Origin of the sequence: Actinoallomurus liliacearum (assembly GCF_039542035.1) — a bacterium.
GTDB lineage: Bacteria > Actinomycetota > Actinomycetes > Streptosporangiales > Streptosporangiaceae > Actinoallomurus > Actinoallomurus liliacearum.
In genome coordinates, this window is the sequence record NZ_BAABHJ010000019.1 from 56465 (window position 1) to 111652 (window position 55188).

Below are 55188 nucleotides of genomic sequence, written 5' to 3' on the forward strand. Positions count from 1 at the left end.
CGTTGACCAGCGTCGTCACCGAGTTCGGGGCCAATCGCAACCGCCGCGCGAGCTCTCCGGGCCGTACGCCCGGCTCGTCCGCCACCGCCGACAGCAGTTCCAGCTGTGCCACCGCGAGCGGATTGGCCGGATCGACGGTACGAGCCGCGCGGCGCATCGCCCGCCGCAGCCGAGCGACCGTGTCGGCGAGTTCGGGCCCGGCGGGTACCGGCCTCTTGATGCCCTTCGCAGCGGAGATCGCAGTTCCATCGCGCTCGTCCATGACCGTCATTGTCGCCTTGATCCCCCGGTTCGGTAGAGCTGCGACGGGCCGGCCGGTCGACCGGACCTGGCCCCCGCGACACTCACCGTGGCGGCCAGCGCGGCGGCCGCCATCATCGCGACCGCGATGCGCGCGCCGTCGATCGTCACTCCCGCCAGGTGCAGTGCGAGGGTGACCAGCGCGATGCCCAGCGCGGTGCCGACCCCTCGGGTCATGTTGACCATCCCACCCGCGATGCCCGAGAGCCGCGCCGGGACGGCCGCCATGATGACGGTGTTGTTCGCGGGGATGAACACTCCCAGGCCGAACCCCAGCACCGCGAGAAGCGGGATCACCAGGACACTGGTCGCCGGTGCCGGAAGAAGCAACGCCAAGGCCGCCAGGCAGACCGCCGCGCCGCCGATGCCGCGTCCCCGGTTCCCCCACCGTCGTGGCAGAACGCGGTCGGCGGCCAGGGCCGCGGCCGCGAACCCGACCGGCAACGCGGTCAGGACCAGGCCGACGTGCGCGGCGTCGCCACGCAGGATCTGAGGGATCAGCGCAAGCGGCCCGAACAGCATCAGGTATCCGCACAGCGCCCCGAACAGACCGGCGGCGATCCCCGGCGTACGGAGCAGCACCGGATCGACGAGCGGGTGCCGCGCGCGGCGCTCCCGCCTCCACAACCCACCCCAGGCAAGGCACGACAGACCCGACAGGGCGAGGACCGCGCTTCCGGACAGCCCGAGCCCCGAAACGCCCGACAGCGCCAGCAGCAGCGTCGTCGTCGCCGCCGCGAGCAGCGACAGCCCCGGCCAGTCGAGGCGCCGCGCGGCGCTGCGTTCGCGCGTACGAGGCAGCAGGTAGTGGCCGGCCACGATGGCGGCGCATCCGACGGGAACGTTCATCCAGAACACCCATCGCCAGCCCACCGAGGCCACCAGCAGCCCGCCGACCGTCGGCCCGAGAGCCAGGCCCAGCGCCTGCCCGGCGGCCTGCAGCCCCAGTCCCTGGCGCAGCCGTTCGCGCGGCACGCTGACGCTGACCAGAGCGACGCTGTTCGCCTGCAGCATCGCGGCACCGGCCGCCTGCACCAGCCGGAAGACCACCAGTGACCCCAGAGACGGCGCCAGCCCGCATGCGGCCGACGCCACGGTGAACACGACGAACCCCTGTAGGTAAACGAGCTTGCGCCCGACCGTGTCGGCGAAGCGGCCGACCGCCGCCAGCAGGCCGACCAGGACGAGCAGATAGCCCAGCGACACCCACTGCACCGAGGCCAGCGGGGCCACGAACTCGCGCTCGATGGCCGGGTACGCGACGGTCACGATGCTCGCGTCCAACTGGCCCATGAACGCACCGACGCACACAGAGCAGACCGCCAACCAGGGCGCCCACCGATGCTCCCGGACGACCTTCGGGCGAGCACGCTCGCGCAGCAACGTCACCCCGGCCCCTCACCTGAGGCATCGCCGGTACAGGGGAACATCCGACCCTCCTACGGCCAGCGCAGCATGCCGGCGATGGCGGCGGCCAGGACCAGCGCGATCCCTGCCACGCCGACCCAGCCGCCGAGCACCGCGAACCCCGCGCACACCGCGAGGCCGACGGCGCACAGACCCGCCAGCGCCGGTCCCGGCAACGGACCAGAGCGGCCGAGCGGCCTCTCCACGATCTTCACGCCACGCTCCCATCTAGTTCTGCTCCAGAATAACCACACGTTAGTTCTGCCTGAGAACAACCCGTGGGCTTGCGCCGTTCGGGCTGGGAAGCCGCCGACGGGACCGAGGATCCGCGGCCGCCCGGGTCATCTCGTCGCCGGAAGGTCCAGCGTGACGGTGAGCCCTCCGCCGGGCGTTTCGGACAGCGTGACGTCTCCGCCGTCGGCGGTGATCAGCCGGTGGACGATGGGCAGACCCAGGCCGGTGCCGCCCGCCCGGCCGGTGCGGAACCTGCGGAACGCCTCGGTCATCGCGCCCGGTGACATGCCGGGGCCGTCGTCGGCGACGGTGACGCGAACCAGGTGGTCCGTGCGGCCTGCGCCGATCCGCACGTGGCCGCCCTCGGGCGTCGCGGTGAGCGCGTTGTCGACCAGGTTGTCGATCGCCTGTTCGAGGCGGCCGGGCCCCAACATCGCGGTCAGGGACTCGCCGGGCCCCAGGAGAAGTTCGACTCCTCGCTCGGCCGCGACCGGCCGCCAGGCGTCCACGCGCTCCCGTAGCAGATCGGTGACCGCGATCACCTGTGGGGGCGTCGTGGTGTTCTCCGCCCGAGCGACGGCGAGGAGCCCGTCGACCATGCGGGCCAGCCGGCCCAGCTCATCCAGCGCGGCCTCGAACTCGGCCGCATCCGCCTCGCGCCCACCGGACCTGGCCTCCTCGGCGAACAGTTCGATGCGCAGCCGCAGCGCCGCCAGCGGCGTGCGGAGCTGATGGGAGACGTCCGCCAGCACGGCGCGGCTGTCATAGATCAGGTTCTCCAGGCGGGCGGCCATCACGTTGAACCGCTCGGCGAGGCCGCGCACCTCCGGCGGGCGACGCGGTGGATCGGCGCGTGCCGCCAGTTCGCCGGTCCCGAGGGCCTCGGCGGCCACGCCCAGCCGACGTAGGGGACGACCGACCCACCTGGCCAGGTAGACGGTGAGGACGACGGCGGTGACGACCGCCGCGAACGCGACGAGGCCGAGCCGCATCCACAGCCGGTCGACCCGCTCCCGCAGGGGGGTGAGCGGCCGGGCCAGCAGCACCGCGCCCTTCACCCGCTCGTCCTGGGCCCCGACCGGCACGATCGCCAGCAGGCGGCCGCCGAGATCGGAGACGCGGGTCTGTCCGCGCAGGCCGATGGCGACGCGGTCGGGTGTGTACAGGCCGCTGTCGCGTCCGACGAGGACGCGGCTCTTCCGGTCGACCACGGTGACCACGGCCTGGTCGCCGCCCTCGGCCTCGCGGCGCACCGTCGCCAGCCGGGCGGGCAGGGTCGTCGTGCTGTCCCGGTCTTCGATGCCCTCCTCGGCCGTGGTGGCGAGCGCACGGGCGAGCTCGAGCGTGCTGGACTGGTAGTCGCGTCGGTGCTGGTCGGCCATCGCGAATCCCAACGGCAGCAGCGCGCCGATGATCAGGCCGCCGGTCAGGACGAGGAACGCCGCGAGAATCCGGCTGGTCACTCGAGGTCCCCGAGCCGGAAACCCCGGGCGTAGACGGTCTGGATGGCCGACGGGTCGCCCAGCTTCCGGCGAAGCGCCGCGATGTGGACGTCCAGGACGCGGGTGGGGCCGTACCAGTGGGTGTTCCACACGCGTTCGAGGATCTCCTGACGGCTCACCACCCGTCCCGGGTCGGTGGCGAGGCACTCGAGGATGTCGAACTCGGTCGGTGTGAGGGGGACCTCGGTGTCCCCCGAGGTCACCCGCCGGGTCCGCGTGTCGATGGTCAGCGAGCCGTGCCGTAGCAGATGCGTCTCGGTCAGCCTGCTGCGGCGCAGCACCGCCCGGATCCGCGCCATCAGCTCGGCGAACCCGAACGGCTTGACGATGTAGTCGTCGGCGCCGGCGTCCAGGGCGGCGACCCGGTCCGGCTCCTCCCCGCGCGCGGTGATGACCAGGATGGCGCTGTCGGACCGTTGCCGGAGCGTGCCGCACAGCTCGGTGCCGTCGGCGTCGGGCAGGCCCAGGTCGAGGAGGACCACGTCGAAGGGCTCGGCGGCCAGGGCGTCCGCGGCCGTGCTCACGGCGTACGCGTCGTATCCGGCGCGGGTCAGACCGCGCTGGAGGGAAGCGGAGATCCCCGGATCGTCCTCGACTATCAAGATCCGTACCGGCACGTCGGTCACGCTCTCACGGTACGGCCGTCGGCCCGATCTGAACGACTTCTGAACATTTCCCTTGAGCAGGGTTCAGCCATGAGCCGCGACAGTGGAGCAGACCAACCCCACCGGCTGAACCTCCCAGAAAGACCATCATGTTCTCCACCATCATGGGACTCCCCGCACACCCCCTCGTCATCCACGCGGTGGTGGTCCTCATCCCGCTGGCCGCCCTGGGTGCGATCGTGGTCGCCGTCTGGCCCGCCGCCCGCCGGCGGTACGCCCCGCTGGCGCTCGGGGTGGCGACGGTGGCCCTGCTCTCGGTCCCCCTCGCCACGCACACCGGCGAACTGCTGGAATCCCATGTCAAGCGGACACCGCTCGTCGAACGGCACACCGAGATGGCCGACGGCCTGCTGCCCTTCGCCGCCCTGCTCTGGCTGGGCCTGGCCGTACTGGTCTTCGTGCGCTGGTACGGGGCCAAGCGGAACGTGCAGTGGGGCCGGTACCTGACCGCCGCCGCCGCGATCGTCGCGGTCGTCGGTGCGGTGGCCAGCGGCGTCCAGGTGGTCCGCATCGGCCACAGCGGCGCCACGGCCGCCTGGCACGGCGTCGGCACCTCATCCTCCGGGCGAGCCGCCGGCCCGCACCACTAGAGATGAACGACTTCTTCACACTTCGGGCACGGCTTTCGAACATCCCGCCGATGACACTCGAACCTGAGCGCACGTCAAGGGGGAACGAAGGATGCAACATCCCGAACGTTCACGCCGGCGCCGTCGCGACGCCGGCCTGAACCAGGTGACGTCCTGGACCCGCCGAACGGTCGGCGTCGGTGTCGTCCTGTCCGGCCTGCTGACCGCCGGCCTGGCGCACCTGCTTCCAGGTCAGGCCGCTGACCGACCGCACGCCGGGCCGGCCGCTCCGACGCCCTCGGAGCGGCCGGCCACGCCGTCGACCACGACCTCGTCGCCGTCCGCCTCGACCGGATCCTCCGCCTCCGCGCGGCCGCACCGGACCCACCGCCACCACCTCACTCCGCCCGCGACCGCGCCGGCCGCTCCGCCGAGCGCCCCGGCCCGGCGGCCGACGCACGCGACCTCGGGCGGCTCGTGATGACGGGCGTACTCAGCTTCCCGGTCTGGGGCACGACGGCGCGGCTCCTCGTCACCGACCCGAAGCGGCTCGACGCGGCGCGGGCGGCCCTCGACGTCGAGCTCACGGCGATGGGTGCGGCGTGCGACCGGTTCCGCGCCGACTCGGAGCTGTCGCGGCTCAACGCCGCAGGCGGCCGGCCGGTCGAGGTGTCCGCCCTGTTCGCCCAGACGCTGAGGCGTGCCCTGGATGTGGCGGAGGCGACCGATGGCGCGGTCGACCCCACCGTCGGGGCCGCGCTGGTGGCTGCCGGATACGACCGGGACATCGCGGAGGTGCGCCGTGGCGGTCCGGCGCCGCGCCTGGTCCGGCGGCGGGTCGCGGGCTGGCGCACGGTAGGGCTCGACGCGCAGGTCGTACGGCTGCCTCGCAGTGTGCGACTGGATCTGGGCGCGACGGCGAAGGCGCTGGCCGCCGACCGGGCCGCCGCGCGGGCGTCCGCGGACACCGGCTGCGGGGTGCTCGTCGGGCTGGGCGGCGACATCGCGGTCAGCGGGCCGCCGCCTGAGGGCGGCTGGCGGATCCGCGTGAGCGACGACCACCGCGACGACGGCTCGGACGGCTCCGGTCAGGACGTCGTGATCACCACGGGAGGCCTGGCCACCTCGTCGGTGACCGTACGGCGCTGGCGGCGCGGCGACCAGTGGCTGCACCACATCATCGACCCGGCGACCGGCATTCCCGCCGCCTCCTGCTGGCGTACGGCCAGTGTGGCGGCGGCCACCTGCGTCGATGCCAACGCCGCCGCCACCGCGGCCCTGGTCAAGGGCTGGGGCGCGAGCACGTGGCTGGTCGGTCTGGGACTGCCGGCCCGCCTGGTCCGTCTCGACGGGCGGGCGTTCGCGCTGGCCGGCTGGCCCGAGGAGGCGGCCGTGACGGTCCTGGACAGCCCGGGAAACGCGGCCGTGGCCGCTGCGGAAAGCCCGGGGAAGGCGGCGGCGGCTGCGGAAAGCCGGGGGAAGGCGGTCGCCCCGCCCGCGGACGCGCGGTCGGTGGGCGGGCAGGCGCGATGAACCTCCTGTGGTACGCCACACGCGCGACCGGAGAGGTCACGCTGGTGTTCCTCACGGTCGTGCTGACGCTCGGCGTGCTGTCGGCTCTTCGCGTCGGCGGGCGGCGGGTGCCGCGGTTCGTGCTCGCCGGGCTGCACCGCAACCTCACCCTCGCCGCCCTGGGCTTCCTCGCCGTGCACATCGCGACCACGGTCGCCGACTCCTACGCGCCGATCGCCCTGACCGACGTCGTCGTGCCGTTCGGCTCGGCGTACCGGCCGATCTGGCTGGGCCTGGGCACCGTCGCCTTCGACCTGATCGTCGTCCTCGCGGCGACCAGCCTGCTGCGGACGAGAATCGGCTACCGCCGTTGGAAGACGCTGCACTGGGCGGCGTACGCCTGCTGGCTCGCCGCCTTCGTGCACGCGCTCGGCACCGGTTCCGACGTCCGGTCCTCGCTCTTCCTGCCGCTCGCCGGGGTCTGCGCCGCCGTCACACTGGCCGCGGTGGCCTGGCGGCTGGCGGCCGCGGGGCCCGGCAACGTCGGTCTGCGGGCCGGGACCGGACTGCTGACGCTCGTGACGGTCCTGGTCGTCGGTGCCTGGGCCGTATCCGGTCCGCTGGCGAGCGGCTGGGCCCGGCGCTCCGGCACGCCCGCCTCGCTGCTCGGGACCGCGAGCACCCCGCGGACGGGGACGACCGACCGACCGCCGGTCCCACCGTCGACGTGGGCCACGCCATCGGCCGATGAGGGCGAGGAGAGAGGGGACGGAGAGTGACCAGGGGAACGGCGACACCGCACGCCGTACGCCTGCTCGCCGGATATCACGCGCTGGGCCGGCGGGCGGGGCTGGACGACCACCTGGCACAGTACGGCGCGCCGCCCCTGGCCGCAGCGGACGCCTCGTTGATCCGGGCGGTCGAGGAGTCCGGGCTGACCGGCCGGGGCGGCGGCGGGTTCCCGGCCGGCCGCAAGCTTCGCTCGGTGGCCGCCGGACGGCGGTCCGCCGTGGTCGTCGTCAACGCCGCCGAAGGCGAACCGGCCAGCGGCAAGGACCGCGCGCTGCTGACGGTGGCGCCACATCTTGTGCTGGACGGGGCCGCGCTCGCCGCCGGCGCCGTCGGCGCACGCGAGATCGTGGTGTGCGTGCACGCCGAGCGGAACGCCGGTGAGCACCCGGCTGCCGGCCCGCGGCGAGGCGGCATCACCACCCTGGCGGACACGGTCCGGCGCGCGATCGCCGAGCGCGAGCAGGCCCGGCTGGCGCCGGTGCCGATACGGGTGACCGCCGTACCGCCCCGCTACGTCGCCAGCGAGGAGACCTCCCTGGTCCGCTGGATCGACGCGGGCGATGCCCGGCCGTCCTTCACACCGCCCCGCCCCTTCGAACGCGGCGTCGGCGGCCGGCCGACGCTCGTCAGCAACGCCGAGACTTTCGCGCACATCGCGCTGATCGCGCGTTACGGTCCCGGCTGGTTCCGATCGTGCGGCGGCCAGGAGGCACCGGGCACGGCCCTGTTCACGGTCTCGGGCGCGGTCACTCGCCCCGGCGTGGTCGAGGCACCGCTCGGCACGCCGGTCGGCGAGGTCCTGCGCCTGGCCGGCGGCCCGTCCGAGCCGCTGCAGGCCGTGCTGGCCGGCGGGTACGGCGGTACCTGGCTGGCACCGGAACTGCTGGACGTCCCGACGACGCCGTCGGCGTTCAAGGCCGCCGGCCTCGCGCTGGGACCGGGCATCCTGGTCGCGCTGCCCGAGCGGGCGTGCGGCGTGGCGGAGTCGGCACGGATCCTGGCATGGCTCGCCGCCGAGACGGCCGGTCAGTGCGGGCCCTGCGTCCACGGGTTGCCGGCGATCGCCGCGGACTTCGCCGAGATCGCGGCCTGCCGGGCCGGCACGGAGCTGTACCGCCGGCTCGACCGGCGGCTGTCGGTCGTCCCGGGTCGCGGTGCCTGCCGCCACCCGGACGGTGCCGTACGGTTCGCGGCCAGCGCCCTGCGCGTCTTCGGACGGCACCTGCGGGTCCACGCGCGCGCGAAGGGCTGTCTGTTCGCCCAGTGGCCGTCGATCCTGCCGATCCCCGAGGAGTGGTGATCATGCCATGGCGGCTCAGGGTCGACCCGATCGCCTGCACAGGGCACGGCCTGTGCGCCGAGCTCCTTCCGGAGACGATCGACCTGGACGAGTGGGGATACCCGATCGTCGGGACCTTGCCCGACCGGCTGCTGCCGCTGGCGCGCCGCGCGGTGGCGGACTGTCCCACCCTGGCACTGCTGCTCGAACGCGACCGCACGCACTGACCGGCCGGACCAGAGGCCCCCCACTGTCGCCACAGGGTCGGCCGGCGGCGGTCGCGGCGTCAGCCCCGCAGAGTGTTCAGTGTGGCCCGCAGGTCGAACGCGGCGTTGACGCGCTGGTTGTACGGAAGCCTGGCGAGCAGCGCCGCCATGCCGCAGGTGTTGGTCAAGGCGGAGAACACCAGGCCGCCGCCGACGGCTGCCGAGATCCAGCGGATGCCGGGCACGAACAGGTCGACGATCAGACCCAGGACGACCAGTGAGCCGGCCGCAAGCCGGACCTGGCGGTCCATCGCCCACACCGTCTTACCGCCCGGCTGCCGGTCGAGGGGGCGTCCGTCCTGCGCCCAGGCACTGGTGCCACCCGCCAGGGTGACGGCGGGGATGCCCGCCGCCGCCAACCGGTCGCAGGCGGTCTGTGATCGGGCGCCGGAGGCGCACACGAGGGCCAGCCCGCCGCGTTCGGCGGCGGCGTGCAGCGCGGGCAGGGCCTGCTGGAGCTGGTCGAGAGGAATGTTGTGGGCGCCGGCTATGTGGCCGCCCGCGTACTCCCCTGGGGAGCGCACATCGATGATCGTGAGGTCGTCGAGACGGGCGTGCAACTGCTGCGGGGTCATCGTCGAGTTCATCGGGAGTCCTTGGATCCATGAGGGCCGAGTGGCCGCGTGGTGGGCCGGCCGTGCGGGAAATGCCCGGTGAGCACCGGGTGTGGTGTCGTGGCTCAGCGCAGGGCGTCGATGAGCATGAGCGCGGCCACGGCCAGCAGGGCGATCGCGACGATCTTCTGCACCGTGCGGTCGGAGAGCTTCTCCGCCCACCGTTTGCCCTCCCAGGCGCCGAGGATGGCCGTGCCGGTGAAGGGTCCGACGACCGACCAGTCGATGGCGCCGGTGCCGCCGAGCCGGGGTATGAGGGCGGCTAGGGAATTGGCACTGATCACCAGCAGGCTGGTTCCGATCGCCTCGGCCATGGGAAGGGCGAGGGCGGATACCAGTGCGGGGACGGTCAGGAAGCCGCCGCCGACCCCGAGCAGGCCGGTCAACGCGCCGAGGCCGGAGCCCGCGGCGGCGGTCTTGCCCGGCCCGACCGCGGTGCCCGGCACCGTGTCGGGTCCTGGAACGAGCATGCGCCAGGCGGCCAGGCCCGCCGACAGGGCGAAGGCCGTGGTCAGCAGCGCGCCGGGGAGATGGGCGGAGATCGCTCCGGTGGCGGCCGCCGCCGGCAGACCCGCGGCGGCGAACACGGTACCGATACGCCAGCGGACCCGGCCGGCCCTGGCGTGGGCGAGCAGTCCGGTCAAGGAGGTCGCGGCGACGATCAGGTGACTGGCGGTGGTGGCCTGGGAGGGGCTGAACCGCAACAGGTAGATCAGCGCGGGGACGGCGAGCATGCTGCCTCCGCCGCCCAGCCCGCCCAGTGCCAGGCCGACCACGCCTCCGGCGATGAGGGCCAGGGGAAGCGCGGTCACACGATCTGCCCGCGCTGTCCCCGTACGACCAGGTCGGCGTCGTGGGCCGCCGGGAAGTCGTCGTCGACGGCGACGACCTGACGGCCGGCGGCATCCAGCAGGGAGGCGGCGATCGCGGCGCGCATGCCGCTGCCGCAGTGCACCCACACCTTCCCGTCCGGGACCTCGTGCAGGCGCTGCCGCAGTTGGTGCAGCGGGATGTGCACCGACCCCTCGATGTGTCCCGTGGCCCGCTCGGAGGCGCGCCGCACGTCCAGCACGACCAGGTCCTCGCCCCAGGCACGGGCCTCGGTCAGCTCGGCGAAGTCGGCACGGGGGTACGAGCGCAGCGCCGCCGGGTCGGTCACCCACTGCTCGGGGGCACCGGTGGCGGCCGCGGCGGGGCGGTCGATGCCCACGCGGACCAGCTCCCGCTGGGCGGCGGCGATCTGCTCGGGGCTCTCGGCGAGCAGGGTGACCGGCCTGCCCCAGGGGATGAGCCAGGCCAGATAGGTGGCGAGCTTGCCGTCGAGCTCGAAGTTGAGCGCGGCGGCGACGTGGCCGTCGGCGAAGGCGATGCGATTGCGCAGATCGACCACCCACTCGCCGGCGGCCAGCCGCTCGGCGATCTGCGCGGCGTCCGCGTGCCGCGGCTCGGTCAGGTCGACCGGGGCCGGGCCCGCGGCGTTGGCCGGGCTCATGTGGGTGTAGTAGGCGGGGACGTCGTCGAGGTGGGCCAGCAGTTCGGCGACGAACGCGTCGACGTCCTTGGTCAGCGCGGCGTTCCGCGCCTTCTCGGCTCCGATCGTGGTGGAGTCCCCCTGGGCCTGGGTGGAGGAGCAGAAGCTGCCGAAGCCGTGCGTGGGCAGCACCCGCACCTGGTCCGGGAGCTCGGCCAGCCGGCGCGCGGAGGCGTGCTGGGCGCGGGCGAGCCGTTCGGTGAGCCGGGGATCGACCAGGTCAGGACGGCCGACGGCGCCGATCAGCAGCGACCCGCCGGTGAAGGCGGCCACCGGCGTCCCGCCGTCCTCCAGGACGTAGGAGGTGTGGTGCGGGGTGTGCCCGGGGGTGGCCACCGCCCGCAGCACCAGACCGCCCTCCACCTCGGTGGTGTCGCCGTCGGTCACCGGCACCCGGTCGAACGCGACGCGGGCGCCGGCCGGGACGTGATACCTGGCCCCGGTCAGGCGGGCCAGCTCCAGACCGCCGGTGACGTAGTCGTTGTGCAGGTGGGTCTCCACCACGTGTGTGATCCGCACCCCGCGCCGGGCCGCCATGGCCAGGATCTGGTCGACGTCCCGGGGCGGGTCGACCGCCACCGCGGCGGTGCGGCCGCCGGCCAGGTAACTGCGATTGCCCAGCCCTTCGAGGGCCAGGGTCTCTATGAAGTACATGCCACCTCCCGTCGTTGAATACCCCTATGGGTATCTGACATGCATGAACATATACCCCCTCCCGTATTTGTCCAACGCGATACCCCCTGGGGTACGATGGAGCGGCTGGATCTGGAGGAGGTGCGCCGTGGGCGGAGAAGACGAGGCGATGAAGGCGGTGCTCAACCGTCTACGCCGCGCCCAGGGCCAGTTGGCCGGGGTCATCGCGATGATCGAGGCCGGGCGTGACTGCAAGGACGTGGTGACCCAGCTCGCCGCGGTCTCCCGCGCCCTGGACCGCGCCGGCTTCAAGATCGTGGCCACCGGCATGCGCCAGTGCCTGACCGCCGCCGACGGCGAAGCGCCTCCCCTCACCGAGGCGGAACTGGAGAAGCTCTTCCTCGCCCTGGCCTAGGGTCCATGGCCGGGCCGGGCACGCAGCAGGCGCGCCCGGTCGAAGCGCTCGTCCTCTTCGAGAGCCAGGTCGATCCGGGTGATCGCCGCGGTCAGCGGCGGTATCCAGCGCCTTTCCCAGGGCCCGGATCCGCTGGCGGGTGGCGGCGATCTCGCAGGCCAGAACCCGCTCGGCCGCTTGCGCGACCGCGTGACGGACGGCGGCCCGCAGGGCGGTGCGGCAGGCGTTCCGGGCTTCGACCAGCGCGGCCGAGCACCACGGCGAGAGGGCGAGCGCGGCGCGCAGATCGGAGGCGTCTCGGAGCGCGGGCCAGGCCGTCGCCAGCGCGCCCATCTCGAACCTCGGCCCCCCGAACAGGAGGGCCTCGACGTTGGCGATCTCGAACCAGCCCGCCAGCGCCCGCAACGTCGCCGCGCCTCGGGCGGGCAGCCATCCCGTCAGGACCCGCAGGTGCCACAGCAGCGTGGCCGCCGACGACCACGATCGCCCGGCCGAACAGGGTTCGAATGTCGCGTCCTTCGCCCGGCTCGCGGCCTTCGGTCTCGCGCACGCGGCAATCGGCCTGGTCGTCTGGAACGCGACGCGCGCCGTGTGGCAGCTGCCGAGTGCCGGAGCGGTGGCCGCTGTCGTGGTGTTCACCGTGGGGAACCTGCTCGCGTTCGTGCTCGAAGGCGTCGTGGTGGCCGTACAGGCCCTGCGGCTGGAGTACTACGAGCCGGTGCTGCGCGGCGTCTTCACGACGGCGGAACGGCTGGTGATGTCGTTGATCGCCACTACCTCATGGCCCCGTTGCAGCGCGCATCGCAGGTAGTTCCGCCCGATGCGCCCGAAGCCGTTGATACCGATACGGACGTGCATTCCGGCCTCCCGACCTTGAATCCCTTTTGGTCACCCGGCGTCCGGTCCGGGCTGAGACGGCGGCGAGGTCAGCGGACGGGCGGCACGACGACCAGCGGGCAGTGCGCGCGGTGCAGCAAGGCGTGGCTGACCGATCCCAGCAGCAGACCGCTGAAACCTCCCCTTCCGCGGGTGCTGACGACGAGAAGGTCGGCGCGCGCGGAGGCACCGGCCAGGACCCGCGCCGGACGGCCGTGCTCGACGTCGAAGACGACCTCGACCTCGGGGAACTTGCCCTGCCAGGCGGCCAGCGACGTCTCCACCAGACGCAGCTCCTCTTCGGCCACGAGCCGGGGGTCGTAGACCAGCGGCTGCATGTCACCGGGCCCTCTCGAGGCGGGATGCGACCAGACGTGGAGAGCGCGCAGCCGCGCCTTACGGAGCGCGGCCTCCTCGAACGCGAACCCCACGGCCGGCTCGCTGACCGCCGATCCGTCCACTCCGACCACGACCTCCCGCCGTATCGCGGGTTCCAGGTCCCGCACGACCACGGTGGGGACTCTCGCGTGCGTGACGACCTGAAGCGTCGTCGAGCCCAGCAGCAGACCGGTCGCCGTGCCCAGGCCATGGCCGCCCAGCACGATCATCGCCGCGTCGCCCGCCTTGCTCAGGAGCACGCGGGCCACTTGACCGGGCGCGGTCTCCGTCTGGACCATGACGCCGGGGGCGCGTTCGCGAGCGGTGGAGACCGCTCGCGCGAGCAGGTCCCCGTCGCCGGCCAGCAGCCATTCCCGTACGGCTCCGAGCCGCGGGTCGATCGGGGTGTCGTACATCCACTCGGCCTCGGCGAGCACGATCCGCAGGGGCAGAGCTCGGCGGACCGCCTCATCGGCCGCCCATTCGACCGCTCGGAGGCTCTGGTCCGAGCCGTCGGTCCCGACGATGATCTCGCTCATGATCAGCCCCTTCGTCCCCCTGTCGCCCTGCCGGCGCGATCGAGCTCACGGCGAGCGGGTCGGCTCGGGATGAGCCCGGTCTCGCCTCCCATCGCATCCGCCGACGGTGCGGGCCGCCAGAGGTCGAAGGTCCCGCGGACGACGTCCGTGTGGCCTTGAGATCTCCCGCACGACGGGAGAGCGCGGAATTCACGATCTTCTTGCGCGGGAGGCCCGTGAGCCTGCGACGCCATGGTCGGCGTCCGTCCTCGCCGGCTCCGGCAGGGCCGGAAGTCCTGGATCGCCCACCTCCTGCAGACCCTCTCGCCGCACACCGTGGGCCTGGACACCGGCGTACCCGCCCGCGGTCTGCACGGTGAGGCCTACCGCGGGCACGTCTTCTGGGACGAGTTGTTCGTGCTGCCCTTCCTCGGCCTCCGGTTCCCGGACGTCGTCCGGGCGCTGCTGCTCTACCGCTGGAACCGGCTACCGGCGGCGCGCCGGGCGGCCCGCGACGTGGGGCACACCGGCGCGATGTATCCCTGGCAGAGCGGCAGCGACGGCCGCGAGGAGACGCCGCGGATGCACTTCAACCCGCGATCGGGCCGGTGGCTGCCGGACAACTCCCTGCTCCAGCGCCATGTCGGCCTGGCCGTCGCCTACAACACCTGGCAGTACTACGAGGCGACGGGCGACCTGGACTTCCTGTCCTCCCACGGCGCGCAGATGCTCCTGGAGATCGCCCGCTTCTGGGCCGATCTGGCGACTCTGGACGCGTCCACCGGCCGGTACGACATCCACGGGGTCATGGGCCCGGACGAGTACCACGACGCCTGTCCAGGCGCGGCCGCCCCCGGGTTGACGAACAACGCGTACACCAACGTCATGGCGGCCTGGACGCTGTGCCGCGCGCTCGACGCGCTGGCCCTTGTGCCCTCTGAGCGCCGGGTCGAACTCCTCGAGCGTCTGGACCTGCGTGCGGGGGAGATCGCGCGGTGGGAGGACGTGAGCAGGCGGCTGCGTGTGCCCTTCCACGCCGACGGCGTGATCAGCCAGTTCGAAGCCCTGCTGGCCCGGCTCGGTTACGCCTTCGATCGCGCGACCATCCCGAAAATCACCGAGTACTACCTCGCGCGCACCTCCCACGGCTCGACGCCGAGCGCCGTCGTGCACGCCTGCGTCCTAGCCCGCTCCGACCGGCCCGCGTCCTGGCGGTTCTTCCTCCAGGCACTGGACAGCGATCTGCACGACGTCCAGGGCGGCACCACCGGTGAGGGCGTCCACCTGGGCGCCATGGCCGGCACGCTCGACCTCGCGCAACGCTGCTACACCGGCCTCGAACCGCGCGGCGACGTCCTCCGCCTCAACCCCCACCTGCCCCCGGGCCTGCCCGGGCTGGCCATGGAACTCCGCTACCGCGGTCACTGGGGCATCCGGCTGCGCGCCGACCACGCCGGCGTCCGCGTCGGACTCCGCCGATCGTCGCAGCCACCGATCCGGATCGCCGGAGACCAGGAACAGCGCGGTTCCGGCCGGTGGTCGTCCGGCCGGAACCGCTCATCGAAGGTCCGCTGTGGGTAGGAGGCGGATCCTGACGCCGACGGCGAGTAGCCGGCTGGGCTGCAAGCCGAACATGGCGTGGAAGCTGTCGCTGAAGTGTGACGGGCTGGCGAACCCGGCCTCGACCGCGGCTGTGGTGAGATCCTGCCGCCCGGACAGGAGGGCACCCACGCGTAGCATGCGGGCCCACAATCTGTATCTGCGGAAACTGGTGCCGGCGTGCTCGCGGAACAGATGCAGGAATCTGGATGTCGACAGACCGGCTCGAGCCGCGAGTTCATCGGCCGACAGAACGGGGTTCGTCTGCTCACGCAGGTAGCGCGCTGCCATGCCGATGCGGGAGTCCATCGCACCGGGCTCCACCGCTCCCGCCAGATCCAGCCAGCGCAATGCCATGCCCGGTGAGTCGGAATCGGCCAGCTGCGCGCCCGCTCGGACGAGAAGTGGTTCCTGACGGTGGCCGTAGCGGAGCGCATGGTCACCGTCGGTCATCCGAAGACGGCACACCCGCTCCCGGGCCGAGGTGGCGTCCAGGTAACAGAACACCATGCGCCGACCGTGTGCGATCAGCTGATGCACGAACCGCGGTGCGATGAGCGCCGTACGCGCCGTGCGGCCGCCGTGCGTCGCCGTCCGTACCGTGAACGAGTCGTCCACTCCGACCGCCAGGCAGGCCACCGAGCCGGAGTGAGGTCCGAGCTCCAGTGACGGTCCGGCGTAGATGGCCTGTCCCGGCCCGAGCCACAACGTCGCGCAGCAGCTTTCTGGAAGCGCCGCAGCGGCTTGGAACGTCACCCTGGGCCTCTGGTTCGTGAGCGACTATGAGGAGCATGTGTTGACGACCGTGACCATCGTCATTGTGGGCATATTCTTCCTCGGCATGGGGGCATTGGCGCTCATCGCCCCCGCCGAGTTGGCCAGACCCTTTCGTATCACGATCGACTCGCCGGAGAGTCGCTCGGAGATCCGCGCGGTTTACGGCGGCTTCGGGGTCGCGATCGCGATCGTGCTGGGCCTGGCCGCGTTCGACGTCGTCGGCATCCGATCCGGCGCTGTGATCACCGTCGCCGCCGCACTCACCGGCATGGCGGCGGGCAGGCTCATATCCCGGCTGATCGACAGCGCGACAGCGTTTTATCCGATCTGGCTCTACTTCTGCGTCGAAACAGTCGCCGCCGGTCTATTGTTCAACGCCACGTGATCGGCAGACGGCTTGTCCTGGGCGTTTTCGCGGCCGCCGTCACACCGATCTGGTCCATGGCCGCCTTGGCCCGCCTCCCGGCTGCCGTTGAACCGCGCCAGGTGGTCGTACAGATCACCGCCGGGCCGCTCGCCGTGCGGTCGCGGGTCGAGTTCGCACGCTCGTCCGGGACGGGCTGTTGACCCGCGACGTCCAGCCCACCGCTCCGCCCAGCGTCAGTTCACGAGCGCACTATGTTCAGGTCGAGAAAGTGGGCGGCGCAGGAGATGCACGGGTCGTAGCTGCGAATCGCCCGCTCGCATTCGGCGGTGAGCGCGGTGTCGTCGAGGTCGAGGCGATCCTGCACCAGGCGGCGCAGGTCCTCCTCGATGGCCGCCTGGTTCTGCGAGGTGGGCGGGACGATCCGGGCCGAGGTCAGGGCACCGTCCGCGTCGATGTCGTAGCGGTGGAACAGCACCCCGCGGGGAGCCTCGGTCGCGCCGTGACCGCGGCCCGCCCGCGGCCACAGCGGGACGTACGGCTGTGGCGGGGGCCGGTAGGCGGCGATGATCCGCAGCGCCTCCTCGACGGCATGGACGATCTCGACGGCGCGGACGACGATGCTCTGGGCCGGGTTGCGGCACTGCCCGGCGAGCCCGGCGGCGTGCGCGGCCTCTCGTGCCAGCGGCGAGAGCAGGTCGCGGTTCAGCGCGAATCGCGCCAGCGGCCCGGTGAGGTACCGGCCGCCGTGCGCGAGCCGGGCTTGCAGCGCGGTGGAGTGCGGAACCTGTTCCTCGATCACCTGGTCCTCGAAGTCGGCGACCTCGAAGGCGGCCCCCGTGGTCGTCCGGGGCGTGCCGCGTTCCAGCGGATAGTCCTCGCCGGTGAGTGCGAGGAACTCATGGTCGATCGACAGGTCGGGGAACGCGAAGCCGGCCACCCAGCGGACGGTGTCGAGCGCGTCCTGGAGCGCCCGCCGGAGCTGCGGCACGAGCCGGGACAGCTCGGCGGGGACCGGAACCCGGTGGAACCCGCCGATCCGTACGTTGATCGGGTGGATGGCCCGGCCGCCGAGCAGCTCAATGATCGCGTTGCCGGCCTTCTTCAGCGCGAGGCCGCGTTCGACCAGCGGCCGATGGTCGCGGGCCATCTCGAGGGCGCTGGAGCAGCCGAGGAAGTCCGGGGCGTGCAGCAGGTAGATGTGCAGGGCGTGGCTCTCGATCCACTCTCCGCAGTAGAGCAGGCGGCGCAGGTCGTTCAGGGGCCCCTCGACCGCGACGCCGCACGCGTCCTCCACGGCCCGGCACGCGCTGAGCTGGTAGGCGACGGGGCAGATCCCGCAGATCCGGGAGGTGATGTCCGGCGGTTCGGTGTACGCGCGGCCACGCAGGAGGGCCTCGAAGAAACGCGGTGGCTCGTAGATGTTCAACCGGATCTCCTCGACCCGGTCGCCGGCGATCCGGACGTACATCGCGCCCTCGCCCTCCACCCGCGCCAGGGCGCCGACGCTCAGGAGCCGCTCACGCCGGTGGGTCATCCGGGATCTCCTTGAACGCGGTGACGTTGAAGGTCGAGAAGACGCGATCCATCTCGGGGCGCGTCATGCCGAGGTCGCCGAGCCAGGTCTTGAGCGAGCCGGTGTTGGGCCGTGCGGAGGGGCCGAAGCAGCCGTAGCAGCCGCGTCCGTAGGCGGGGCAGATCGCTCCGCAGCCGGCGTGCGTGACCGGTCCGAGGCAGGGGGTGCCGTGGGCGACCATGACGCACACGGTGCCGCGCATCTTGCACTCGAAGCAGACCGGATGGTTGGGGATGCCGGGCTTGCGGCCGGCCAGGAAGGCGGAGAGCACTTCGAGGAGCTGCCGCCGGTCGATCGGGCAGCCCCGCAGCTCGAAGTCGACCGGCACATGGGCCGAGATCGGTGTGGAGTCGGCGAGCGTGGCGACGTACTCGGGTGTGGCGTAGACCGCGGAGAGGAACTCCTCGGCGTCGGCGAAGTTGCGGAGGGCCTGGATGCCGCCGGCGGTGGCGCAGGCGCCGATCGTGACCAGCCTCCGGGAGATCCTCCTCACGTGCTGGATCCTCTCGGCGTCGGCCGGGGTCGAGATCGAGCCTTCGACCAGCGACACGTCGTACGGGCCGTCCGTCACGGCGCTGGATGCCTCGAGGAAGTGCGCGATCTCGACCTCGCTCGCCAGCGTCAGCAGCTCGTCCTCGCAGTCGAGAAGGGTGAGCTGGCAGCCGTCACAGGAGGCGAACTTCCAAACGGCGAGCTTCGGGGCCATCTACCGCTCCTTCACCGCGAGCTCCGGCGCGGCGTCCCGGTAGGCCACGACCGGGCCGTCGCGGCAGATCAGCCAGGGGCCGAGCTGGCAGTGGCCGCACCATCCGACGCCGCAGCGCATGTTGCGTTCCAGGGAGATCCGCACGTCGGTCATCCCGCTCTCACAGAGCGCCTGCCCGGTCAGGCGCATCATGATCTCCGGGCCGCAGATGAAGGCCGTGGCGTTCGCCGGGTCGGCGTCGACCAGGTCCAACAGCGTGGTGATCAGCCCGACGTTCCCGTGCCAGCCGTCGTCAGCGTGGTCGACCGTCACCTCCACGCGTGCGCCTCGGTCGCGCCACCGGTCGAGTTCCGCCTGGTACAGCAGGTCGGCCGGCGTACGGGCGCCGATGAGGAGCGTGATGGCGCCGTAGAATTCGCGGCGTTCCAGCGCGTACAGCAGAGCGGGGCGCAGTGGCGCGAGCCCGATCCCGCCGCCGGCGAAGACGAGGTCCCGGCCGATCACGTCCTCGACGCCCCACCCGACGCCGTACGGCCCGCGGACGCCGACCATCCGGCCCGGTTCGCTGGTGGCCAGGGCGCGGCTGACCGCGCCGACGTCGCGGACCGTCTGCTCGATGACCGTGCCGGTACGGCTGACGGAGATGGGCGCCTCCCCGATGCCGAACGCGTACATCATCGTGAACTGGCCGGGCCGTACGGGCGGGATCGGCTCGCCGCACGGCCGCAGGACGAGCGTCGCCGTGTCGTGGGTCTCCTCGCGGCGTTCCGTCACCCGGTACCGGACCGGGGTCATGGCCGTCATTCGTGCCGTCCCCACGGCGCGCCGTACAGGTCGAGCAGCCGCATGCGGGTGTTCTGCAGCCGGTCGAGCATGACGGCGGCGAACCGGCGGGTCAGCTCGTATCCCAGTGCCGGATCCTCGGCGCACATCGTGCGTACCGCCCGGGCGTCCAGGGCGATCGCCCGGACCGGCTCGGCGGCGAGCGCTCCGAACCGCCAGGCGTACGGAGGGAAGAGCCATGACCAGCCGAGCACGGTGCCCCGCCCGAGCGTCTCGACGATCACGGTGCCGAGGCCCGGGATGTGCAGGTCGAGGGAGACCCGGCCGGCCTGGATCAGCCAGAACCGGTCCGCGCGCTGCCCTTCCTCGAACAGGCGGTGTCCGGCGGGGACCTCCACGTACCGCGCCACCGCCGCCAGCCTGTCGATCTGGCGTTCCGGCATTCCCCGGACGAAGGAGTGGCCGGTCAGCGCCGAGCTCGGCAGTGCGGTCGTCCGTTCACCCATGGTTCTCCTCCCGGAGTGCGGCCACCTCTTCGGTCAGGTCGATGCCGACCGGGCACCAGACGATGCACCGCCCGCAGCCGACGCATCCCGAAGAGCCGAACTGGTCGTGCCAGGTACCGAGCTTGTGGGTGAGCCACTGCCGGTAGCGGCTCTTGGTCGACGTGCGCACGCTGCCGCCCTGCAGGTGGGAGAAGTCGAGGTCGAAGCAGGAGTCCCACCGCTGCCACCGCTCGGCGTGGTCCCCGGTCAGGTCGGTGACGTCCTCGACGGTCGTGCAGAAACAGGTCGGACAGACCATGGTGCAGTTGCCGCAGGTCAGGCAGCGGGAGGCGACGTCGTCCCAGCGGGCGGCGTCCAGAGTGCCGGCCATCAGGTCCCGCAGGCCCTCGGCGGGCATCTCCCGGCCCATCCGGCCGGCCGCCGCGTCCACCTCCGCCCGCGCCCGCGTCTCGGTCACGAAGTCCGCCTCGCGGTGCTCGATCCGCGCCAGCAGGTTGGCCCCCGCGTCGGTGCCGACGTCGACGAGGAACCGCCCCTCCTCCGCGAACTCGGTCAACGCCAGGTCGTAACCGGAGTCGGCGCCCGGCCCGGTGCCCATCGAGACGCAGAAGCACGTCTCCCCCGGCTCGGTGCAGTTGACGACGATGATGAACACCCCGTCCCGGCGCGCCGCGTAGGCGTCATCGGCGTGCCGGCCGCCGGCGAGGACCCGGTCGAGAATCCCGATGGCCCGCAGATCGCATGGCCTTACCCCCAGGAAGGCATAGCGCGGCGGCTCTTCCCGGGCCTCGTCGATCTCGAAGCCGTCGTCGGTACGCCGCGCCTCCCACAGCTTGCGACGCGGCGGGTGCAGGAACGGCTTCCACGACTGCGGCCCCGCCGAGTGTGCGAACGCGGCCGAGTCCGCCCGGCGCCGGATCCGGTAACCGCCCGGTTCCAGCGCGACCCCCCAGCCGTAGGGGAGATCGTCGGCCGAGGTCAGCTCGGCCAGGACGATCGCCCGGTCGCGGACCGTCGGACCGATCACCGTGTAACCCGAGTCGACCAGCGCGGCGTGCAGTCCCGCCACGCCGTCAAGGATCCACGCCATGGACACGCCTCCTCGCCGAACGCTCCCCTCTCTTCAGCCTCGCCACGTCGTCCTCCGGCGGGGAGGGCCCAAAGTCCCCTCTCCCCGGGGTCACTCGGTCCTCCCACGTCCCTCGGCCGGGCCGGGGGCGCCGGGTCCGGCCGTGCGTATGATCCGCCGCCGGTTCCGGGCGGACAGCCTGGGCTCAGGCTCAGCGCAGCCGGCGAAGGTAGGGGTCCCACCGTCGGCACGGCACGACGCGGACCCGCGCGTCGACGGCCACGACGCCCTCGGGCCGGGCGATCACCGGGTTCAGGTCGATCTCGGCGACGTCCGGATGATCGTCGGCGAGCCGGGCGAGGCGCAGCAGGACGTCCTCCAGCGCCGGAGTGTCCACCGCCGGCGCCCCACGGTGGCCGAACAGCAGGGGCGCGCCGCGCACCGAGCGGACCAGCTCGGCGGCGTCCACGTCGGTGAGCGGGGTGAGCCGGGCGGAGCGGTCGCCCAGCACCTCCGTGGCCACTCCGCCCAGGCCGAAGACGACCAACGGCCCGAAGACCGGCTCCTGCGTGATCCCGCAGAGAGTCTCGACCCCGCCGGGTGCCATCCGCTGCACCAGCACCGCCCTGAGCCGATCGCCGAACCGGGCGGCCAGGTCCTCGTAGGCGCGCCGGACGTCGGCCGCGCCTCGCAGGTCCAGCCGGACGGCGCCGGCGTCGCTCTTGTGGACGATCCCCGGTACGTCGGCCTTCAGCGCGACGTGATCGCCGAGTTCGGCCGCGGCGCGTACGGCGTCGTCGGCGCAGGTCGCCGGCCGCCATTCCGCCAGGGGCAGCCCGTAGGCCTCCAGGAGCTCCATCGTGTCGGCGAGCGGGAGCCAGCCGCCCTCGGGAACCTCCTCGATGAGGCGACGGGTGATCCGGGTGACCGTGTTCTCCCGTACATCGGGGAGGCGCGGTTCGTTCCCGGCCGGACGTTCGAGCCATCGGCCGTGGGAGCGGGCGCGGGCGAGGGCGCGGGCTGCGTCCTCGGGGAAGGCGTAGGAGGGGACACGGCGTCCATCGGGCCCGTACCGGACGCGCACGGATTCGGGCTGGCCGAGGACGATCGCCGCGAGCGGCTTGGCGGCTCCCCCGGCCACCACGGCGGAGGCCAGGTCGGAGACGGCCGTCGGGACGACCAGGGCGACGACGGCGTCCACACCGTCGTCGGCGGCGACCAGGTCCAGGCAGCGGGTGAACCGTTCGGGGTCGATCGCCGCGGTGGTGTCGACCGGGCCGGCGCAGGCGGCTCCGCGCGGCAGCAGCCGCGTCAGCTCCCGGACGGTCTCCTCGCCCAGTGCCGCGGCCGTCAGGCCGGTGTCCGCGCAGGCGTCCGCGGCCAGCACGCCCGCACCGCCGGCGTTCGAGACGATGGCGACGCGGTCCCCGGCCGGTATCGGCTGGTGGGCGAGCAGCGCGGCGGTGTCGAGGAGTTCGCCGAGGCCGTGCGTCGCGATGATCCCGGCCTGCCGGAACAGCGCCTCCTTCGACGGCGGCGAGATACCGCGCGTCCGCCGCCAACGGCATCCGCACGTCGACCACGCCACCGGCGAGATCGTGCCGTACGGCCAGTCCCGCGGTGGCGAACACGCGCAGCATCTCGACGTTCTGCGCCAGAGTGTCGGCCCGGAACTCACGGATCCCCCGGGAGCGGGCCAGCGAGACCAGGTGCTCCAGCAGCAGGGTGCCGACCCCGCGGCGGTGCATCCTGTCCGCCACGGCCAGCGCGATCTCCGCGACGCCGGGCTCATCCGTCGGCTCGTAGTTCGCGACGCCGACGAGTTCGGCGCCGAGCCAGGCGCCCAGAACGGCATGGGCCGGTCCGGGTATCCGGCACAGCCGTACGGACTCCTCTTCGGTGATCCGCGGGCCGAGACCGAAGAAGCGGAGATAGAGGTTGTCCGGCGACATGCCACGGTGCAGGTCGCGGACGGCGTCGAGGTCATCCAGGCGGATCTCGCGGACTTGGATCGCCGTGCCGTCGGTGAGCAACACGAACGTCGGCTCCGTCGACGCGCGCTCCGGTACGGCCGCCTCTCCGCTCACGGAGCCACCGCCCACCACGCCTGTCCACACTCGTTCGGCCATGTTCCAAGCCTCGACCGGCCGAACCGTCCCGTCAGCGGGCCGAGGTCACCGAGGCGTAGGACCTTCGGCCCGGTCCGGAGCCTTGTCAGCCTCGGGGGCGTGACGGTACGACGACGACCGGGCAATCGGCGTGGTGAACGCATTGGCTGCTCACCGAACCGAGGAGCAGCCGAGCGAACCCACCGTGCCCCCGCGATCCGACGACCAGCAGGTCGGTGCCCGCGGAGGCGTTCAGGAGCTCCTCGGCGGGAACGCCGGTGATCGCCCGTACCTTGATCGACACCTCATGCCCCGCCGCGGCCTTGTCCGCCGCCGCACGCGTGGCGAGGCAGCCCATCGGGGTGCCCCCACGCCACCGCTTCGAAACGAGTCCAGACGACCGAACCGCCGGTGCCCAGGGGCCTTCGGGCAGGGTTACCGGGACCGACGCCCCTGGTGAGGTCCCTGTCCGTCACGACAGCCGGAGGCGACCACGGTCGACACTTCCGGGCCTATCGAAGACTCCACCGAGCAGGCGCTGAGGGCCGTCCGGCCGCACGGTCCGGACCACGCCTGGCAAGGCCGCCCGCGCATGTCCCCCGTTTGACCGCGGTCGGCCTCAGGTGCCGGACATGCGTCCCGACAGGATGGTGAACCGGGCCGGGCCGCGGAACGTCTCAGGTACTGACCGGCAAGGGTGAGGCTTCCCCGGCGGGCCGGGGCGAGCCGGGGCGGGACGAAGGGACCCTCATGGGGGCGTGGTCACCGCTGCCGGACACCCTCGAACCTGAGGTACGGCACCTGACGGTGCGGCTGCGTGCTCTCAAGGACGAGACCGGGCTGAGCCTGGCCGCCTTGGCGCGCAAGACCTCCTGCAGCAAGTCCGCGTGGAGCCGTTACCTGAGCGGCCAGGTCCTGCCGCCCCGGGACGTCGTCGCCGCACTCGGCGCACTCGCCGGGGCCGACGAGGCACCGTTGATGGCGCTCTGGGAACTGGCCGAGGCCGCCCGCAGCCGCCGTGACGCCACCACGCCGCCGGCCGTCCCGGCCCGCGAGGGGCAGCGGACCGGGCCGGACCAGGATGACCGCCCCGCCCTGGCCGAGGCGAACCCGGACGACCGCCCCGCCTTGGCCGGGCCATCGCCGAGCGGGCCCGAGCGGCCACGGTGGGACAAGCGAGCCCTCGCCGTGGCCGCGGGCGCGACCGTGCTCGCGGTCGGCGGGCTGACCGCGGCGTTACCACTCACCTCGTCGACCTCACCACGCGCCGGACGCATCGCCCCGCCCGGACCTCCGACGCCCACTGCGACCTCCCGCTGCCACCGCCACGACTGCACCGCCGCCGCACTGGGCTGTGACCGGGACGCGGTGACGACCGCGGCCCTCCGGATCGGCTACGCCGACCTTGAGATCCGCTACAGCGCGGCGTGTAAGGCGGCCTGGGCGCAGCTGACCGGCAGCCACCGCTACGACCGCCTGGAGTTCACCGGCGAACCCCACACGCGCACGGTCAAAACGAGGGTCCGCGTCGGCATCGGCGCCGTCACCCCTGTCGTGGCCGTAACCGGCCCGAGTACCGGCATCGCCTGCGTCCGGCTCTCCATCGGCACGCGGCGATGCACCCATCCTCCCGCCGGCAGCGGATCCGGCTGACCGCTGCGCGGCGCGGTTCCTGGACGGCGTCGTGACCGTCTCCGGAAACGAGCGGTGGTCGTGCCGGCCAACCGGGCGTAAGGGTTGTAGCTTTGCTATACCTATTACGAGGAGGTGCCGTGCAGATCCCCGTCGATGACTACGCGTGGGGCGTGGCGGTCGCGAACGACCTGGTCGCCACCTCACCCACCGTGCGGGCCGGCGGTGACGCGCTGCCCGACCCGATCGCGTTGGCGGACTTCCTCGCCGAACACCGACTGCGGAGAGACGACCCGCCCACCGACGAGGACGTCCGGCAGGTGCACCTCCTGCGGCGCGAGGTACGGGGGATCATCGAGGCCGAGACCGCCGGACAGGCCGTCGCCGGCGCGACCGTGCTGATCCGGCGCGCCGGACTGCCCCCGACCCTGGAATGGGCGGACGAGGAGCGGTGGGAGTGGCGGGTCCCCACCGCGCGGGGAGCCTGCCTCGCGGACGAACTGGCGGCGCTCGTCGCCGTCGGCGTTCTGGGGGTCGTGCGAACGCTGGGGCACGAACGTTTTCGGCCCTGCGCGGCCCCCGGCTGCCGAGGGGTCTTCGCCGACATCAGCCGCGCCGGACGCCGCCGCTACTGCAGGCCCGGCCTGTGCGGTAACCGCGTCAACGTCGCCAACCACCGCGCACGCCAACGCGAATGGAGCCCGATCCGATGAACACGTCGCCGCTGCCCGGGAGCGTCCGCCTGCCCGACGGCACCTACATCCGCGGCCGTGGCCTGCGCCATCCACCACCCGAAGGCCCCACGCCCGGCCTCGGCCTCTACCTCGGGTCCGGTCGGCTTCGCCGCCGCCACCAGGCCGCGTTGCCCTGGCCCCACACCTGGATCGACTGGCCCGACTTCCTCCTGCCCCGCGACCCCCACGAGGCCATCCGGCAGATCCACCACCTGCACGAACGGGCAAGGGCCGGCGCGGCGGCCGAGGTCGCGTGCGGCGGCGGCGTCGGCCGCACCGGAACGGTCATCGCCTGCCTGGCCATCCTGTCCGGAGTGGCCCCCACCGACGCGATCACCTGGACCCGCGAACACCACCACCCCAAAGCCGTGGAAACGCCCTGGCAACGCCGCTGGGTGTTTCGTTTCCCACGGGTCGTCCCTAACGACTGAGGACGCTCTTCCCGCCAGATCGCCGCTGCCGAGCGGGCGAACGCCTGGACACCGGAATACTCTTGCGTATCCTCTGGGCCTCCGCCCCTCGACAAGGAATCCCATGACCATCGCGCGTGATCTGTTCATCGGCGGTAAGGACGTGCCCGCCCGGTCCGGCCGCACCACCCGGGACGTCGCCCCCTATACCGGCGAGGTGTACGCCATCGTGGCCGCGGCGGGGGTCGAGGATGTCACCCTGGCCGTGGACGCGGCCGACTCCGCGTTCGAGGACTGGGCCGCCGTGCGTCCGTTCGCCCGGCGGGCGATCTTCCTCAAGGCCGCCGACCTGCTCGAAGAGCGCGGCGACCAGGCCGCCGAGCTGATGGCCGGCGAGGTCGGCGGCACCCGGCCGTGGGCGTACTTCAACGTGGCACTCGCCGCCGACATGCTGCGCGAGGCCGCCGCCGCGATCACGGCGCCGCGCGGCGAGGTGCTCTCGGCCCAGGAGGACGGCGCCCTCGGACTCGCGGTCCGTGAGCCGGTCGGGGTGGTCGCCGCGTTCTCGCCCTGGAACGCCCCCCTGATCCTCGGCGCCCGCGCGGTCGCCGCCGCGCTCGCCGCCGGTAACACCGTGGTCTTGAAGCCCAGCGAGAACGCCCCGCTGGCCTGCGGTCTGTTCATCGCGGACGTGCTGCGTGACGCCGGGCTGCCCGACGGCGCCCTCAACGTGATCACCAACGACCCCGCCGACGGGGCCGGCATCGCCGAGGCGCTGATCGCCGACCCGCGCGTCCGCGCGGTGAACTTCACCGGCTCCACCGGTGTCGGCCGGATCATCGGCACCCATGCCGCGCGGCATCTGAAGCCGGCGGTGCTCGAACTCGGCGGCAAGAACGCCGTCATCGTCCTGGACGACGCCGATGTTGACTACGCGGTCGACGCCGCCGCCTTCGCCGTCTTCATGAACGCCGGACAGATCTGCATGTCCGGTGACCGGGTCCTGGTGCATGAGTCGCTGGCCGAGGAGTTCACGCGAAAGTTCGTCGCCAAGGTCGCCGCGTTGCCGTCCGGCAGCCCGATGGAGCCGGCCACGGTGATCGGCCCGCTGATCGGTCCGGAGGCCGCGCAGCGCGTCGCCGCGCTGGTCCGGGACGCGGTGGACAAGGGCGCCACCGTGCTGGCCGGAGGCGGTGAGCCGGATGGCGCCGTCCATCCGGCGACGGTGCTGACCGATGTCCCCGAGAACGCCGATCTCCACTACACCGAGGTGTTCGGGCCGGTCTGCGTCCTGCGACGATTCTCGACCGATGACGAGGCCGTCACGCTGGCCAACGACACCGACAACGGCCTGTCCGCCGGGATCATCACCGAGAACGGCAGCCACGGGTTGCGCGTGGCCCGCCGCGTCAAGACCGGCATCGTCCACGTCAACGACCAGTCCGTCGCCGACGAACCGCAGGCGCCGTTCGGCGGTTTCAAGGCCTCCGGCTACGGTCGCTTCGGTGGCCTCTGGGGCATCGAGGCCTTCTCCAACACCCGCTGGGTCACCCTCGCCACCCAGCACGCGCACTACCCGTTCTGAGGTCGGCCGTCCGAGGTCGGGGCGTGGTCCTGGTGGTGGGCCGGCTCGGTCCGGCCGGAGGTGGCGGCCCAACTGGCGAGGAGGCTGAACGCGTCGTGGGCGGGGGTTCCCGGTTCGGCGCTGAAGGCGGTGAGGGTCAGGCCGGGGTCGGCGGGCAGGGGCATGGCCTCGAAGGGGAGGGTGAGGTCCCCGACGACGGGGTTGACCGGCCGGACCGGGTCGTCGAAGACCGGTGCGTACAGGGCGCGGCCGAGCCGGTTGGACGCGACGATGTCCAGGCGTCCATTGCGCACGTACGCGGCCGCGTCGGTCATCGAGTCCAGGAGCCGCTGGACGCCGGGCCGGACCTGCTGCCGGGTGGGGCGGCGGCGGGTGCGGGGGGTGGCGTTGGCCGTACGGGCCAGGTCGAACAGGTGGGCGTGCTCGGCCTCGTCCAGCTGGAGGGTGCGGGCGAGGGCCTCCAGGACGCTCTCGGAGACCCCGCCGAGGTTGCCCCGCTCCAGGCGGGCGTAGTACTCGGCGCTGACCCCGGCGAGCATGGCGACCTCCTCGCGGCGCAGACCGGGGACGCGCCGGTTGTCGCCGTAGACGGGCAGGCCGGCCTGCTCGGGTGTGATCTTGGCTCGCCGCGAGGCCAGGAACTCGCGGACCTCACTGCGGTTGTCCATGTCTTCCGAGGTTAGGCCGGTTCCGTAAGTCCTGGGGTGTTCTGTCAGTACACGGAACCGCAGGAACTCCCCCACTGTCGCCGCGAGCGGTTCCTGGCTGGTGGGCCCGCGTGGCCCGCGTGGCGGTACACCGACCGAGGAGACTCGATGGAGATCTTGAAGCAGCCCCCGACCGTGAAGCTGCCCGAGCAGTGGTTCACCGGCGACGCCTGGGCGGACGTGCTCTACCGGGGCGAAGAGCCCTCTCGCACGCGGGCGAACATGGTCCGCTTCGCACCCGGCGCCCGTACCGCCTGGCACTCCCACGGACTGGGCCAGACCCTCTACATCGTGGAGGGCGTCGCCCTGATCCAGTCCCGCGGCGGCGAGATCATTCAGGCTCACCCCGGGGACGTGGTCTGGACGCCGCCGGGCGAGGAGCACTGGCACGGCGCCGCGCCCGACCAGTTCATGATCCACCTGGCGCTGTGGGAGACCGACGACGTCGACTGGCTGGAGCACGTCACCGACGCCGAGTACGCCGGACCCCGCGTCAGCACCCGTTCCCGTCCCTGACCGGCCCACGGCCGCCCGGCGGAAGCCGGCGACGAAGTCCCGCAGCCCGAGCGGCCGTCCGTCCGTTCATCACCCCCTCGAAGAGACCACCGCTGATGTCAACCCCGCACACCGCCTCCACCACCACTGTCGCAGGTGCCGCCCGGTCCGGTGCCCTCGCCGGCGCCGCCGTGCTCGGCTTCTTCGTCATCACCCTCGACGCCGTCATCGTCAACGTCGCCCTGCCGTCGATCCGGCACGACGTCGGCGGCGGCATCACCGGGCTGCAGTGGGTCGTCGACGGGTACACCCTGATGTTCGCCGCGCTGCTGCTGTCCGCCGGCTCCCTGACCGACCGTGTCGGCGCGCGCCGGGCCTTCGGACCAGCCTGCTCATCGCCGCCGCGGCCGCCCTGGCCGCCACGGCCGCGAGCCGGCTGCTCAGACCCGCGGGGAATCCCGGGACGCGGCGCGGGTGAGCGCGGTCGCGGTGCGCCCGGAACGAACATCCGGAATGGCCACGCGCGCGGGGACGCGCACCGGCGCGGTTCCCATGGTGACCCGCAGCCCGGCGGCGGCGCCCCAGAGCAGAGCGAGCAGAGCGGCCAGGTAGGTCGCGGTGATGGCACCCGGCCCACTCGTACGCCGAGGGCCGGCGAAGGCCAGGAGGACGCCGAGCGCGGATCCGGCCTGAGCCAGCCGCACACCACGCTCGCTGACCGGCCGGGCCGCCGCGACCGCCCGCAGGACGTACCAGACGTCCCCCGTTCGGGCGCGGCAGATCAGGTCCCCCGACCAGCACGTCGAGCTGCCGGGAGCCGGTACGGCGACCCCGACGTCGGCGGCGGCGAGCGCGGCGCAGTCGGCCTCGGAGACGACCAGCACCGTGTGCCCCTCCTCCTGCAGCCGCCGTACGTGCGCCGTCAGGCCGGTGCCCACGCCGAGCATCTCGTCGGCGAGGGGGTGGAGGTCGGCGGCCTCCGACCGGTCGGTGAGGAACACCTTGGCGCCGGTGGCACGCGCCGCGTCCAGCACGGCGCCGGCGATCGGGGCCGGCAGGTGGCCGCTGCGGAGGACGGCCGAGTCGATGACGATCGCCGAAACCCGGTCGAGCCGCCGGTACGCTCCCGCGTCGAGCGGCAGGATCCCCCGTCCGGCGAGTCTCCAGGCGGTCACGGCGGCGAAGCCCTCCCGCCCGTACGTCGCCGCCTTCGGCACCATGACGAGGATCGTGTCGCCAGCGCGGCCGGGCTGCCTGGTCAACGCCAGAGTCGCCGCGGTCGCGCCGAGAGCCGCGGACTCGACCACACGGCACCACTTCTCGACGGGCCCGCCCGGCCGTGGTCGCGGCCGCGGCGGGCGGTCCGGAGCCTCGGAGGGCACGCACGCACTGCCGGAGCAGAGCTCGGGCTCGCGTCGTCGCCAGACCTGGCGGCGGGACCAGGTCTCGCCGAGCAGCAGGGAACGGTAGAGCGCGTCGACCGCGGGCGGGAGGATGCCGGCCGACATCCCGTGGACGACGGCGTTCGCCAGCGCCAGCACCAGCTCCGTCTCGATGGGCCCGATCCGGTGGTCGATCCTCCGGCGGACGCCGGGCGACAGATCGGGAAGAGCCAGCGGCAGCCGGATCCAGCGCGGAACGGGCGGCAGAGCGAACACCTTCTCCGCGACGGCGGCGAGCACCGCGACACAGTCGACCGCGAGTTCGGTGGTCGCGACGGCGATCGGCGCGCCATCGCCGGGGTGCGCGGGCCGCGTCCAGGAGAAGCCCTCCTCGCTGGTCCCCCGGTCGTCTTCCACCTTCCGGATCGTGGCCAGCAGCCGGTCGACGCCGACCCGGCGTTCGTCATAGGCCACCAGCATCTGACCGGTGACCGCGTTGATCTCCGCCCAGCGCACGCCCCGCAAGTGACGTACCGCCGCCGTGGCGTGACCGGCCAGGTCGCGTGCCGCGCGGCCGTCACCGTCGATTCCGCGTACGTCGATGTACGCGTGACCGTGTTCGGCCCATACCTGCCGCCGCTGTCTGCGCGGATGGAGATCGAGCAGGGCGCGGCCCACCCCCAGGGCGTTCCGCGGCACGCCGGTGACCAGCCCGAACCCCCGCCGCGCGAACGGCGACAGCACCGATACCTCCATGACCAGCGCCTACCCGAACCTCGTCACGGCATGCCGTCCCCTCCGGGTACGGCCAGGTGAGCGGTGCCGACGGCCGTCGCGCGGCCGATGCTTGCCGGGTACTTACTGACCTGTCAGTATGCAACGGTGGATCGGTTGAGCCCGGGCGGCCGGCGGCTGCTCGACGTCGCGGCGGAGGTCTTCTACGCGGAGGGGATCCGGGCGACCGGCGTGGACACGCTGGTGGAGCGGGCCGGTGTCTCCAAGCCCACGCTCTACGCCCAGTTCGGTTCCAAGGAGAACCTCGTGGCCGCGGTGCTCGATCAGCGCCGGCGGCAGCGTCAGGAGGCCCTGGCCTCGTTCCTGGCCGAGAGCGACGCCCAGGGCGCCGAGCGAATCCTGGCCGTGTTCGACTGGCTCGCCCGAGGACACGGACGCGAGGGGTTCCGGGGGTGCCCGTTCACGAACGCCGCCGTGGAGCTGCCCGACCCCGGCCACCCCGCCCGCGCGGTGATCGCCGGGTACAAGGACTGGCTGCGCGACACGCTCACCGCCCTGGCCCGGCAGGCGGGTCTGCGCGAACCGGAGGAGCTGGGGTTCGCCCTGCTGATGCTGATCGACGGGGCCAACGCGCGGGTCGTGGTGGCCGACGACCGTACGGCCATGCGCCGGGCCAGGTCGGCCGCCGCCCGGCTCGTGGGGCAGACCGAGGAACCCGACATCGATCCTGCGACCACTCGGAGGACCATGTGAAATCGACCCCGCGGCCCGGGCTGACCGCGACGCTCGACTACCGCGTCCCGCAGACCCGGACGTGATCCGGCATGACCACGCGTTCCCCGAACCCCGGCGGCGGCCGTCCGGTGTTCGACGCGCATCTGCACATCATCGACCCCCGTTTCCCACTCATCGAGAACAACGGCTACCTGCCGCCCGCCTTCACGGTGGAGGACTACCGTCGGCGGACGAGTGCGCTGGGGGTGACCGGTGGGGCGGTGGTCTCCGGTTCCTTTCAGGGGTTCGACCAGGATTACCTGGTCGAGGCCCTCCGGCGGCTGGGCGAGGGGTTCGTCGGGGTCACCCAGTTGCCCGTCTCGGTGACCGACGAGGAGATCGCGCGGCTGAACGCGGAGGGCGTACGGGCCGTGCGGTTCAACGTACGCCGCGGCGGTTCGGAGACCCTCGACCATCTGGAGACCCTGGCCCGCCGCGTCAACGAGGTCGCCGGCTGGCACACCGAGCTCTACATCGACGCCCGCGACCTGCCCGACCTGACGCCCGTCCTGCGCACGCTGCCGGCGGTGAGCGTCGACCACCTGGGCCTCACCGAGGACGGGCTGCCGCACCTGCTCTCCCTGGTCGACGGCGGCGCCCGCGTCAAGGCGACCGGCTTCGGCCGCGTCGACCTCGAGGTGACCAAGGCGGTTCAGGCCGTGGTCGCCGCGAACCCCCGGTCCCTCATGTTCGGCACGGACCTGCCCTCCACCCGCGCCCGTCGCCCGTTCCACGAGGACGACGTCCGGCTGCTCACCGACGCGGTCGGGCCCGAGCACGCCCAGGCGGTCCTGCACGACAACGCCGCCGCGTTCTACCGAGTCTGAACGCCGCCCGTGGGGCAAGGGCGGGCCATCGGGACCGACGGCCGGGCTTAGCCTGGGGATGGTCCGGTCACGGTCCGGTGCGGGACCGCGCCGACCCGCCTGAGCGCCGGCGGGCTGCCCGTGCGCCGGAACCTAGGGAGTGAGCGGGCATGAGACTGCACGGCACCGCCTGCCGAGTGACGATCTTCATCGGCGAGACCGACCAGTACCACCACAAGCCGCTCTACACCGAGATCGTGCACCGGGCCCACCAGCGCGGACTGGCCGGCGCCAGCGTCTTCCGCGGCATCGAGGGCTTCGGTGCCTCATCCCATATCCACACCAGCCGGATCCTGTCGCTCAGTGACGACCTGCCGCTGGCCATCGTGATCGTCGACGCCGAAGACAAGATCGTCGAGTTCCTTCTCGAACTCGACGAACTCGTCGACGAGGGCCTGGTCATCCTCGATCCGGTGGAGGTCTACCGCTACGTCGGCCGCGACCAGAAGCGCGACGAGAAGAAGGCGAAGCGGTGACGGTCCCGCCGGTGCCGGTTGGCGGCTCGGGCCGTCCGGTCCGCGTCATTTGCTGGGCTGGGGCGTCTTGCAGGAGATCTTCGGGTTGACGCCGGTGTAGTTGAGGGGTCCGGCGATGATCGTGACGAGGAGCGTGCCCGCCTGCGAGCAGTTCTTCGGGCCACTGCTGTAGTAGTGACGTTGCCCGGCGGCGATGGCGCCGATGATGAGCCACAAGAGGACGATGACCGAGGTCAGTCTCATCGTTACTCCAACGACCGTGCCGGCCGGCGGTCGGCGCCGCTGGAGCGACGGAGCCGACCCCATGCCGACGGATGGGGGGACGGACGCCGGGCTTGTACCCAGATCGCGGTCGAATAGGCCCGTACACCTGAGACCTGGGTACCCCGAAGGTAAAGCGCAGGTCAAGTCTTGACTTTGTCGTCTATGGACAAATAGAACCCGATCATGCCTTTTGCGTGATTTCAGGGGGGCGTCCGGCTTGTGTCTTGACGCGTCACGCGCCGAGTGAAGGGACCTCTCATGTCGGGTTCTCGCAGGCCGGGGAGGGTGGGACGGCGAGCGGCGTGGCTCGCCGTGTCCGCCGCCCTCGCTTTGAGTCCGCTACCGGTGCTGGCCCAGAGCACCCCGAACGGCGACGTCGCCGCCGAACGCCGGTCCAGCAACGAGCAGAACGGCGTCGCGCTGATGCGCATCGTCGTCCCCGACCAGGCCGGCGTCGACCGGCTGAACGACCTCGGTATCGACCTCGCCGAATACAGCAAGCCGGTGGACGGCGGCATCGAGGTGCACGCCGTCCTGAGCCCCGAGGAGACCCGGGACCTGAGAGGCAAGGGCTTCGATGTCCGCGACGCCATCTCCGACCAGGCCGACGTGGCGAAGCTGCGGCAGGAGCGCGCGAAGACGCTACGAACGCTCGCGGACGAGGCGCGGAGCGGCGACACGCTGACCCCGCTCCGGGCCGAGTGGTTCACCAGCCTCGACGGGCAGCGCTTCCTGTCGGTCGAGGTGAAGACGAGCGATCCCGCGGCGACGAACATCCTCACGGCCTCGTGGAACGGCGGCGCGGGCACCCCGCCGGGTTCCGGTGGCACCGCGACGATGTCCCGGTTCACCGATGCGGGGCAGTACATGTACCACCGGTTCAATACGCCGCTGGCCATCGACGTCACGCCGACCGAGGTGACGGTCACGAGCACCAGCGGAGGCTCGGTCACCGTCCCGGTGAAGAAGTGGCTGGGCGAACCGCGCAAGGCGCCGAGCCCGCACTATGTCAGCGACTTCGTCGACCATTACATGGACCCGACCGAGGTCTACCAGCGGATCGACGCGCTCGCCAAGGAGTTCCCCGGGCAAGCGGCGATCGTCAAGCTGCCGTACAAGACGAACGGATACCGACGGCACGCCCAGGCGCAGTTCGGTTCCGCCGCGGCGAGCACCTTCTACGTGACGTCGCAGGCGTACGGCTCCGAGGGCGGCAACGACGTCACGGTCACGCTGGCCAAGCCGGATCAGGCGTCCGCTCCGCTGACGGTGTCGCTCGACCAGGACAACGTCACCGTCGATCTGGCGACGAACGCCGAAGGCGTGGTCACCAGCACGGCGAAGCAGGTCGTTGACGCGCTGAACACCGAAGCCGGGAAACTGCTGAGCGCGAGCACCTACCGCGGCAACGCGGGCGACGGGGTGGTGGCCGAGGCCGCCACGACGCGGCTCACCGACAACCTGCACGCGCCGGCGAGTGTGTCACGTGATCCGTTCCAGATGCGGGCGCTGCGCATCGGCAAGACGCGCGACGGGTCGAAACCGGGGGTCTTCCTCTACTGCCAGGAACACGCCCGCGAGTGGGTGACCCCGCTGACGTGCGTCGAGACCGCCGAGCGGCTCCTGCGCAACTACCGGCACGACCCGAACACCCGCAAGCTCGTCGACGACCTCGACATCTTCGTCCTGCCGTCCGTGAACCCCGACGGGGCGCACTACAGCTTGTACGACTTCAACATGCAGCGCCGGAACATGACCGACCACTGCGGTCCCACCGAGTCCGATCCGGCGTACCGCAACTCCTGGGGCGTCGACCTCAACCGGAATTTCTCGGTCGGTTCCGTCTACGACGGCTACAGCGGCGCGTCGACGTCCTGCCGCAGCGACACGTACGCCGGCCCGGCCGAGCTCTCGGAGCCGGAGTCGAGGAACGAGGTGTGGCTGACGCACCAATTCCCGAACATCAAGTTCGCGATGAACACCCACTCCTACGGCGGCTACTTCATGTGGCCTCCCGGGGCGTACAAGGTGCCCGGCCGCGAACTGCTGCCCCGGGCCGATCTCGGCACCGAGACCTTCTTCTGGTCGGCCTCCGACCACATCCTGTCCACGGTGCAGAACTGGCGCGGCACCGCCATCTGGCCGGGGCGAACGGGTCCGGTGCCCGACGTTCTCTACTCGGCGGCGGGCAACAGCGCGGATGAGCACTGGTACAACCGGGGCATCATCGGCTGGGACTTCGAGGTCGGCGCCGATGTCTGGAATCCGGCGACCAAGCAGTTCAACGCGGTCGGCTTCCAGCCTCCGTTCGCCGAAGGGCACGAGGAGGCGATGGAGTTCGCCAACGGGCAGATCGGGATCCTCGAGGTCGCGCGAGCGTACGCGTCGGACAAGGTGCCGCCGAAGTCGAAGCTCGTCATCACCGGCCGGGACACCGGCGCCACGAAGTTCACGTTCACGATCGACGAGCCGGCGACGATCTACTACACCCTCGACGGCAGCCGCCCGACCCTGAACTCCCCGAAGCTCAAGGCGGCGGGGATGCGCGAGGGGCCGGAACAGCTCACGGTCGACAAGACCACCGAGGTCAAGTGGTTCTCCGTCGACATCGCGGGCAACGTCGAGAAGAACTACAAGCCCGCCGGCAAGGGCGACGGCTACCGCCGTCAGACCGTGACCGTCGGGGGCGGGCGATGAGCCGGAAGGCGGTGGCCATCGCCGCCCTGACGATCACCTGCGCGGCGCTGACGAACGGGGTGGGCGCGAACGCGAACGCCGCCCCCACCGCCCCCGGGCGATGCGGCAGCGACCCCAACGCTCATCTCTCCTCGGTGCCCAGTCCCGAGAAGTTCTTCGGCTTCCCCCTCGGCAAGGGCCAGCAGCGCGTGGTCACGACGGAGGAGATCCAGAAGTACGTCGCGGCCGTCGGGAAGGCCTCGGACCGCGTGGTCACCGGCACGATGGCGCACAGCGTCTCCGGACAGCCGTTGCCGTACGCGATCGTGTCGAACGAGCGGCACGTCGCTCCCGAACAGCTCAACAAGATCGCGGAGCGGATCCGGGAACTACGGGACCCCCGGAGCCTGAAATCCGGCAAGGCGGCTCGTATCGCCGAGGACACCCCGGCCATCGTGTGGGTGGCGGGGAACGTGCACGGCGGTGAGAAGAGCGGCGGCGACGCCGCTCTCCGGACGCTGTACGAACTGGCCGCCGGGCTCTCGTGTGACGTCGCGAAGCGCAACGAGGAACTCGTCACGGTCATCGTCCCGACGCAGAACCCCGATGGCCGCGACGCGGGCCGCCGGCAGAACGACTACGGCTTCGACCTGAACCGCGACTGGTTCGCGCGTACGCAGCCGGAGACCGACGGCAAGGTCGCGCTGCTGCGGGACTACCCGCCGCAGATCTTCGTCGACGCGCACGAGATGGGGGGTTCGCAGTACTTCTTCCCGCCGAACGCCGACCCGATCCACCATGAGATCGCGAGCGAGCCGGTCGACTGGATCAACCGCATCGGCAAGGCGAACGCCGCCGGCTTCGGCTACAACGGCGCCTGCGGTGGCTCCGTCACCACGGAGTGCTACTTCAATTATCAGTCCTACGACCTGTTCTACATGGGTTACGGCGACACGGTGCCCACCACCGGCTTCGGCGCCGCCGGCATGACGTTCGAGAAGGGCAGCGCCTCCGCGGTCGAGGACCGGGTCCAGCAGCAGATCAACACCCAGTGGGCCACGACCGGCTGGGCCGCCGACAACAAGCGCGAGATCCTGCGCGGCTACTACAAAGTCTGGCAGGACGCGCTGGCCGAGGGCAGGAGCGGCGCGCTCGAGCCGAACCAAGTCGTGCAGCCGACCAACCAGGTCGAGTACCCGGTACCCGACATCAAGGTCCGGTCCTACTTCCTGCTCCCCGACCGCCAGCTCGGCGACGTGCGCCGGCTGGTCGAGCGCCTGCGCGGCATGGACGTCGAGGTCTACCGGCTCAAGGAAGCGGCCACGGTGCCGGACGCGCACGTCTTCGGCGGCCGCCGCGCCAAGAACCTCAAGGTTCCGGCGGGGACGTACTGGATCCCCATGGCACAGCCGCAGAAGCACTGGATCCAGGCCCTGCTCGGGGAGGATCCCTACGTACCGTTCCCCTACTTCTACGACGTCTCGTCCTGGAGCAACCCGCTGCTCTCGGGCATCCAGACGGTCTACACCGGGGACGACCTCGCGCCGGAGGCCGACCGGGTGCGGCGGATCGACGGCGGCGTCGGTTCCGCGGCGCCCGCCCGCGGGTCGTACGGCTACCCGCTGGACTCCGCGGCCGCGGCCGAGCTGACGTTCAAGCTGCTCGGCCGTGGTGTCGCGCTCACCCGGGATCTCCGGACCGGAGTGGTGAGCCTGCCGGCGAACGCGCTGCCGCCGGACGCGCTGGACGGGCTCGCCCGGCCGCTCGGCGTGACCGTCACCGGCAGCAGGGCGGCCGCCTCGGGCGTCGCGCTCCGCAGACCGGACGTCGGCCTCTTCGCCGGCACCGGCGTCTCGACGACCTCCGGGTCGTACGGTGAGGCGCGCTACGTCCTCGGCTCGCGCTGGGGTCTCGGCCTCACCCCGGTCACCACCGCCGACATCAACGGCAACACCCCGGCGTTCACCCAGCGCACCGCGCTGCTCGTCCCCGACGGGAGCAGCGCGAACGGCGGCCTCACCGCGCAGGGCCTGGCCAACCTGAAGGCCTGGGTCGAGAAGGGCGGCAGCTACCTGGGTGTGCGCAACGAGGGCACCCGTGTCGCGCGGGCGGCCGGGCTCACCTCGACGACCGAGAAGACACCGCCGAAGGACTACACGGTCATCGGCTCGCACTTCCGAGTCGACGTGGACGCGACCAGCCCGGTGGCCCTCGGCCGGCCGCGGGAGGACTTCGCGTTCAACAACTCGGACCCGATCCTCACCCCGACCCGGACCGGCACCAACGTGCTCGGCTACCCGGCCGGCGACACGTTCTGGTCGAACGGCTACACGGTGCACGGCGACGCCCTGAAGGGCACGGCGGCGCTGGTCGACGAGCCGGTGGGCGGCGGCAACGCGGTGCTGTTCGCGTTCGACCCGATGTTCCGCGCCTACAACGACAGCGGCACTCACCTGCTGGCCAACGCGCTGCTCGCGGGCGCGCCGGTCAGGACGGCGACGGCCGCGCCGCGGCGGACCGCGACCGCGGGCGCCGACGCGAACGCCCTGCGCGCCGCGGCGGCGAAGGCTCCCGTACGGGAGAACCTCGGCGGCGACTGGCGGCCCATCACCATCCAGGTGAGCCGGGCCGACCTGGCGCGGACCGAGGCCGTCGTCGCCCGCTACACCGGTACGGCGAAGGCGGAGACCACCGGCGACACCGGATACGTCACCATCCCCAACCCGAAGGGGCTGTCCGCGGACGAGCACCCGTTCCTCCGCGACCTGGTCCGCGACCTGCACGACGCGGGCATCTCGCCGCGCTCGGTCGTGGCGTGATCCATGCACCGGCCGGGCCGACACGTCCTCGTCCTTCGGCCCGGGCGGTACCGGAAGGACTGATCAGGGCGGCGCGGGTGCGCTGAGAGGGCCCGGCAGGCGGTGTCATCGCCTGCCGGGCTCAGCCGGTCGCGGGCTTCCGGCAGACGACCAGCGTCTCGTTGGCGTCGAGCCGCTGGTCGTCCACCGTCGCGAAACCGACGGACGTGGCCAGTTCCCGCAGCTCGCCGACGGTGTACTCGCCGCCCTCCTCGGTGACCAGCGCCATGATGAGGCTGGCGACGAGGTTGTCCACGTCGGCGAACGCCTCGTCGAGCATCCGGTCGTAGACCAGGAGCACGCCGCCCGGCTCGAGCGCCCGGAACGCCGCGCGGAGCAGATGGGCCCGCTGCTCCCACGACCAGTTGTGCAGGACGTGGCCGAAGACCATCAGGTCGGTGCGGGGCAGCGGATCGCGGAAGAAGTCGCCGGCGTGGAAGGACACCTTTCCCGTCAGGCCCAGCTCCGCCATGTGCTCGCTGAACACCGGTTCGAGCTGCGGCAGGTCGAACACGTGCCCGGCGAGGGCGGGCCACGCGGCGACGATCCGGCCCACGAGGCCGCCGCGGCAACCGCCGACGTCGACCACCGAACGGTGGGCGGACCAGTCGACGGCCTCCAGCAGCGGGGAGACGACCGTTCCGAGCGAGCCCTCCATCATCCGGGCGTACCGCCGGACCTCGGCCGGGTCGTCGAGCATCGCGGTGAAGTCGCCCGGGCTCGACCGCGGCCGGCCACTGCGCAGCGTGTCGGTCAGCCCGTCCCACAGGGCGTACAGGTTCGCCTTGGCTCCGAGCAGCGTGGAGCCGACGTAGCCGTCCAGGCCGGCGACCAGGTGGCGGTCCGCGTCGGCCGAGTTCCGGAACCGGCCCTCGTCCTCCCGCAGGACGCCGAGGGCGACGAGCAGCCGCAGGAGGTCACGCAGTCCCCGGCCGTGCAGGCCGAGGCGTACGCGGATCTCCTCCGCCGTGGCCGGATCGTCGTGCAGCGCGGTGAACAGACCGAGTTCCACCGCGGTGAGCAGAGCCTGGGCTTCGCAGAACGCGTGGCCCAGGCGGAGCACGTCTCGCTCAGATCCGGCAATGGCCGTACCCGCCATCGGTATCCCCCTTCGCCGATGCGATCGTGCCGTCGCCGCATGGAGGATCACTCGAGTTGCGCGCGGGCGGCGCGGGCCGCGCAGTCGAGTCAGGCGCGAACATCCGGCCGCATACTCCTGCTGACATGTTCCCGGCGACGTGAGACGGCCATCGGGGCACGCACCCGGGCGGCCGTCGGAACGGTGGCGATGATGCGCGTGAGCGCGGACAAGGAAACGTGCGCGGTGAGCAGCCTGTGCGTCTACCGCGTGCCCGAGGTCTTCGACCAGGACGACGACGGGGCCGTGGAGATCCTCGACACGGAACCCCCGTCGTCGCTGCACGAGGCCGTCCGGAGCGCGGCCCGCAGCTGCCCGACGCAGTCCATCCGCGTCGAGTAGGCGGGCCGCGGATCGTCAGACGGGCCGGTATTCGAGGAGCGCGATGTTGCCCGGAACCGGCTCGTTGGCGATCGCGAAGCCGGCCGCGCCGGCGATGCGGTTCCACTCGTCGAGGCCGCGTTCCCGGCCGCCCAGCACCGCGAGGGCCTCCACATCGATCAGCTTGCCGATGTCCCACTCGCCGGGGCCGCGCAGCAACTGGTCGACGATGAGCAGCCGGGCGTCGCGGTCGTCGCCGATGGCCTCCCGGATCCGGCGCAGGATGAGCTCCGCCTTGTCGTCGTCCCAGTTGTGCAGGGTGTGCTTGATGAAGTAGGCGTCGCAACCGCCGGGGACCTCGACGAAGAAGTCGGTCGGCACGATCGTCACCCGGCCCGCCACGTCCTCGTCCTCGAACGTCGCCTTCGCGTCGGCGACCGTCTGCGGCTGGTCGGCGAGCACCCCGGTGCAGTGCGGGTGCCGGCGCAGGATCTCGGCCAGGAACTGTCCTCGTCCCCCGCCCACGTCCGCGATGCGGCCGAAGCGGCCGAAGTCGAACCGCTCGAAGATGACGTCCGTGGCCGGGTACTGGTTCTGCTGCATCGCCCGGTCCAGCACGGCCCCGCCGGCCGGATTCGCCTTGGTGTACTCGTAGAAGGACATGCCGAACGCCTCCTCGAAGGACGGCCGGCCGGTCCGCAGACTGTGCGCGACGTTCTCGTACGGCCGCCACAGCATCGGGTCGGAGGCGAACAGGAACATATCGCGGATGCCGTCCGGCGCGCCGGAGACCAGGCCCGTGGAGGCCGTCGTCAGGGCGAACCGGCCGTCGGCCCCCTCCGTCAGGATCCCCGCCGCCGCCACGGCCCGCAGCAGCCGGTACAGCGTGTCGGCTCTCGTCCCGGTCTCCGCGCCGATCTCCGCGGCCGTCCGCGGTCCGCGGGCGAGCACGTCCGGCACCTTCGCCTCGACGAGCGCGCGGAGAGCCCCGAGGGTCCACTTGGCCGCGAACAGGGCGAGCACCTGTTTCTCGGGAGGAAGGTCCACCTCGAAGTGACCCACCTTGTTCGGTGTCTCGGGCACGCCGGCCTCCTTCATCGGCTCCCACCTCTCGTTCAGCCGGACAAGCGTCCCCGCCACGGCTCGCACCTGGATCGGGGGGCGGTCGAGGGACGTCCGCCGGCGGCGCGAACCCGGTTCCGGCTGGACCGGTCGTCGAACCCGCCTGGATGCGCGCGCCGCATCATGCTGCAAGCTCCGCCAATCGACTGAAGGAGACGCGGATGTGCGGCATCGCCGGCTGGTTGGACTTCGGGCGGGATGTGGGAGGGCAGCGGCCGACGCTGCTCGCGATGACCGACACGCTGGCCGGCCGGGGGATCGACGACCGTGGCCTGTGGCTGGACACCCATATCGGGCTGGGGCACACCCGTACCTCCATCATCGACCTGGCCGGCGGCGCGCAGCCGCTGACCGTCGAGGAGGACGGCAGGCCCGTCGCGGTGATCGTGTACAACGGTGAGGTCTACAACTTCAAACAGCTGCGCAGCGAGCTGACGGCACGCGGGCACCGGTTCCGCACCAGGAGCGACACCGAGGTGGTGCTGCGCGCGTACCTGGAGTGGGACGTCGCCTGCGCCGAACGGCTCGAGGGCATCTTCGCCTTCGCCGTCTGGGACATCCGCCGCGAGAGGCTCGTCCTGGTCCGTGACCGGCTGGGCGTCAAGCCCCTCTTCTACAGCAGGCGGCCCGAGGGCGTGATCTTCGGTTCCGAGCCGAAGGCGCTGCTGGCCAACCCGCAGGTCCGCCCGGTCGTCACGGCCGACGGGCTGCGGGAGCTGTTCTCGACCGCCAAGCAGCCGGGCCAGGCCGTCTACCAGGACATGGCGGAGGTCCGGCCGGGCCACACGCTGACCGTCGACCGCGGCGGCGTGGTCGAGCGGCGCTACTGGGCGCTGGAGGCGCGCCCGCACACCGACGACCTCGACACGACCGTCCGCGAGGTCCGGTCGCTGCTCGAGGACATCGTGCTGCGCGAACTGCAGTCGGACGTCCCGCTGTGCACGGCGCTGTCCGGCGGCGTCGACTCCAGCGCCGTGACCGCCATCGCCTCGATGTGGCGGTGGAAGCTCGAAGGCGAACGGGTCCGGACGTTCGTCACCACGTACAACGACTACGCCGAGAAGTTCGAGCCCGACGACGTGCGGTTCTCCCCGGACGAACCGTTCGCGGCGGAGGTCGCGCGGCTCGTCCACGCCGATCACATCGTGATCAGGCTGCGGCCGCAGGAGCTGATGGACGTCGACACCCGGCTCGCGGTGCTCGTCGCCCAAGACATGCCGACCGCGCTGGGCGACATGGACGTCTCCAACTACCTGACCTCCCGGGAGATCAAGAGGCACTCCACCGTGGCGGTCGCCGGCGAGGTCGCGGACGAGATCTTCGGCGGATACAACTGGATGTACAAACCCGAGTGCGTGAACGCCGACGTCTTCCCCTGGGTCGTCAACGAGACGCTGCAGCCGGGTTCGCCGAAGGGCCTGGGCCGGGCCCTGTTCGACACCGGGTTCATGGAAAAGATCGACATGAACCGCTACTACGCGGACTCCTTCCGGCAGGCCGTGGCCGAGGCCCCGCACCAGGACGGCGAGGACGACCTGGAACGGCGGATGCGCTCGATCGGCTACGTCACCCTCACCCGGTGGCTGCCCATGCTGCTCGATCGCGGCGACCGGCTGTCCATGGCGCACGGCCTCGAGCTGCGGGTGCCGTACGCCGACCACCGCCTCGTCGAGTACCTCTACAACGTCCCGTGGAGCATGAAGACCTTCGACGGCCGGGAGAAGAGCATCCTCCGCGCGGCGATGCGCGACCTGGTGCCCGCGTCGGTGCTGGAGCGCACGAAGAGCCCGTGGCCGGTCACCCAGGACCCGGCGTACACCGAGATGCTGTACGACGAGTTGTCCGCCCTGGTCCGGGACAGCGCCTCGCCGGTCCTGCCGTTCACCGACCTGGAGGCGGTGCGGCGCACGCTGGAGGGCGGCATCGCGTACGACTGGGCGAGCCGCATGAACATCGAGATGCTGCTGAACTTCAACCGGTGGCTGACGCATTACGACGTGGACGTGGTGATCTGACGCGCCGACGCGCGCGATCGAAGGGTGACCCTCATGAGCAACGAGAGTGTGGCGTTCATCGGCCTGGGCGGCATGGGCGGCGGCATGGCCGGACGGCTGCGGGCCGCCGGATTCCCGATCGTGGTCTACAACCGCACGGCGGCCAAGGCCGCCCCGCTCGCCGAGGCGGGCGCGCGGGTCGCCGCGTCGAGTTCGGAGGCCGTACGCGGCGCCCGGATCGTCGTGCTGAGCCTCAGCGACGAGAACGCGGTCGAGCAGGTCCTGTTCGGCGAGGTACGGGACGCGCTGAGCCCGGGCGCCATCATCGTGGACACCTCGACCGTGTCACCGGCCTACGCCGCCGAAGCGGCCGAACGGCTGGCGCGGACGGGTGTCCGCCGCGTGGAGGCGTGCGTGCTGGGCAACCCCGGCATGGCGCGGGCCGGGAAGCTGCGGGTCTTCACGGCGGGGCGGAGCGAGGACGTCGCGGCGGTCCGTCACGTCCTCGAGGCGCTCGGCCAGGAGATCACGCATGTCGGCCCGGCCGGCTCGGCGGCCGTGCTCAAGCTGTCCTTCAACCTCGTCCTCGGCAACCAGGTCGCCGCGCTGGCCGAGGCGGTGGCGCTGGTCGACGCCGCCGGGCTGGACCGCGACGGCTTCCTCACCGCCCTGGCCAAGAGCGGATTCAGCTCGCCGACGCTGGCGTTCCGCGCCGAACTGGTGCGGGCACGCCGGTACGAGCCGCCGGCGTTCCGCAGCGTGCTGATGGAGAAGGACCTCCGTCTCGCCGCGGGCGAGGCCGCGCGACACGGGATCGAGCTCCCGGTCACCGCCTGCGCGGCGGACCGGTACGCCGACGTCGTACGGACCGGTGACGGCGACAGGGACGCCGCAGTGATCGCGGAGCGGTACTCCCCCGTCCCGGCCGACCGGGCCTGACCACGACGCACCGCGGCCCCCGCCGGTGGCGGGGGCCGCGGTGCGTCGTGGGTCAGAGGGTCTTCACCATGCCGGCGTCGATCAGGTAGTCCGATCCGGTGACGCTCGGGACCTCCCCGGAGGTCAGCAGCACGACCAGCGCAGCGATCTCGGTCGGTTCGATCATCGTGCCGGTGCTCAGGCCGTTCCGCTCGATGAACTCCTCCTCGGAGAGCCCCAGCTTCGTGGTGATCTCCGGCTTGGTCCAGATCCGGGTCCGCGTCGGCCCCGGGGTGATGGTGTTGACCCGGACCCCGAGCGGGCTGAACTCGGCGGACAGGGCCTTGCTCAGGTTCGTGAGCGCGGCCTTGGCCGCGGAGTAGTGGACCAGGCGGGGGTCGGCGATTCTCGAGTTGACCGACCCGATGTTGATGATCGAGCCCTTGCGCTCGATGATGCTGGGCAGCGCCGCCCGCGTCGCCCGTACGGCGCTGAAGAGGTTGAGCTCGAAGGTGCGCTGCCAGACGTCGTCGTCGGTGTCGAGGAAGCCCTGCGCCAGTTTCACCCCGTTGCCGACGTTGTTCACCAGGATGTCGATGCCGCCGAACTCGGCCAGCGCCCGTTCGACGAGCGTACGCGGCCCGTCGGGCGTGGCCAGGTCCACCTCGACCGCGTGCGGCGTGGCGGTCAGCAGCGCCTCGCTCGCACTCCGGGCGCCGCCGATCACCTCCGCGCCGACCGAGGCGAGCGCCTGCACCACCGCCAGGCCGATGCCGTGGCTGGCCCCCGTGACGACGGCCTTCTTGCCGGACAAGTCGAATTTCACGGTCTCTCCTTCCAGTGTCCTCAGGCTCGGCCCGGGCCGCGTTTCTCCGTCAGGAACCCCCCGGTCGGACCGTCGGCGGGAAGGGTCGCCGCGTCGGCGATGAACGGGGCGGCCACCTCCGGAGGGTTCGGCTGGTTCGGCATCATCCGGGTGCGCAGCCGGCCGGGATTCACCGCGTTGACCAGGACGCCCGAGCCGGCGGTCTGCTCGGCGAGCATGGCGGCCAGACCGTTCAGCCCGCTCTTCGAGACCGAGTACCCCGGGGCGGCGGCGAACAGGCGGCCGCCGAACTCGGTGGTGGTCCCACTGGAGATGATCACCACGCGGCCCCAGCCCCGCCGGACCATGGGCGGCACGAACGCCTGCGCCACCCGCCAGGTGCCCAGCAGGTTGACGCGGAGCGTCTCCTCGACCAGTTCCAGCGGGACCGACAGGGGGTCGGTCCCCGCGTCCAGCAGCACCCCGGCGTTGCACACCAGGATGTCCACCGGCCCCACCCGCTCGGCGGCCTCCTTGACGCTGTCGGGATCGGTGATGTCGAGCCGCGCCGCCCGGGCGCCGGGGCCGAGGTCGGCGGCGGTGGCCCGCGCGTCCTCGGCGTTCCGCGCGGTCACGACGACCCGTATGTCCCGCCGGTACAGCTCGGCGGCGACCGCGCGGCCGATGCCGCGGTTGGCCCCGGTCACCAGGGCGGTGCGCCCGGCGGCCACCGCGTCTTTCTCCGTCATCGGTCCACGTCCCTGAGGTTCGGCCGGCACCGTGCCGCATCAGCGGTAGCGCATGGGCAGGTGCTTGACGCAGTTCATGAAGTTGCTCTCGGGGCGCACCGGCGTGCCGGTGATCTCCATCCGCGGCAGCAGGTCGATCGCGGCGTCGAGGAACTGGGTGAGCTCCAGCACCGCCAGCCCGTTCCCGATGCAGAAGTGCGGGCCGCCGCCGCCGAAGGTGACGTGCGGGTTCGGCGAGCGGGTCACGTCGAACCGGTCCGGGTCGGCGAAGACCTCCTCGTCCCTGTTCGCGGAGGTGTACCACATCACCACCCGCTCCCCCGCGCCGATCGGCTGGCCACCGATCTCGGTGTCGCGGACGACGTTGCGCGCGAAGTGGGTGACGGGGGTCACCCAGCGCAGGACCTCGTCCACCGCCGTCGGCATCAGACTCCGGTCGGCCCGCAGCTTCGCCAGCTCGTCGCCGAACTCCAGCAGCGCCAGCACGGCGCCGGAGACGGAGCAGTACGTGGTCTCGCTGCCCGCCGTGATCAGCGTGGTGGCGAAGACCGCGATCTCCTCGGTGCTGAGCCGGTCCGGCAGGTTGATCCGGTCGCTCTTCAACCGGGCCGCCAGGAGGATGGAGAACAGGTCGTCGGCCGGCTGCCGGGACCGGGCCTCGGCGAGGTCACGGAAGTAGCCCAGCAGCCTGTCGAAGACGTCCTCCTCGCCGGCCGCGAGGTCGTACTCCGGATCGCCGAGGTTCACCGTGTGCCGCGCCCAGTCGATCACGACGTCCCGGTCGGGCTCCGGGACGCCGAGCAGCTCGGCCAGCACCTGGAACGGCAGCCGGAGGGCGACGTCCTCGGCGAGGTCGAACTCCCCCTTCTCCACCACCTCGGCGAGCAGGGAGTCGACGATGCCGCGGATCGGCTTCTTGAGCAGGGCCATGCGCGCCGGGGCGAACGCCTTGAACGCCAGCTTGCGCATGCGGGTGTGCGCGGGACCGTCCAGGAAGGTGATCACCGGGTCGGTGATGTCGGCCTTCCGCACCGACGTCATGGTGGTCGGGCCGGAGGCGAAGGTCTCGTGGTCCCGAGAGACCCGGGCGACGTCCTCGTGCCGGGTCAGGTACCAGAACGGCTGGCCGTCGGTGTCCCGGGCCAGCGGCAGCCGGTCGGAGTGCCGGAGCCGGCGGAAGTAGTCGTAGGGGATGCCATCGCTGAACACCGTGGGATCCATCAGGTCGATGTCCCGAACGGCCATCTCTCGTCCTCCTACCGGCACGGTCGCGTGCCGTCGCTCGGAGGTCCCGGTCACCAGACGACCGGAACCTCGCTGAAGCCCTCCATGAACCCGCCGACCGCGCGCGGCATGTCCTCGACCGGCATCGCGAGGCGGATGGCCGGGAACCGGCGCAGCAGGCTCTCGGTGGCGACCTGCAGCTCCATGCGGGCCAGGGCCGCGCCGGCGCAGTAGTGGATGCCGGACCCGAAGGTCATGTGGTGGTTCTCGGGGCGCCGGATGTCGAGCGAGAACGGATCGGTGAACACCGTCTCGTCCATGTTCGCCGACTCCTCGGAGAGCAGGACGCTGGACCCCTTCTCGATCACGGTTCCGTCGGACAGCTCGATGTCCTCCAACGCGTACCGCAGGGTGCCGATCGACGATCCCATGATCTGGGTCCGCAGCAGTTCCTCGACGGCGGACTCGACCAGGGAGTAGTCGTTCTGGATCTCACGGACCAGGTCCTGGCGGTGCAGCAGCACCGCGGTGCCGGTGCCGATCTGGCTCGCCGTGGTGACGTAGCCGGCGATGAGCAGGCTCTGCGTCCACCAGTGCAGCTCGAACTCCGAGAGCCGGTTGTCGTCCTCGTCCCGGACCTTGATCAGACCGCCGATCAGATCGTCGGTCGGGTGCGCCCGCTTGCGCTCGATCAGCTCGCCCAGGTAGTTCCACAGGCCCTGACGGCACTCCTCGACCTGCTCCGGCGGCAGCTTGGTCACCGAGAGGAACCCGTCCACCAGCCGGCGGAACTTGTCCCGGTCCTCGCTGGGCACCCCGAGCAGCCGGCAGATCACCAGGATCGGCAGAGGGAAGGCCAGCGCCTCGTTCAGCTCGACGGGCTGCGGGCCCTCCGCCATCTTCGCGAGCAGGTCGTCGGTGACCTCCTGCGCGAAGGGGCGCAGCGCCTCGACCCGGCGCGCGGTGAACGCCTTGGTGACGAGGCCGCGGACCCGGATGTGCGCGGGCGGGTCGGCGTCGACCCGCGGGTCGACGAACAGCTTGTTGTCGGCGGAGATCCGCGCCGCGTCCGGCCTGGCCACGTTCTTGCTCAGCCTGGAGTCGGAGAACAGGCTCCGGACGTCCCGGTAGCGGGTCACCATGACCGCGGTGTCACCGCTGGGCAGCCTGACCGAAACGAGTGCCTTCTCCCGCAGCCCCCGCAGACCGTCGGGAACCTGCATCGGAGGGGTCCACTCGAAGGGGTAGGGAATCGGGGCTTGCACGCTCATGCCAATGGCCACCTTTCTCGGCGGATTCCGGCAACGATCCTCGGCGTCTCGTTCACATCGGCCAAGAGCCCTGCTGCAGGCAGGACTCGGCGAAGTCCCATTCGTACTGGGCGCCGATGGAGAACTGCTCGACCATGACCCGACGCTCCGCGGCGGAGCACTCCTCGCCCGCCCGGTCCACCAGGTCGAGGAACGCGCGCACCGCGTACTGGTAGGAGTCCCCGGGGTGGTAGGCGACGCTCCAGTCCGCGTACCGGGATCCGGGGACCACGCCGTCCTTGAGCCGGTCGGACACCTCGTGGTTGAACCACACCATCGGCAGCAGCGCGCCCAGCCCCGCGTGGAACGACGTGGCGGTGGCCGCGCCGAAGAACGACGCGTGGGCGTGGGTGGCAGGGGCGACCGCGCTCCCCTCGTCGAGCGCGGGCAGGCCGTGCCCTGCGGCGAACGACGTGTAGGCGGCGCGCAGTTCGTCGCGGGCCTCCAGGGTGCCGACGACCGACTGGCCGAGCAGGAGCGCGGCCGCGTCGTCCGGGGCGGCCGCGGCGCACCGGGCCAGGGCGCGGGCGTAAGCGGGCAGCAGGAAGGCGGTGTCCTGCCGGACGAAGTACGCGAGGGCCTCACCCGGCAGCGAGCCGTCGCGCAGGCCCGACCAGAACGGGTGGTCCTGCACCTTGCGCAGTACCGGATCCCGGATCGTCCGGAGCTCTTCGTGCAGCATCGGCCTGCCTCCTCCACGGCGCGGAACATCGGCCGGACGGTAACGGCGGAGCGTGGAGTCGCCCTCGAAGCCGGCACGAGGGCGTCCGGGCCCCGCGATCAGGGCGGCCGCTCGTTAAGCCGTCCTCGAGCGTGGCGGCGCACCCTGGCCGCCGACGTGCCCACAGCCGTAGGGATGTGCCGATGGATCTAGGTCTGGCGGACAAGCGCGTACTCGTCACGGGCGCCACCCGAGGGATCGGCCGTGCGACGGCGCGGCTCTTCGGCGAGGAGGGCGCCCGCGTCGCCGTGGGCTATCACACCTCGGACGCGGCGGCCAAGAGCCTGGTCGACGAGCTCGGCGGCGAGAGCCGGGCCTGCGCGGTCCGGCTCGACCTCGCCGACCCCGACTCGATCGAGGCGGCGGTGCGCGCCGTCGAGGAACGCTGGGGCGGAGTGGACGTCGTCGTGGCCAACGCCCAGACGTGGGAGTGGATCGATCCGGCGGAGATCCCGCCGTACGAGGACTTCCCGATGGACTACTGGCTCGCCCGCTACCGCGAGAACGCCGAGGGGCACATGTGGACGGTCCGGTACGCCCTGCGCGGCATGCGAGCGCGTGGCTGGGGCCGGGTCGTCCTGCTGTCCTCAGTCACGGCGGAGCACGGGAACCCCGGATCGGAGCTGTACAGCGCCTCGAAGGCGGCGCTGCACGGGTTCGCCCGGGGCCTGATGTGGACGCGGGACGGGGTGCTCGTCAACGTGGTCGCGCCCGGCGGCACGGTGACCGAGAGCCTCGACGCGGTCGATCCGGAACTCCTGGAACGCGTCACCCGCGACACCCCGAGCGGCCGCCTGACCACCGCGGAGGAGGTCGCGCGCGTCATCGTCTTCCTCGGCTCCGCGGCGAACGGCAACGTCAACGGCGAGGTGGTCCACACCGCCGGCGGCACGCGCTGAGCCCGAACGTCCATGACCGTGGCCGCGACGTACGTCGAGCGGCCGTACCAGGGAGGAACCATGTCAGAGCCGCAGTCGATGTTCCGCGTCATGCTGCGCATGCAGATCCACCAGGGGATGGAGCAGGAGTTCGAGCAGACCTGGCATTCCGTCGGCAAGGCGGTCACGGACCATCCGGCGAACATCGGCCAGTGGCTGTCCCGGAGCGACGAAGAGGACAACGTCTACTACATCGTCAGCGACTGGACCGACGAGCCGCGGTTCCGCGAGTTCGAGCACAGCGACACCCACCTCGCGCACCGGACGAAGCTGCACCCGTACCGCTCCGGCGGCTCGATGACGACCATGCACGTGGTCTACGCGATGACCGGTGCGGGCGCGGCCGCGCCGGCGTCGGGCACCGCGTGAACCCGCACCGCACGAGCCCGCACCACCTGAGCCCGCACCACGCGAGCCCGCATCGCGTGAACCCGCACCACCTGAGCCCGCGCCGCGCGACCGGCGTCGCGAGCGCGTCTCCAGCCCACTGCGAGAGGACCGGGGCAGCGTCGGGCCGGAGTTCGTCGTATGAACCGCCCCACCCGACGGAGGTCCCATGAATCTCGGACTGCGCGGCAAGCGCGTGCTGGTGACCGGCGGCAGCCGGGGCATCGGCAGGGAGACCGTACTGGCCTTCGCCCGGGCCGGCGCCCGGGTCGTGGCCTGCCATCGCACGCCCGGTGAGGCGGCCGACGGCCTCGCCCGCGAGCTTAAGGAACTCGGCGGCGACCACCGCCTGGTCCAGGCCGACGTCACCGAACCCGCCGGTGCCTCCGCGCTCGCGGAGGCCTGCCGGGAGACCCTCGGCGGGCTCGACGCGCTCGTCAACAACGTCGGCGTGGACGGCCGGGCGAAGTTCGGGGAGCTGTCGGCGCAGGAATGGCGGCGGGTCCTCGACGCGAACCTGACCGGCACCTTCCTGGTCACCAAGGCCGTCCTCGGGCTGCTCGCGGACGGCGGCTCGATCATCAACATCGGAGCGTCCGCGGGAATGCGGGGACGGCCGGAGAGCGCGCACTACGGCGCCTCCAAGACCGCGATCCTCGGACTGACCCGGTCGCTGGCCAGGGAGCTGGGTCCCCGCGGGATCCGGGTCAACACCATCGCGCCCGGCGTCATCGTCACCGAGCCCGGCGGTGGACCGCCGCCTCCGGTCGCCGACGCGATCCGCGCGGTGACCGCGCTGGGCCGGCTGGGCACGAGCGCCGACGTCGCCCCGGCCGTCCTGTTCCTGGCCAGTGACTCATCGCAGTACATCACCGGTGCCACGCTCAACATCGACGGAGGTGTCTGATGCCGTTCGCCGCCATCACCTACCGGGTCGTTCCCGGACACGAGGACGAGATCGCGGAGATCTTCGCGGGCTTCCAGCGGGTGGACACGCCCGTCTTCCAGGACCCGGACGGCGAGAAGGCCGGCCGTCTCCTCGGCACGGCCGTGTTCATCAAGGACGACGTGATGGTCCGGGTGATCCACTACGAGGGCGACTTCCGTGCGGTGGCCGCGCACATGGGCCGGCAGAAGGGCGTGCACCTCCTGGAGGAGAAGCTCGCGCCGTACCTGGCCGAGAAGCGCGACACCTCGACGGAGGCGGGCTTCCAGGAGTACTTCCGTAACTCGGTCATGCGCTCCGTCTCCCAGCTGTCGGTGGACACCCACCCCGTGAGCGGGTGACGGCGTGGAGATCGGGATCGGGCTGCCGACCACCATCCCCGGTGCCGGCGGCGACGAGCTTCTCGCGTGGGCGAAACGCGGCGAGGACCTCGGCTTCTCCTCTCTCGGTGTGCTGGACCGGCTCATGTACGACTCCTATGAGCCGCTGATCACGCTGGCGGCCGCCGCCGGCGCGACGAGCCGGATCCGGCTGACCACCAGCATCCTGATCGCCGCCTACCGCGGCGATCAGGTGGTGCTGGCCAAGCAGCTCGCGTCCCTGCACCGGCTCTCCGGCGGCCGCCTCGTCGTCAGCGTGGCGGCCGGCCCGCGCGAGGACGACTACGAGGCGTGCGGGACGCCGTTCCACCGGCGGGGCCGCCGGCTCGACGACCTGCTCGGCGAGCTCCGGCGGCTCTGGGCGGGCGCGGCGTCGCCCGGGCTGGTGCCGGGCCCCTCCTGCGTGAACGGCGGTCCGCCGCTGATCGTGGGCGGGCACTCCGAGGCGGCCATGCGGCGGGCGGCCACCTACGGTGACGGCTGGATCGCCGGCGGCAGCTCGGCGTCCGGCTACGACGCGCTCGCCCAGCGGGCGCGTACGGCCTGGCAGGCCGCGGGCCGTACCGGCGAACCGCGGATGCTGGCCATCGCCTACGTCGCGCTCGGCGCGGACGCCCGCGAAGCCGCCGGACGCTACCTCACCGAGTACTACGCCTTCGCCGGGCCGAAGGCGGACATGGCCGTGCGCAGCATGCTCACCGACGAGCGGCAGCTCCGTGAGTTCGCCGACGGGTACGAGGCGTCGGGCTGCGACGAGCTCATCCTCATCCCGTGCGTCACCGATGTGGGCCAGGCCGACCGCATCGCCAAAGCCGTGTGGGGATGACCGCCCGCGCGTGACGGCGGGCCCGCCCGTACGGGGGCCCGCCGGTACGAGGGCCGCCGTCAGGCGGAGTCGGGCATGACGATGACGAGTTTCCCGCGGGTGTGCCGTCCCGCCAGATCGGCGTAGGCCCGGGGTCCCTCCTTCAGGAGGTACCGGCGGCTGATGGTGCACGGCAGGGTGCCCCCGGCCGCCGCGGCCGCCAGCCGGTCGAGGTCGCCGGGGTGGGCGAAGGCGTGGAAGCCGACGTCGCGGAGGTCGGAGCGCAGCTCGGTGGGCGCGAAGTTGGGGGTGGCGAACCTGATCACGCGGCCGTTCGGCCGCAGGACCCGGCTCGCCTCGGTCAGACGGTCGCCCGGCAGTACCAGGCTCACCAGCGCGTCCACCCCACCGGGGTGCAGCCGCAACGTCTCGGCCACGGGGTCGGCCGACCGGTAGTCGATCACCTCCGCGGCGCCGAGCTCCCGGACGTACCGCTCGTCCTCGGGCAGCGCGGTCGCGATCACGTGCGCTCCGGCGGCGGCCAGCAGCGGGATCGCCACCCCGCCCACGCCCCCGGTCGCGCCGACGACCAGGACGGTCTCACCGGCTCGGAACCCGCCCGCGCGGAACATCGCCAGGGCCGCGAGGCCCACTGTGGACAGCGTGGCGGCGTGCTCGGCGGCCAGCTCCGGCGGGCGTACCGCGAGCGCCGGGGTGTCCGCCTCGAACACCGCGTACTCGGCGCTGGAGCCCGTGCTCAGGGACGGCGGCGCGGAGACCCGGCCGGCGATCTCCGCCATGGTGCGCGGGAACCCGACCCCGAACAGCTCCTCCCCGACGGCGAACCGGGTGACGCCGGCGCCGGTCTCGGTCACGGTGCCCGCGAAGTCACCGCCGGGCACGAGCGGGAAGGCGAGCGGGAGCAGGTCGCGCATGACGCCGCTGAGGTTCCAGACGTCGGCGGGGTTCACCGAGGCGGCCCGGACCCGTACCTGGATCTGCCCCGGGCCGGGCCGGGGGACCGGCAGGTCCTCGACCCTCAGCTCACCGGGTGGGCCGTACCGCCTGGCCACCACCGCCGTCATCGTCGTGGGCATCGGCTTCCTCCAGGTCCGCCCGGGCGACCGGCCACGCCGGAGGACGCGCCGCGCGCCCGGATCCGCGACGCACTGATCCCGGCCGGTCGCCCGTACGGCGCCGACGCGGGCGGCACGATCGTGCCACGGCGCCGTGGACGATCACTCGAGCGCGCGAGGAGACGTGTCTCTTGACCGTGCATTGATCTTCGAGCGCGCCGAGAAGTCAAGATCACACACTTGTTCGCAACATTCGGCGCCGTCGGCGCCGGAGGCGTTCCCTCGGTGGGCTCTCGTCGTGCGCGCGGTCGGTGGCCGGCCGATCCGTCTCGAACCGACGAACCCACGGCACCGCACCGGTGCCACGCGAAAAAGGATGGTGCCTGTTGTGACCACACTCCTCCCCGACCCGATGACACTGCCGGCGAAGCGAAGCTGCCCGTTCGATCCGCCGGACGAGTACGCGTGGCTGCTCGCCGAGCGGCCGATCAGCCGGCTCCAGCTTCCGGGCGGGCAGATCGGCTGGCTGGTGACACGGTATGAGGACGTTCGTGCGACGCTGGCCGACCAGCGGTTCAGTCCGCCGCTCGTCCAGGTGACCCCCGCGGCCGAACTCCCGCTCCCGAACGAGGAACTGGTCGTGCCCCCGGGGACGTTCCCCGCCCTCGACCCGCCCGAGCACAGCCGGTACCGCCGGCTGGTGAGCCCCTACTTCACCCGTAAGGCGATGCGGGAGCTGACGCCGCGGATCCGGGAGATCGTCGATGAGCACCTGAGCGCGTTCATCGCTCAGGGCGACCGGGGCGACCTGGTCACCGGCTTCGCCGGTCCGATGGCCTCGTCGGTGATCGGCGAGATGGTGGGGGTGCCGGTCGCCGACCGCCCGGCCTTCCAGCGGCAGGTCGCGACGCTGCTGTCGCTCAGCGCCGGGGTCGACGAGCTGCGCGACGCCCGCCTCGGCCTCTACGGGAGCATGGCCGAACTCGTGGCGGCCAAGCGCCGCCGGCCGGGCGACGACATCATCAGCCGCCTGCTCCAGGGTGAGACGCGGATCAGCGACACCGAGGTGGTCAACATCGCGGCGCTGCTGTTGCTCACCGGGCTGGAGACGACCGCCGGGATGGTGGGCCTCGGCGCGTTCGTCCTCCTTGAGCACCCCGGCCAGCTGGCGGACCTGAAGGCAGACGAGACGCTCATCGACGGCGCGATCGAGGAGTTGCTGCGTTACCTGAGCATCGTGCAGTTCGGCGTGACCCGCAAGGCGAAGGAGGACCTTGAGATCGGTGGCCAGGTGATCCACGCCGGCGAGACCGTGATCGCCTCGATCGCGGCCGCCAACCGCGACCCGCGATTCCTCTCCGACCCGGACCGGCTGGACATCCACCGCTCGGGAACGCCTCACATCGCCTTCGGCTACGGGGTGCACCAGTGCCTCGGCGCCCACCTCGCCCGGACGGAGATGAAGGTCGCGCTGACCGCGCTCTTCCGCCGGCTGCCGACGTTGCGTCTCGCGGTGCCGGCCGAGGAGATCCCGATGGCCGACGACACGGTTCTCTACTGTGTGCACTCCCTCCCGGTCGTCTGGGACGACTGATCGGCCTCGGCCGGTGACCGCCGGAACCCGGCCCGGCCGCTCATGATCACGAGCGGCCGGGCCATCGTCGTGGCACCCGGACGACCTACGCCAAGGTGGGGCCCCGCACACCGTCGGCCGGCGGCTCCGCCCCGGCGGCCGCGCGGAGGGCCCCCGCCCGGGCGAACCGCCGGAGTGTCCCCGCCGG

Annotated in this window: 58 protein-coding genes and 1 pseudogene (2 of these 59 only partly in view); 28 read left to right on the plus strand and 31 right to left on the minus strand. The window is 72.0% G+C overall.

Annotated elements, in window-relative coordinates:
* The 5 genes from ABD978_RS25330 to ABD978_RS25350 form a co-directional block, all read right to left on the minus strand.
* Positions 1-262, minus strand: partial view of a MarR family winged helix-turn-helix transcriptional regulator gene (locus ABD978_RS25330; protein ID WP_345359408.1) — the 5' portion only. Its footprint begins 248 nt before the window's first position; only the first 262 of its 510 coding nucleotides appear in the window; its start codon is at positions 260-262; its stop codon lies beyond the left edge, outside the window.
* A gap of 5 nt (positions 263-267) precedes the next feature.
* Positions 268-1689, minus strand: a complete 1422-nt coding sequence (locus ABD978_RS25335; RefSeq protein ID WP_345359411.1) for an MFS transporter — start codon at positions 1687-1689, stop codon at positions 268-270.
* A 50-nt stretch (positions 1690-1739) separates the two neighbouring features.
* The gene (locus ABD978_RS25340) at positions 1740-1922 is read right to left on the minus strand and encodes a hypothetical protein (RefSeq protein ID WP_345359414.1); all 183 of its coding nucleotides are present in this window, start codon (positions 1920-1922) and stop codon (positions 1740-1742) included.
* Between the two features lie 126 nt (positions 1923-2048).
* Positions 2049-3404, minus strand: a complete 1356-nt coding sequence (locus tag ABD978_RS25345) for a sensor histidine kinase (RefSeq protein ID WP_345359417.1) — start codon at positions 3402-3404, stop codon at positions 2049-2051.
* Positions 3401-4069 (minus strand): response regulator transcription factor, encoded by a 669-nt coding sequence (locus ABD978_RS25350; RefSeq protein ID WP_345359420.1) that lies wholly within the window; start codon positions 4067-4069, stop codon positions 3401-3403. Before ABD978_RS25350 ends, ABD978_RS25345 begins: the two co-directional genes overlap by 4 nt.
* Before the next feature lie 128 nt (positions 4070-4197).
* Here ABD978_RS25350 and ABD978_RS25355 point away from each other — a divergent pair, with 128 nt between their 5' ends.
* The 6 genes from ABD978_RS25355 to ABD978_RS25380 all read left to right on the plus strand — a co-directional run bounded on the left by ABD978_RS25355 (position 4198) and on the right by ABD978_RS25380 (position 8487).
* Positions 4198-4698, plus strand: a complete 501-nt coding sequence (locus tag ABD978_RS25355) for a DUF2231 domain-containing protein (RefSeq protein WP_345359423.1) — start codon at positions 4198-4200, stop codon at positions 4696-4698.
* A 91-nt stretch (positions 4699-4789) separates the two neighbouring features.
* Positions 4790-5158, plus strand: coding sequence for a hypothetical protein (locus ABD978_RS25360; protein ID WP_345359426.1), 369 nt, complete (start codon positions 4790-4792; stop codon positions 5156-5158).
* Positions 5158-6210 carry an FAD:protein FMN transferase gene (locus ABD978_RS25365; RefSeq protein ID WP_345359429.1) on the plus strand — a complete coding sequence of 351 codons (1053 nt, stop codon included), beginning with the start codon at positions 5158-5160 and terminating at the stop codon, positions 6208-6210. The genes ABD978_RS25360 and ABD978_RS25365 overlap by 1 nt, the downstream gene beginning before the upstream one ends.
* The gene (locus tag ABD978_RS25370) at positions 6207-6968 is read left to right on the plus strand and encodes a ferric reductase-like transmembrane domain-containing protein (RefSeq protein ID WP_345359431.1); all 762 of its coding nucleotides are present in this window, start codon (positions 6207-6209) and stop codon (positions 6966-6968) included. Before ABD978_RS25365 ends, ABD978_RS25370 begins: the two co-directional genes overlap by 4 nt.
* A complete protein-coding gene (locus ABD978_RS25375; protein ID WP_345359434.1) occupies positions 6965-8281 on the plus strand; it encodes an NADH-ubiquinone oxidoreductase-F iron-sulfur binding region domain-containing protein in 1317 nt (438 codons plus the stop codon). Before ABD978_RS25370 ends, ABD978_RS25375 begins: the two co-directional genes overlap by 4 nt.
* Positions 8282-8283: 2 nt before the next feature.
* Entirely contained in the window at positions 8284-8487 is a 204-nt protein-coding gene (locus tag ABD978_RS25380) for a ferredoxin (RefSeq protein ID WP_345359437.1), read from the plus strand.
* Between the two features lie 59 nt (positions 8488-8546).
* Here the strand turns inward: ABD978_RS25380 and ABD978_RS25385 are convergent, their stop codons facing one another.
* From ABD978_RS25385 to ABD978_RS25395, 3 genes are all read right to left on the minus strand, one after another.
* Complete coding sequence (locus ABD978_RS25385; protein ID WP_345359440.1) at positions 8547-9113, minus strand: rhodanese-like domain-containing protein; 567 nt, start codon at positions 9111-9113, stop codon at positions 8547-8549.
* Between the two features lie 92 nt (positions 9114-9205).
* Complete coding sequence (locus ABD978_RS25390; RefSeq protein WP_345359443.1) at positions 9206-9952, minus strand: sulfite exporter TauE/SafE family protein; 747 nt, start codon at positions 9950-9952, stop codon at positions 9206-9208.
* Entirely contained in the window at positions 9949-11325 is a 1377-nt protein-coding gene (locus ABD978_RS25395; protein WP_345359446.1) for a rhodanese-like domain-containing protein, read from the minus strand. Before ABD978_RS25395 ends, ABD978_RS25390 begins: the two co-directional genes overlap by 4 nt.
* A gap of 148 nt (positions 11326-11473) precedes the next feature.
* Here ABD978_RS25395 and ABD978_RS25400 point away from each other — a divergent pair, with 148 nt between their 5' ends.
* Positions 11474-11719, plus strand: a complete 246-nt coding sequence (locus ABD978_RS25400) for a metal-sensitive transcriptional regulator (protein ID WP_345359640.1) — start codon at positions 11474-11476, stop codon at positions 11717-11719.
* Between the two features lie 708 nt (positions 11720-12427).
* On the opposite strand, the gene ABD978_RS25405 is transcribed toward ABD978_RS25400, so the two are convergent.
* Both ABD978_RS25405 and ABD978_RS25410 read right to left on the minus strand, forming a co-directional pair.
* Positions 12428-12577 (minus strand): glyceraldehyde 3-phosphate dehydrogenase NAD-binding domain-containing protein, encoded by a 150-nt coding sequence (locus ABD978_RS25405; RefSeq protein WP_425550758.1) that lies wholly within the window; start codon positions 12575-12577, stop codon positions 12428-12430.
* Between the two features lie 68 nt (positions 12578-12645).
* Entirely contained in the window at positions 12646-13512 is an 867-nt protein-coding gene (locus ABD978_RS25410) for a universal stress protein (RefSeq protein ID WP_345359449.1), read from the minus strand.
* 231 nt (positions 13513-13743) lie between these two features.
* Between ABD978_RS25410 and ABD978_RS25415 the strand changes: the two genes are divergently transcribed.
* Complete coding sequence (locus tag ABD978_RS25415; RefSeq protein WP_345359452.1) at positions 13744-15072, plus strand: glycosyl hydrolase family 65 domain-containing protein; 1329 nt, start codon at positions 13744-13746, stop codon at positions 15070-15072.
* Here ABD978_RS25415 and ABD978_RS25420 read toward each other — a convergent pair.
* Entirely contained in the window at positions 15049-15708 is a 660-nt protein-coding gene (locus tag ABD978_RS25420; protein WP_345359455.1) for an AraC family transcriptional regulator, read from the minus strand. The two genes, ABD978_RS25415 and ABD978_RS25420, sit on opposite strands and share 24 nt — an antisense overlap.
* Before the next feature lie 64 nt (positions 15709-15772).
* Here ABD978_RS25420 and ABD978_RS25425 point away from each other — a divergent pair, with 64 nt between their 5' ends.
* Complete coding sequence (locus ABD978_RS25425) at positions 15773-16252, plus strand: DUF4345 domain-containing protein (protein WP_345359458.1); 480 nt, start codon at positions 15773-15775, stop codon at positions 16250-16252.
* Positions 16253-16472: 220 nt separating this feature from the next.
* Here ABD978_RS25425 and ABD978_RS25430 read toward each other — a convergent pair whose 3' ends face one another.
* The 8 genes and pseudogenes from ABD978_RS25430 to ABD978_RS25465 all read right to left on the minus strand — a co-directional run bounded on the left by ABD978_RS25430 (position 16473) and on the right by ABD978_RS25465 (position 23337).
* The gene (locus ABD978_RS25430) at positions 16473-17768 is read right to left on the minus strand and encodes a Ni/Fe hydrogenase subunit alpha (RefSeq protein WP_345359461.1); all 1296 of its coding nucleotides are present in this window, start codon (positions 17766-17768) and stop codon (positions 16473-16475) included.
* Positions 17752-18513 (minus strand): NADH-quinone oxidoreductase subunit B family protein, encoded by a 762-nt coding sequence (locus ABD978_RS25435; protein WP_345359464.1) that lies wholly within the window; start codon positions 18511-18513, stop codon positions 17752-17754. Before ABD978_RS25435 ends, ABD978_RS25430 begins: the two co-directional genes overlap by 17 nt.
* Positions 18514-19317, minus strand: coding sequence for an FAD/NAD(P)-binding protein (locus ABD978_RS25440; protein ID WP_345359467.1), 804 nt, complete (start codon positions 19315-19317; stop codon positions 18514-18516).
* Positions 19314-19802, minus strand: coding sequence for a Crp/Fnr family transcriptional regulator (locus ABD978_RS25445; RefSeq protein WP_345359470.1), 489 nt, complete (start codon positions 19800-19802; stop codon positions 19314-19316). The genes ABD978_RS25440 and ABD978_RS25445 overlap by 4 nt, the downstream gene beginning before the upstream one ends.
* Positions 19795-20892 carry a 4Fe-4S dicluster domain-containing protein gene (locus ABD978_RS25450; RefSeq protein WP_345359472.1) on the minus strand — a complete coding sequence of 366 codons (1098 nt, stop codon included), beginning with the start codon at positions 20890-20892 and terminating at the stop codon, positions 19795-19797. The genes ABD978_RS25445 and ABD978_RS25450 overlap by 8 nt, the downstream gene beginning before the upstream one ends.
* A 190-nt stretch (positions 20893-21082) precedes the next feature.
* Positions 21083-22459: an acetate--CoA ligase family protein gene (locus ABD978_RS25455; protein ID WP_345359475.1), complete on the minus strand. Its 1377-nt coding sequence runs from the start codon at positions 22457-22459 to the stop codon at positions 21083-21085.
* Positions 22460-22505: 46 nt separating this feature from the next.
* Positions 22506-23000 (minus strand): annotated as a pseudogene (locus ABD978_RS25460) (GNAT family N-acetyltransferase); the annotation flags it as partial.
* 85 nt (positions 23001-23085) lie between these two features.
* Complete coding sequence (locus tag ABD978_RS25465; protein ID WP_345359478.1) at positions 23086-23337, minus strand: universal stress protein; 252 nt, start codon at positions 23335-23337, stop codon at positions 23086-23088.
* A gap of 392 nt (positions 23338-23729) precedes the next feature.
* Here ABD978_RS25465 and ABD978_RS25470 point away from each other — a divergent pair, with 392 nt between their 5' ends.
* The 4 genes from ABD978_RS25470 (at position 23730) to ABD978_RS25485 (ending at position 27340) form a co-directional block, all read left to right on the plus strand.
* Positions 23730-24632, plus strand: coding sequence for a helix-turn-helix domain-containing protein (locus ABD978_RS25470; RefSeq protein ID WP_345359481.1), 903 nt, complete (start codon positions 23730-23732; stop codon positions 24630-24632).
* 119 nt (positions 24633-24751) lie between these two features.
* Positions 24752-25324 (plus strand): CGNR zinc finger domain-containing protein, encoded by a 573-nt coding sequence (locus ABD978_RS25475; protein WP_345359484.1) that lies wholly within the window; start codon positions 24752-24754, stop codon positions 25322-25324.
* The gene (locus tag ABD978_RS25480) at positions 25321-25776 is read left to right on the plus strand and encodes a phosphatase domain-containing protein (RefSeq protein WP_345359487.1); all 456 of its coding nucleotides are present in this window, start codon (positions 25321-25323) and stop codon (positions 25774-25776) included. The genes ABD978_RS25475 and ABD978_RS25480 overlap by 4 nt, the downstream gene beginning before the upstream one ends.
* A 103-nt stretch (positions 25777-25879) precedes the next feature.
* Positions 25880-27340, plus strand: a complete 1461-nt coding sequence (locus ABD978_RS25485; protein ID WP_345359490.1) for an aldehyde dehydrogenase family protein — start codon at positions 25880-25882, stop codon at positions 27338-27340.
* Here the strand turns inward: ABD978_RS25485 and ABD978_RS25490 are convergent.
* Positions 27328-28008 carry an MmyB family transcriptional regulator gene (locus ABD978_RS25490; protein WP_345359496.1) on the minus strand — a complete coding sequence of 227 codons (681 nt, stop codon included), beginning with the start codon at positions 28006-28008 and terminating at the stop codon, positions 27328-27330. The two genes, ABD978_RS25485 and ABD978_RS25490, sit on opposite strands and share 13 nt — an antisense overlap.
* Before the next feature lie 147 nt (positions 28009-28155).
* Between ABD978_RS25490 and ABD978_RS25495 the strand changes: the two genes are divergently transcribed.
* Positions 28156-28563 carry a (R)-mandelonitrile lyase gene (locus ABD978_RS25495; RefSeq protein ID WP_345359499.1) on the plus strand — a complete coding sequence of 136 codons (408 nt, stop codon included), beginning with the start codon at positions 28156-28158 and terminating at the stop codon, positions 28561-28563.
* Between the two features lie 419 nt (positions 28564-28982).
* Here the strand turns inward: ABD978_RS25495 and ABD978_RS25500 are convergent, their stop codons facing one another.
* Positions 28983-30680, minus strand: a complete 1698-nt coding sequence (locus ABD978_RS25500) for a hypothetical protein (RefSeq protein ID WP_345359502.1) — start codon at positions 30678-30680, stop codon at positions 28983-28985.
* Positions 30681-30806: 126 nt separating this feature from the next.
* Here ABD978_RS25500 and ABD978_RS25505 point away from each other — a divergent pair, with 126 nt between their 5' ends.
* The 3 genes from ABD978_RS25505 (at position 30807) to ABD978_RS25515 (ending at position 32775) form a co-directional block, all read left to right on the plus strand.
* A complete protein-coding gene (locus tag ABD978_RS25505) occupies positions 30807-31412 on the plus strand; it encodes a TetR/AcrR family transcriptional regulator (protein WP_345359505.1) in 606 nt (201 codons plus the stop codon).
* Between the two features lie 71 nt (positions 31413-31483).
* Positions 31484-32260: an amidohydrolase family protein gene (locus ABD978_RS25510; RefSeq protein ID WP_345359508.1), complete on the plus strand. Its 777-nt coding sequence runs from the start codon at positions 31484-31486 to the stop codon at positions 32258-32260.
* A gap of 149 nt (positions 32261-32409) precedes the next feature.
* A complete protein-coding gene (locus ABD978_RS25515; RefSeq protein WP_345359510.1) occupies positions 32410-32775 on the plus strand; it encodes a DUF190 domain-containing protein in 366 nt (121 codons plus the stop codon).
* Positions 32776-32820: 45 nt separating this feature from the next.
* Here the strand turns inward: ABD978_RS25515 and ABD978_RS25520 are convergent, their stop codons facing one another.
* Positions 32821-33018, minus strand: a complete 198-nt coding sequence (locus ABD978_RS25520; RefSeq protein ID WP_345359513.1) for a hypothetical protein — start codon at positions 33016-33018, stop codon at positions 32821-32823.
* Positions 33019-33324: 306 nt separating this feature from the next.
* Here ABD978_RS25520 and ABD978_RS25525 point away from each other — a divergent pair, with 306 nt between their 5' ends.
* On the plus strand, positions 33325-35736 hold the full coding sequence (locus ABD978_RS25525; RefSeq protein ID WP_345359516.1) for a M14 family zinc carboxypeptidase: 2412 nt from the start codon (positions 33325-33327) through the stop codon (positions 35734-35736).
* Complete coding sequence (locus ABD978_RS25530) at positions 35733-38534, plus strand: M14 family zinc carboxypeptidase (RefSeq protein ID WP_345359519.1); 2802 nt, start codon at positions 35733-35735, stop codon at positions 38532-38534. The genes ABD978_RS25525 and ABD978_RS25530 overlap by 4 nt, the downstream gene beginning before the upstream one ends.
* Before the next feature lie 121 nt (positions 38535-38655).
* Here the strand turns inward: ABD978_RS25530 and ABD978_RS25535 are convergent, their stop codons facing one another.
* Entirely contained in the window at positions 38656-39636 is a 981-nt protein-coding gene (locus ABD978_RS25535) for a methyltransferase (RefSeq protein WP_345359522.1), read from the minus strand.
* Between the two features lie 228 nt (positions 39637-39864).
* Between ABD978_RS25535 and ABD978_RS25540 the strand changes: the two genes are divergently transcribed.
* On the plus strand, positions 39865-40053 hold the full coding sequence (locus ABD978_RS25540; RefSeq protein WP_345359525.1) for a ferredoxin: 189 nt from the start codon (positions 39865-39867) through the stop codon (positions 40051-40053).
* 15 nt (positions 40054-40068) lie between these two features.
* Here the strand turns inward: ABD978_RS25540 and ABD978_RS25545 are convergent, their stop codons facing one another.
* Positions 40069-41115, minus strand: a complete 1047-nt coding sequence (locus ABD978_RS25545; RefSeq protein WP_345359528.1) for a methyltransferase — start codon at positions 41113-41115, stop codon at positions 40069-40071.
* 200 nt (positions 41116-41315) lie between these two features.
* Between ABD978_RS25545 and asnB the strand changes: the two genes are divergently transcribed.
* Positions 41316-43169, plus strand: a complete 1854-nt coding sequence (asnB, locus tag ABD978_RS25550; RefSeq protein WP_345359531.1) for an asparagine synthase (glutamine-hydrolyzing) — start codon at positions 41316-41318, stop codon at positions 43167-43169.
* A 24-nt stretch (positions 43170-43193) separates the two neighbouring features.
* Entirely contained in the window at positions 43194-44087 is an 894-nt protein-coding gene (locus ABD978_RS25555; RefSeq protein WP_425550759.1) for an NAD(P)-dependent oxidoreductase, read from the plus strand.
* A gap of 52 nt (positions 44088-44139) precedes the next feature.
* Here the strand turns inward: ABD978_RS25555 and ABD978_RS25560 are convergent, their stop codons facing one another.
* The 5 genes from ABD978_RS25560 to ABD978_RS25580 are packed head-to-tail and all read right to left on the minus strand — an operon-like array spanning position 44140 to position 48836.
* Entirely contained in the window at positions 44140-44892 is a 753-nt protein-coding gene (locus ABD978_RS25560) for an SDR family NAD(P)-dependent oxidoreductase (RefSeq protein ID WP_345359535.1), read from the minus strand.
* A gap of 20 nt (positions 44893-44912) precedes the next feature.
* Entirely contained in the window at positions 44913-45620 is a 708-nt protein-coding gene (locus tag ABD978_RS25565; protein ID WP_345359538.1) for an SDR family NAD(P)-dependent oxidoreductase, read from the minus strand.
* A gap of 39 nt (positions 45621-45659) precedes the next feature.
* Positions 45660-46865, minus strand: coding sequence for a cytochrome P450 (locus tag ABD978_RS25570; protein WP_345359541.1), 1206 nt, complete (start codon positions 46863-46865; stop codon positions 45660-45662).
* Positions 46866-46915: 50 nt separating this feature from the next.
* Complete coding sequence (locus ABD978_RS25575; protein ID WP_345359544.1) at positions 46916-48115, minus strand: cytochrome P450; 1200 nt, start codon at positions 48113-48115, stop codon at positions 46916-46918.
* Between the two features lie 52 nt (positions 48116-48167).
* On the minus strand, positions 48168-48836 hold the full coding sequence (locus tag ABD978_RS25580; RefSeq protein ID WP_345359547.1) for a TenA family protein: 669 nt from the start codon (positions 48834-48836) through the stop codon (positions 48168-48170).
* 182 nt (positions 48837-49018) lie between these two features.
* Between ABD978_RS25580 and ABD978_RS25585 the strand changes: the two genes are divergently transcribed.
* The 5 genes from ABD978_RS25585 to ABD978_RS25605 all read left to right on the plus strand — a co-directional run bounded on the left by ABD978_RS25585 (position 49019) and on the right by ABD978_RS25605 (position 52352).
* The gene (locus tag ABD978_RS25585) at positions 49019-49774 is read left to right on the plus strand and encodes an SDR family NAD(P)-dependent oxidoreductase (protein ID WP_345359550.1); all 756 of its coding nucleotides are present in this window, start codon (positions 49019-49021) and stop codon (positions 49772-49774) included.
* A gap of 60 nt (positions 49775-49834) precedes the next feature.
* Entirely contained in the window at positions 49835-50182 is a 348-nt protein-coding gene (locus ABD978_RS25590; RefSeq protein ID WP_345359553.1) for an antibiotic biosynthesis monooxygenase family protein, read from the plus strand.
* Between the two features lie 187 nt (positions 50183-50369).
* Entirely contained in the window at positions 50370-51107 is a 738-nt protein-coding gene (locus tag ABD978_RS25595; protein ID WP_345359556.1) for an SDR family NAD(P)-dependent oxidoreductase, read from the plus strand.
* Entirely contained in the window at positions 51107-51487 is a 381-nt protein-coding gene (locus ABD978_RS25600; RefSeq protein WP_345359559.1) for a SchA/CurD-like domain-containing protein, read from the plus strand. The genes ABD978_RS25595 and ABD978_RS25600 overlap by 1 nt, the downstream gene beginning before the upstream one ends.
* Positions 51488-51491: 4 nt before the next feature.
* Positions 51492-52352, plus strand: coding sequence for an LLM class flavin-dependent oxidoreductase (locus ABD978_RS25605; protein ID WP_345359562.1), 861 nt, complete (start codon positions 51492-51494; stop codon positions 52350-52352).
* 59 nt (positions 52353-52411) lie between these two features.
* Here the strand turns inward: ABD978_RS25605 and ABD978_RS25610 are convergent, their stop codons facing one another.
* Positions 52412-53428 carry an NADP-dependent oxidoreductase gene (locus tag ABD978_RS25610; protein ID WP_345359565.1) on the minus strand — a complete coding sequence of 339 codons (1017 nt, stop codon included), beginning with the start codon at positions 53426-53428 and terminating at the stop codon, positions 52412-52414.
* A 367-nt stretch (positions 53429-53795) separates the two neighbouring features.
* Here ABD978_RS25610 and ABD978_RS25615 point away from each other — a divergent pair, with 367 nt between their 5' ends.
* Entirely contained in the window at positions 53796-55001 is a 1206-nt protein-coding gene (locus ABD978_RS25615) for a cytochrome P450 (protein ID WP_345359568.1), read from the plus strand.
* Positions 55002-55086: 85 nt separating this feature from the next.
* Here the strand turns inward: ABD978_RS25615 and ABD978_RS25620 are convergent, their stop codons facing one another.
* Positions 55087-55188: the final stretch of an LLM class flavin-dependent oxidoreductase gene (locus tag ABD978_RS25620; RefSeq protein WP_345359571.1), read on the minus strand. It continues 954 nt past the right edge of the window; 102 of the gene's 1056 nt are visible here — the last part of the coding sequence; its start codon lies off the right edge, out of view — the gene reads right to left on this strand; its stop codon occupies positions 55087-55089.

Excerpts from the sequence above, each read along its gene's own strand:
- ABD978_RS25580 (WP_345359547.1), bottom strand. The coding sequence starts at position 48,836 with ATGCTGCACGAAGAGCTCCGGACGATCCGGGATCCGGTACTGCGCAAG.
- ABD978_RS25450 (WP_345359472.1), bottom strand. The coding sequence starts at position 20,892 with ATGGCGTGGATCCTTGACGGCGTGGCGGGACTGCACGCCGCGCTGGTC.
- ABD978_RS25365 (WP_345359429.1), top strand. The coding sequence starts at position 5,158 with ATGACGGGCGTACTCAGCTTCCCGGTCTGGGGCACGACGGCGCGGCTC.
- ABD978_RS25380 (WP_345359437.1), top strand. The coding sequence starts at position 8,284 with ATGCCATGGCGGCTCAGGGTCGACCCGATCGCCTGCACAGGGCACGGC.
- ABD978_RS25600 (WP_345359559.1), top strand. The coding sequence starts at position 51,107 with ATGCCGTTCGCCGCCATCACCTACCGGGTCGTTCCCGGACACGAGGAC.
- ABD978_RS25595 (WP_345359556.1), top strand. The coding sequence starts at position 50,370 with ATGAATCTCGGACTGCGCGGCAAGCGCGTGCTGGTGACCGGCGGCAGC.
- ABD978_RS25400 (WP_345359640.1), top strand. The coding sequence starts at position 11,474 with ATGAAGGCGGTGCTCAACCGTCTACGCCGCGCCCAGGGCCAGTTGGCC.
- ABD978_RS25485 (WP_345359490.1), top strand. The coding sequence starts at position 25,880 with ATGACCATCGCGCGTGATCTGTTCATCGGCGGTAAGGACGTGCCCGCC.
- ABD978_RS25385 (WP_345359440.1), bottom strand. The coding sequence starts at position 9,113 with ATGAACTCGACGATGACCCCGCAGCAGTTGCACGCCCGTCTCGACGAC.
- ABD978_RS25585 (WP_345359550.1), top strand. The coding sequence starts at position 49,019 with ATGGATCTAGGTCTGGCGGACAAGCGCGTACTCGTCACGGGCGCCACC.
- ABD978_RS25470 (WP_345359481.1), top strand. The coding sequence starts at position 23,730 with ATGGGGGCGTGGTCACCGCTGCCGGACACCCTCGAACCTGAGGTACGG.
- ABD978_RS25610 (WP_345359565.1), bottom strand. The coding sequence starts at position 53,428 with ATGCCCACGACGATGACGGCGGTGGTGGCCAGGCGGTACGGCCCACCC.
- ABD978_RS25465 (WP_345359478.1), bottom strand. The coding sequence starts at position 23,337 with ATGGGCTGCCTCGCCACGCGTGCGGCGGCGGACAAGGCCGCGGCGGGG.
- ABD978_RS25495 (WP_345359499.1), top strand. The coding sequence starts at position 28,156 with ATGGAGATCTTGAAGCAGCCCCCGACCGTGAAGCTGCCCGAGCAGTGG.
- ABD978_RS25425 (WP_345359458.1), top strand. The coding sequence starts at position 15,773 with ATGGCCTGTCCCGGCCCGAGCCACAACGTCGCGCAGCAGCTTTCTGGA.
- asnB (WP_345359531.1), top strand. The coding sequence starts at position 41,316 with ATGTGCGGCATCGCCGGCTGGTTGGACTTCGGGCGGGATGTGGGAGGG.
- ABD978_RS25435 (WP_345359464.1), bottom strand. The coding sequence starts at position 18,513 with ATGGCCCCGAAGCTCGCCGTTTGGAAGTTCGCCTCCTGTGACGGCTGC.
- ABD978_RS25510 (WP_345359508.1), top strand. The coding sequence starts at position 31,484 with ATGACCACGCGTTCCCCGAACCCCGGCGGCGGCCGTCCGGTGTTCGAC.
- ABD978_RS25410 (WP_345359449.1), bottom strand. The coding sequence starts at position 13,512 with ATGAGCGAGATCATCGTCGGGACCGACGGCTCGGACCAGAGCCTCCGA.
- ABD978_RS25490 (WP_345359496.1), bottom strand. The coding sequence starts at position 28,008 with ATGGACAACCGCAGTGAGGTCCGCGAGTTCCTGGCCTCGCGGCGAGCC.
- ABD978_RS25500 (WP_345359502.1), bottom strand. The coding sequence starts at position 30,680 with ATGGAGGTATCGGTGCTGTCGCCGTTCGCGCGGCGGGGGTTCGGGCTG.
- ABD978_RS25430 (WP_345359461.1), bottom strand. The coding sequence starts at position 17,768 with ATGACCCACCGGCGTGAGCGGCTCCTGAGCGTCGGCGCCCTGGCGCGG.
- ABD978_RS25445 (WP_345359470.1), bottom strand. The coding sequence starts at position 19,802 with ATGGGTGAACGGACGACCGCACTGCCGAGCTCGGCGCTGACCGGCCAC.
- ABD978_RS25360 (WP_345359426.1), top strand. The coding sequence starts at position 4,790 with ATGCAACATCCCGAACGTTCACGCCGGCGCCGTCGCGACGCCGGCCTG.
- ABD978_RS25370 (WP_345359431.1), top strand. The coding sequence starts at position 6,207 with ATGAACCTCCTGTGGTACGCCACACGCGCGACCGGAGAGGTCACGCTG.
- ABD978_RS25520 (WP_345359513.1), bottom strand. The coding sequence starts at position 33,018 with ATGAGACTGACCTCGGTCATCGTCCTCTTGTGGCTCATCATCGGCGCC.
- ABD978_RS25515 (WP_345359510.1), top strand. The coding sequence starts at position 32,410 with ATGAGACTGCACGGCACCGCCTGCCGAGTGACGATCTTCATCGGCGAG.
- ABD978_RS25575 (WP_345359544.1), bottom strand. The coding sequence starts at position 48,115 with ATGAGCGTGCAAGCCCCGATTCCCTACCCCTTCGAGTGGACCCCTCCG.
- ABD978_RS25570 (WP_345359541.1), bottom strand. The coding sequence starts at position 46,865 with ATGGCCGTTCGGGACATCGACCTGATGGATCCCACGGTGTTCAGCGAT.
- ABD978_RS25415 (WP_345359452.1), top strand. The coding sequence starts at position 13,744 with ATGGTCGGCGTCCGTCCTCGCCGGCTCCGGCAGGGCCGGAAGTCCTGG.
- ABD978_RS25590 (WP_345359553.1), top strand. The coding sequence starts at position 49,835 with ATGTCAGAGCCGCAGTCGATGTTCCGCGTCATGCTGCGCATGCAGATC.
- ABD978_RS25540 (WP_345359525.1), top strand. The coding sequence starts at position 39,865 with ATGCGCGTGAGCGCGGACAAGGAAACGTGCGCGGTGAGCAGCCTGTGC.
- ABD978_RS25440 (WP_345359467.1), bottom strand. The coding sequence starts at position 19,317 with ATGACGGCCATGACCCCGGTCCGGTACCGGGTGACGGAACGCCGCGAG.
- ABD978_RS25565 (WP_345359538.1), bottom strand. The coding sequence starts at position 45,620 with ATGACGGAGAAAGACGCGGTGGCCGCCGGGCGCACCGCCCTGGTGACC.
- ABD978_RS25355 (WP_345359423.1), top strand. The coding sequence starts at position 4,198 with ATGTTCTCCACCATCATGGGACTCCCCGCACACCCCCTCGTCATCCAC.
- ABD978_RS25395 (WP_345359446.1), bottom strand. The coding sequence starts at position 11,325 with ATGTACTTCATAGAGACCCTGGCCCTCGAAGGGCTGGGCAATCGCAGT.
- ABD978_RS25405 (WP_425550758.1), bottom strand. The coding sequence starts at position 12,577 with ATGCACGTCCGTATCGGTATCAACGGCTTCGGGCGCATCGGGCGGAAC.
- ABD978_RS25530 (WP_345359519.1), top strand. The coding sequence starts at position 35,733 with ATGAGCCGGAAGGCGGTGGCCATCGCCGCCCTGACGATCACCTGCGCG.
- ABD978_RS25480 (WP_345359487.1), top strand. The coding sequence starts at position 25,321 with ATGAACACGTCGCCGCTGCCCGGGAGCGTCCGCCTGCCCGACGGCACC.